The sequence below is a fragment of the Aeromonas sp. s1(2024) genome (assembly GCF_040908005.1).
Lineage (GTDB): Bacteria > Pseudomonadota > Gammaproteobacteria > Enterobacterales > Aeromonadaceae > Aeromonas > Aeromonas caviae.
Window position 1 is genome coordinate 1 of record NZ_JBFOCW010000092.1, and the last position, 53,921, is coordinate 53,921.

Here is a 53,921-nt window from a genome sequence, read left to right on the forward strand (position 1 = left end):
CCGGGGGTCGCGGGTTCGAGTCCCGTCCGCTCCGCCACTAAATTGAAAGGCCTTCCCTATCGGGAAGGCCTTTTTGCTTTCTGGCGTCTGGATAAGGGCTCAGGGAACAAGAGGCTACCACCAGGGCTGCGACTTGCCACTGACAACTCGATCCCGCTCTGTTGTCCTTTGTGCTTGAGCCGGACTTTGTCCGTCTCTGCGTCCGTTATGCCACTAACAAGAAGCCCAGTCGACAGACTGGGCTTTTTTTAGTCTCCACGGTCTCCTCTTCGATCTTCGCAGCAGAAGCATTGCCTTCTTGAGCCGTGAGCTTGCTAGTAATAGACGCAGAGCCAGACGGTTGTCTCGGTCGGATGGGTCCACTCCACCCGGTGCTGAAGGTGCGCCGGGATGTTGATGTAATCCCCCGGCCCCAGATGGACGCGTTCCTGTACCCCGGTATCCGGTGTGATGAAGACCAGGATGGCCTCTCCCTGCACCAGCAATACCCATTCGTGTTCATCCTGATCGAACCACTCTCCGGTAGGGGTCTGCTGCCCCTGGGAGAGAATGCGCTCGATACGAACATTGTTGGTACTGACCAGATCCGCGAACACTTCACTGGGCAGGGGGGAGGGGATCCGGCCAAGCAGGTTGCCTGTGTGCATGGGCTTCTCTCCGGTAGATGGGAACGTGGCTAGCTAAGAGTGTAGAAGCTTGGGATGGGCCGCTCTCATGGAAAATGAGGCCTCCAACGAGCCTTTTTATGAAAAACTTCGGGGAAATGGGGGCTTATCCGCTGCAATCTCGTCAAATTCTTGCTATTTTGCGCGCCAGAAAGCAAACGATTTCCTTCACACTTTCAGGATGAACTATGGCAACGCAACAAACGACGGCCCGCGCCGGCAATGGCGGGTTTCTGGATTCCTATTTCTCCATCAGCCAGCGTGGCAGCACGGTGCGACAGGAGCTGCTGGCCGGGTTGACCACCTTCCTGGCGATGGTCTACAGCATCATCGTCGTGCCGAACATGCTGGGCGCAGCCGGTTTTGAGCAGGGCCCGGTGTTTGTGGCGACCTGTCTGATCGCCGCCTTCGGCTCCCTGCTGATGGGGCTCTGGGCCAAGCTGCCGATGGCCATCGGTTGTGCCATCTCTCTCACCGCCTTTACCGCCTTCAGCCTGGTGCTGGGTCAGGGGCTGAGCATTCCGGTCGCGCTGGGCGCCATCTTCCTGATGGGGGTGCTGTTCACCCTGATCAGCGTCACCGGCGTGCGCCAGTGGATCCTGGACAACCTTCCCTCCGGCATCGCCCACGGTACCGGCATCGGTATCGGCTTGTTCCTGCTGCTGATCGCCACCAACGGGGTCGGCATGGTGATCAAGAATGAAGGGGCTGGCCTGCCGGTGCAGCTCGGCGAGATCACTGCCTTCCCGGTCATCATGACGGTGCTGGGTCTGGCTGCCATCTTCGGCCTGGAGCGCCGCAAGGTGCCGGGCGGTATCCTGATGGTGATCATCGCCATCTCCATCCTCGGCCTCATCTTCGATCCGAAAGTGACCTGGCAGGGCTTCTTCGCCATGCCGAGCCTGAGTGGCGAGAATGGCTCCCTGGTGGGCAGCATGGATCTGCTGGGCGCCCTCAATCCGGTGGTGATTCCGACCGTGTTGGCGCTGGTGATGACCGCCGTGTTTGACGCCACCGGCACCATCCGTGCCGTGGCTGGTCAGGCTGGCCTCATCAACGAGCGTGGTCACATCATCAGCGGTGGCAAGGCCCTGACTGCGGACTCCGTCAGCAGCATGGTGGCGGGCGTGGTAGGTGGTGCTCCGGCAGCCGTCTACATCGAATCCGCCGCAGGGACAGCTGCCGGCGGCAAGACAGGTCTGACCGCCACCCTGGTCGGCGTGCTCTTCCTGCTGATGATCTTCCTCTCCCCGCTGAGCTATCTGGTACCGGCCTACGCCACCGCACCGGCCCTGATGTATGTGGGCCTGCTGATGCTGGGCAACGTCACCAAGCTGGACTTCAACGACTCGGTCGATGCCCTCTCCGGCATGCTGTGCGCCGTCTTCATCGTGCTCACCTGCAACATCGTCACCGGCATCATGTTAGGCTTCGTGGCCCTGGTGGTCGGCCGCCTGTTTGCCGCCGAGTGGAAGAAGCTCAACATCGGCACCGTCATCATCGCCGTGGCCCTGGTGATCTTCTACGCCGGTGGCTGGGCCATCTAATCCTCACGCTATCGAGAAGGGCCCTGCGGGGCCCTTTTTCATGGCTGTGAGGCGGCTAACACTTTCCCGGATCTTCCCCATCCGCTCGTTTCAGATTGAAACGTCAGGCTTCGTTTGTTGTTTCAGATCCGAACCGAAATCCCTGTCATTTTTATCCCCCTATGGCTCGCTAGACTGGCTGCATCAACCATCTGTCCACCCGTATGGTGGCAAGCCAAGGAGTGAGCCATGAAGAAGCTGATCAATGCTGTCGATGCCGTGGTCCGTGAACAACTGATGGGGATGGCCGCTGCCCACCCCGAGCTCAAGGTGCGAATCGAACCCCACTACATCACCCGCGCCGATTCCCCCGTGACGGGCAAGGTGGCGCTGGTCTCCGGTGGCGGCAGCGGCCACGAGCCCATGCACGGTGGCCTGGTGGGTAAAGGAATGCTGGATGGTGCCTGCCCCGGCGAGATCTTCACGTCCCCGACCCCGGATCAGATGTACGAGTGCGGTCAGGCCGTCGACGGCGGCGCCGGCGTGCTGTTTCTGGTGAAGAACTACACCGGCGACGTGCTCAACTTCGAGACCGCGGTCGAGCTGCTGCACGGTGACGGGGTCAAGGTGGGCTTCGCCCTCATCGATGACGACGTGGCGGTGAAGGACAGCCTCTACACCGCTGGCCGCCGCGGGGTTGCCACGACAGTGTTGTGCGAGAAGCTGGTCGGTGCCGCCACCGAGTCGGGCTACGATCTGGCGCGCTGTGAGGCGCTGGCCCGCCGCATCAACAACCAGAGCCGCACCATAGGCGTGGCCATGCACGCCTGCACCGTGCCTGCTGCCGGCAAACCCTCCTTCACCCTGGCGGACAACGAGGTGGAGTTCGGCGTGGGCATTCACGGCGAACCCGGTATCGAGCGCCGTCCCTTCACCGACCTCAACGCCCTGGTGGACGACATGTTCAAGGAGCTGACCGACAACAGCCCTTATGGCCGCACCCTGCGCCACTGGGACAGAACCACCGGCAGCTGGCAGGAAGAGCACACCTTTATCGAGTCGCTCAATGGGGGTGACCGGGTCATCGTCCTGGTCAATAGCCTCGGCGGCACCCCCATCTCCGAGCTCTACGGCGTCTATGGTCGCCTCGCCACCCTGTGCGAAGAGGCGGGCATTCATCTGGTGCGCAACCTCATCGGCCCCTACTGTACCTCCCTCGACATGACCGGCATCTCCATCACCCTGCTCAAGGTGGATGACGAGCTGATGACCCTGTGGGATGCCCCCGTTCACACCCCGGCCCTGCGGCGCGGCTGCTGAGGAATATTCATGTTAAGCAAGCATCAGATCGTCAACTGGCTGCTCGACTGCGAGCACATCTTCACCGAGCAGCGTGACTACCTCACGGCGCTGGATACCGACATCGGCGACGGCGACCACGGCCTCAACATGCAGCGCGGCTTTGCCAAGGTGGCGGAGAAGCTGCCCGCGGTGGCGGACAAGGACATCGGCCTGGTGCTCAAAACTACCGGCATGACGTTGCTCTCCTCGGTCGGCGGCGCCAGCGGACCCCTCTACGGCACCTTCTTCATCCGGGCGGCGGCCAGCAGCGATGCCTGCCAGAGCCTGACCCTCGGCCAGCTCGGCAAGATGCTGAGCGACGGGGTGGAGGGGATCGTCTCCCGCGGCCGTGCCGAGCCGGGTGACAAGACCATGTGCGATGCCTGGTGGCCCGCTCTGGCCGCCCTGCAGCAGGCGGAACAACAGGGCCTGCCGCTCCCCGAGGCGCTGGACAAGGCGGTGGCTGCCGCCGCAGCCGGCACCGAGGCCACCATCCAGATGCAGGCTCGCAAGGGGCGCGCCAGCTATCTTGGTGAGCGCAGCATCGGCCATCAGGATGCGGGGGCCACCTCGACCCTGCTGCTGCTGACCGCCCTGCGTGACAGAGCGAGGTTGTGACATGATCGGCATCGTAGTGGTCTCTCACAGCGCCATGCTTGCGGCCGGTTTGAAAGCCCTGGCCGATCAGCTCGGCAGCCCGGCGAAACTGTTGCTGGCGGCCGGGGTCGATGACCCCGCCCATCCCATCGGCACCGACGCCATCGCCGTGATGAGTGCGATGGAAGAGGCGGATGACGGCAGCGGGGTACTGGTGCTGATGGACTTGGGCAGCGCCCTGCTGAGCGCCGAGACCGCCCTCGAGCTGCTGCCCCCCGAGCTGAGCGCCCGGGTGCGGCTCAGCCCCGCCCCGCTGGTCGAGGGCACTCTGGCCGCCGTGGTGGCCGCTGGCGCAGGCCTGACGCTGGACGAGGTAGCCGCCGAGGCGCTTGGCGCCCTGGGCCCGAAACAAGGAATGCTGCCTGCCAGTGCGGCGCAGGCCACCACGGAGGCAGCCCCCGTTGCCGACGACGGCTGGTTGCGCTGCGAGGTGGTGGTCGATAACCCCCACGGCCTGCATGTGCGCCCCGCCGCCCGGCTGGTCGCGGCACTCAAGCCCTTTGCCGCTGAACTCAGGCTGCAAAAGGGGGAGAAAGAGGCGAATCCCCGCAGCCTGAGCCGGCTCGCCATGCTCGATGTGCGCCAGGGGGACAGGCTCATCCTGCTGGCGCGAGGGGAGGATGCCGGGGCGGCGCTGAGCTGCTTCCAGCAACTGGCGCAGGATCGCTTCGGCGACTGAAACATTCCCCCATCCGGGCCCCGTCACGACGGGGCCCGCTTTTTTTGAGGGGCGTTCTGGTCAGTGGTGGTAGTCGGCGGGATCGATGTCGAGCAGTTTGAGTCGCCGCCAGAGGGTGGTGCGGCTGATCCCGAGCTGGCGCGCCATCTGGCTGACCTGGCCCTTGCTGGCACGGGCGGCCCGCAGGATCGCCTGATGCTCCAGCTCCGCCAGGGTGAGCAGCGGCTGTCCCACCACCTCGTTCGCCAGCAGGCAATGACCCTGGCGGATGGCGGCCGGGAGCGCCCGGGGCGGGATCTGTGCCTCACTGCAATGCAGCAGGGCATACTCGATGGCGCTGCGCAGCTCCCCCAGGTTGCCGGGCCAGGGGTAGGCCAGCAGGCAGTCGAGGGCGTCAGGGGTGAACTGGCGCCCCGGCTCGCCCCCCTGCACCGCCAGGTGCTGGCGGATGAGGCCGGGCAGATCGGCGCTGCGCTCCCGCAGGCTCGGCAGCCAGAGTTCGCACCCTTGCAGCGCATAGAGCAGCTGGCGACCGAATCCCCCCTCCTGCACCCGCTGCTCCAGCGGGGCGCTGCTGGTCGCGATGATCCTCACCCTGAGGGGCAGGATGCGGGCGGAGTCGAAGCGCTGGATGCGCCCCGTCTTGAGCAGTTGCAGCAGGGCGGCCTGCATGGGGGCGGGCAGGCACTCCACCTGCTCCAGCACCAGGGTGCCACCGTGAGCCAGCTCGAACTTGCCGGCCCGCTCCTGCCCCGCCTCGTCGGACCCCATGAGTTCCAGCGCCATCCGCTCCCTCGGCCATGCCTGGCAGTTGAAGATGACCAGGGGGCCGGCGGCTCGCTCGCTGCCAAAGTGGATGGCCTCCGCCAGTTGGGCCTTGCCCACCTCCTCTTCCCCTCGCAGCAGGACGGGGCCCTGTCCCCTGGCCGCCTGGCGGGCGTGGCGAAGCAGTTTGCGCATGGCGCTCGACTCCCCCACCAGGGCGGAGAGCTCGGGCACCGTCTGGCGCAGTTGATGAATGGCGCGCAATCGATCGGTGGGATGGAGCAGGACGATGAAGCTGACCCCGTCCGGTCCCGGGAGGGGCTTGAGGCTCACCAGGGCGTCGATGAAGGCCTCGCCACGGGTCTCCCGCCGCTCCAGCGTCACCTCCACATGGCTCAGGGGGGTCATCTCCGCGATGGCCAGACGCAGGCGCTGGGGCAACAGCAGATGGTGATCGAGGGGCTGACCCAGGCAGACATCCGGGTCGAGTTGCAGCCGACTGGCCGCCAGGGCGTTGAGGTAGCGCAGCCGCCCCTGGGGATCCCAGGCCAGCACGCCGTCTTCCATGCCATCCAGCAGGGCATAGAGCTCGCTCAAATGGTGCTGGGACTCCTGCATCAGGCGCTCCATCTGCAGCAGATTGGCCAGCTCACGGCCGGCGCTGACGGTGAGCGCGAGATCCCCCGGCGCGGCCTCTTCCACCCGGCAGATCAGGGCCACGATCGCCACCTGGCGACCGGTGCTGTTGTAGACGGGGCTGGCACAGCAGTGCCAGGGGTGGAGACGCTGGTTGAAGTGCTGGGGGCCGCTGACGCAGAGCGGCACCCCCTCCAGGGCCGCAAGGTTGACGGCATTGGTGCCGATGCGTCCCTCGCTGAAAAACGCGCCTGGGCCAAAACCGAGTGCCGCCAGCGCCTGCAGGGTATCGGGGTGGCCGGTCCGGGCCAGCAGGCAACCGCTCTCGTCTGTGAGCAGCAGGACGCAGGGGCGCCCCTCCATGAACTCGTAGAGATCCTCCAGCGCCATCTCGCCGGTGGTGAGCAGGTCCCGTTTGCGCTGGCGCAGGCTCTCCAGGGTCTGCCCTCTGGCGCAGTGGGGAGGATGCCAGAGGGACGCGCTGGTCTGGTGGGCACAGCGCAGCCAGGAGGCCTGCAGGTGCTCGGGCCAGGACGAGAGGGGCTGGGGGACGGATGGCATGGTCACGGCGATATCCGGCAAAAGGGAAGAGGCCATTTAATCACCCTTGCCGCCCCGATTCAGTGACCGCTCTCAGAGTGTCGCGTCCTTGCCCCGGGTGGCAGCCTCTGCAGCAAACTGCTGCTGGAGCCATTGGCTCACCGCCCGGCACTGGGGACTGCCTTCGCTCTCCTGATGGATCAGCATGTTCCAGTTCGGCCCGGCCACCCGGTGGGACGAGAGGGGCAGCAGCCACCCCTGTCGGCGTGCGTCGCGAGAGAGCAGCTCGCTCGCCAGCGCCACCCCGAGCCCGGCGCTGGCCGCATCCTGCAACAAGCCGGGATCGGAAAAGTTGAGCCCCTGGGTCTGCAGGTGCAGATCGTCGCCGCCCTTGAGGGTCCAGTGGTGCCAGTCCATCTCCCGCTCCCCGTGCAGGGTGGTGCGCTCCTGCGCGGGCTGTGCCAGCACGGCCGGGCTCGCCACCGGCAGCAGCCGATCCGCCAGCAGCGGCTGATGGCGGCATTCCGCCTGGGGAGCCAGCCCCCAGCGCAGCGAAATGTCGATGGTCTGCTCGGCCATGTTCGGCGTGTCGTCGCTGGTGAACAGCCAGAGATCGATGCCCGGATGCTTGCGGTGAAGGTCGGCCAGCCGGGGCAGCAGCCAGAGGCGGGCGATGGCGGTGCTGGTGTTGAGCACCAGCTGGTTCGGCTTGCGGTACTGCTCGAGGCGCTGTATTCCCACCGCCAGTTGCAGCAGTACCTGCTGGGTCGTCTCCAGCAGATCCTGGCCCGCGTCGGTCAGGGCGACGGAACGTCCCTGGCGGTGAAACAGAGGCTGGCCAAGCAGCTCCTCCAGCGAGCGGATCTGCTGACTGATGGCAGATTGGGTGAGGTGCAGCTCCTGGGCCGCCTGATGAAAGCTGCCGAGCCTGGCCGCCGCCTCGAAGCCGCGCAGCACGTTGAGAGGGGGCCAGTGTTTGAACATCATTGATTAGCTCCGCTTATCACTTTTATCGAAAATCGATCGTTTGTTACCCATCAACGGGGAGAATAGTCTATTCCCATCGTCAATAACCTTAATAGTACCTAATCAGAGAGGCTGAGATGCGCGAGCAGGGAATGAGGGCTGTGGGCTGGTTCATGCCAGCGGAGTGGTGCCGGCACGCGGCGACCTGGATGGTCTGGCCGCACAACAAGGCGCTGTGGGAAAACGGCTGGGGCGTAACCCTGTCCCAGGTCCAGCAGGACTTCGCCCGGGTGGTCAATGCCATCGCCCGCTTCGAACCGGTGAACCTGGTGGTGGATCCCGCCGCACAGGCGGAGGCTCGCGCCCTGTGCGGCGACGGGGTGCGCTTCATTCCCCTGCCGGTGGATGACAGCTGGTGCCGTGACTCCGGCCCCACCTTCATCTGCCATCCCGAGCTTGGCACCGCCGGGATCAGCTGGCGTTTCAACGCCTGGGGCGGCAAGTCGGCCCACGGTCTGGATGAGGGGCTGGCGCGGCGCGTTCTCAACAGCCTGGAGCTGGAGTGCATCGGCAGCTTCCTCGCCAACGAAGGGGGCGCCATCCATGTGGATGAGGAGGGCACCCTGATCACCACGGAGTCGGTGCTGCTCAACAGCAACCGCAACCCCGGCATGACCAAAGTGGAGATCGAACGGATCTTCAGCCGCCTGCTCGGCATCGAGAAGACTATCTGGCTGCCGGGGGACCCGGACCACGTCACCGGCGACATGACGGACGGTCATGTGGACGGGGTCTGCGCCTTCAGCCGCCCCGGCCACCTGCTGGTGGACGCCACCCTGGACGGGCACTCCACCTATGGCCGCGTGGTGCGGGAGAACCGCCGAGCCCTGGCCCTGGCCACCGATGCGAGAGGTCGCTCCTTCGAGTGCCTCGAGCTGTTCGAGGCGAGCGAGGCGGTGGACGCCGAGGCGGAGGTGTTCTGCGCCTCCTACACCAACTTCTACATCGCCAACGGCGCCATCATCATGCCCGCCTACGGCGTAGGCGCGGACGAGGCGGCTGGGGAAGTGCTGAGGCGCGCCTTCCCGAACAGGCAGCTGGTGCCGGTGCGCATCAACCAGTTGGCCCACGGCGGGGGCGGCATTCACTGCATCACCCAGCAGCAGCCGGCCTGGCCGGTGCAGGGGTAAGCGTTTGGAGCGGCCTCGTCAGGCGTCTGCGAGGCCTCATGACGGGATCAGGGAGGAGAGATTCATGAACAAGGTCGTCGCAACCATGCAGTTTGCCTGTCAGGGGGAACGCGTGTCAGGGAGGGTATCCGGATGAGCAAGATCGTCGTCGCCACCACACAATTCGCTTGCAGCTGGGAGCTGGAGCGCAATCTGGACACAGCGGAGAGCCTGGTACGGGACGCCGCCGCCAGGGGGGCCAACCTGGTGCTGTTGCAGGAGCTCTTCGCCACCCCCTATTTCTGCATCGAGCAATACCACGGCCATCTGGCGCTGGCGGAGTCGTTCGAACAGAGCCGGGTGTTGCGCCGCTTCTCGGCCCTGGCGCGGGAACTGGGGGTGGTGCTGCCCATCAGCTGGTTCGAACGTGCCGGCAACGCCTGCTTCAACTCCCTGGCGGTGGCCGATGAGGATGGCCGGCTGCTCGGGGTCTATCGCAAGACCCATATCCCGAACGCCATCGGCTATCAGGAGAAGGAGTACTTCAGCCCGGGGGACACGGGGTTTCGGGTCTGGGACACGGCCGCCGGCCGCATCGGGGTCGGCATCTGCTGGGATCAGTGGTTCCCGGAGGCGGCCCGCGCCATGGCGCTGCAGGGGGCCGAGCTGCTGCTCTATCCCACCGCCATCGGCTCGGAGCCGGGGGCAGAGGGGCTCGATTCCCGGGATCACTGGCAACTGACCCAGCGCGGCCACGCCGCCGCCAACATCATGCCGGTGATCGCCGCCAACCGCATCGGACGCGAGGTGGCGACCCGGGATCCCGCGTTGCAGATGCGCTTCTATGGCTCCTCCTTCATCACGGATCACAAGGGGGCCCTGCTGGCCGAGGCGGACAGGGATACCCCGGGCGTGCTGGTGCGGGAGCTGGATCTCGCCGCCATGGCCGAGGAGCGGCTGACCTGGGGCATCTATCGAGATCGCCGCCCCGAGATGTATGGCGCCTTGCTGAGCCTGGATGGGCAGAGCCATCGGGGAGGGCGTCCATCATGAGCCCACTCACCAAGATAGCCACGGCACTGGCCCTGCTGCTGGGTCTGGGGGCCCAGGCCGCAGAAGGGACGGGGGAGGCGACAGAGGAGAAGGTGCTGCGCCTCTACAACTGGTCCGATTATTTCGCCCCCGATACCCTGAGCGAGTTCACCCGGGAGACCGGGATCCGGGTCATCTACGACGTGATGGACAGCAGCGAGACCCTGGAGGCCAAGCTGATGGCGGGTCGCAGCGGGTATGACCTCATCTTCCCGGGGGACACGGTGGCGGAGCGGCTGATGCGGGCGGGCAGCCTGCAGCCCCTCGACAAGGGCAAGCTGCAACACCTGGGGGACATAGACCCCGGCCTGGCGCGGCTGCAGCAGGCCTACCCCCATGCGAAGGAGGCCGTGGTGCCCTACACCTGGGGCACCATAGGGCTCACTTACAATGCGGACGCTATCAAGCAGCGGATGCCGGATGCCCCGGTCAGCAGCCTGGACATGCTGTTCAAGCCCGAGCTGGCGGCGAAATTTGCAGATTGCGGCATCTCGGTCATCGACTCCCCGGACGAGGTGCTGGCGGTGGTGCTGCACTATCTTGGGCGGGATCCCCGCAGCGGCAAGGCGGACGATCTGGAGGCGGCCCTGGCCCTGCTCAAGGGGATCAAGCCCTATATCCGCAAGTTCCAGTCCCAGCCGGTGACTCAGCTGGTGAACGGGGATCTCTGCCTCTCCCTGGGCTACAGCGGCGACATGACCCAGGCCAGGCGCACCGCCGCCGAGGCGGGCAAGCGGGCCGACTTCGAATACCGATTGCCGAAGGAGGGGAGCACCATCTGGATGGACACCATGGCGATCCCGGCGGATGCCCCCCATCCTGACTATGCCTATGCCTTTATCAACTTCGTGATGCGCCCGGCCAACATGGCGGCCATCACCAACAGCACCGGTTATCCGACTGCCAGTGCCAAGGCCAGACCCATGGTGGATGCCACCATGACGGCCAACCCGGATATCTACCTGGACGAGGCCAGCTACCAGCGGCTCATTCCGGGTCAGGATATAGCACAATCCCAGATGCGTGCCCGCATGCGAGCCTGGACTCGCTTCAAGAGCAGCCTCTGAACCCAGGAGTAGAACGATGTTTTCCCGACGCCACGTATTGAAACAGCTGGTTGCCCTTGGCGCCATTGCCGGGTTTGGCAGTCTGCCCGGTGCCCGCGCGGCCTTCGCCGCCGGCGAACCCGGCGCCGCCGCTCGCTACCACATGCCGGAGGAGTCCTCCCCCCAGGCCCTGGTGTGGGTGGCCTTCGGGGCCACCAGCGAGATCTGGGGTCGCCACTACAAGGAGGTGCAGGCCACCATAGGGCGGCTGGTGCAGGCCATGGTGCCCTACACCCGGGTCAACGTGCTCTGCCATGAGGATGACGAGGCGCTGGCGCGCCAGTTGTGCGGCGAGCGCAACACCCACTTCGTCCACGCCGAGATGGATGACATCTGGCTGCGGGATACCGGCGGCGTCTTCGTGCAGGACGAGCAGGGAGGGCTCGGGCTGGTGGACTTCAACTTCAACGGCTGGGGTGACAAGCAGGAGCACAGCCATGACGCCAGGGTCGCCGCCCTGGTGGGCCGGCAGACCGATGCCTATTACCTGCAGAGCGAGCTCATCGGTGAGGGGGGCGGCATCGAGGTGGATGGCAACGGCACCGCCATCATGACCGAGAGCAGCTGGATCAACAGCAACCGCAACCCCGGCCTCACCAAGGCGCAGGTGGAGGCGGAGCTCAAGGCCAACCTGGGGCTGCGCAAGATCATCTGGCTGCCGGGGATCAAGGGCCGTGACATCACGGATGCCCACGTGGACTTCTACGCCCGCTTCGTGCGCCCCGGGGTGGTGGTGATCAACATGGACAACGATCCCGACTCCTACGACTACAAGGTGACCCGCCAGCACCTCGCCATCCTGCAGCAGGCGACGGACGCCGACGGCAACAAGCTGGAGCTGCATCAGCTGCCGCCGCCCCTGGGCGGGCGGGACAACAAGTTCAGCCGCAGCCCGGACTTTGCCGCCGGTTACATCAACTACCTGCCCATCAACGGCGCCGTCATCGCTCCCCAGTTCGGGGATGCCAGGGCCGACCGTCATTGCCGGGATCTGCTGGCCCGCCTCTATCCGGGGCGCAAGATAGTGCAGATAGACATAGACCCGGTGGCGGCCGGGGGCGGCGGCATCCACTGCATCACCCTCCATCAACCTGCCTGATCTTACGCGCAGGCCGCCTCTGGCGGTGTGACGCAGGACAAGGGGCGCCTCGGCGCCCCTTGTCCTTGCTGGCGTTCCATGGCGCCTCGCTCAGATCCCCGTCATGCCGATCTCGTCGAGCTGGACGTGAGCGGGTTGGCGCAGGGTGTAGAGCACGGCCTCGGCCAGATCCTCCACCTGCAGCCAGCCGGGCTTGCGATCGCCCGGGCAGGCCGGGGGCGGCACCTGCACCAGTCCGGGACAGAGGGTGTGGACCCGGATGCCTTGATGCTGCACTTCTTCCCGCAGTGCCCGGGCGAACCCCAGCACCGCAAACTTGGCGGCGCAGTAGACGCTGGCCCTGGCATAGCCGTGCCTGGCGGCCTGGGAGGCGATGTTGATGACGGTGCCGTGGCGGTTTGCCAGCATGTCCGGCAGGCAGGCCCGGGTCAGCAGGAAGGTGCCCTTGGCACAGGTATCCATCACCCTGTCCCACTCCGATTCCGGCAGATCCTGCACCAGGTGGTCGCTGCCGACCCCGCTGTTGTTGATGAGCAGATCGACGGGGCCGAGCCGCTCCCGGATCCGGGCATGGCCGTCCCGCACCTGATCGCCGTCGCACACATCCAGCGCCAGTGCCATGACTCGCACCCCGTATCGCGCCTCCAGTCTGGCCGCTTCCTGCTCCAGCAGCCCCAGGCGGCGGGAAGCCAGGATCAGCTCCACCCCCTGGCTGGCCAGGGCCTCGGCGATGGCCAGTCCGATGCCGCTGGCGCCGCCGCTGATGAGGGCCCGTGTTGCTCTCAGTTCGTTCATCTTGTGTTCTCCTCCAATGGTGCAGGCATTGTGGCGGGCGCCTTCGGCAGGGAACAGGGGAGGGGAAGGAGTGATTCGAACCCTGGTTCGTGTTTTGGCGTTCCGGTTCGAACTTTGGTTCTAAAGGCCGCGACCGGCCGTTGGTTCGATTAGCCATAAGGCGTAATCGGACGTTCGCGTAAATCAATTCTCCCGCTATAACAGCCATCCATATTTCCCTGCTGACAGATGCCGCTGATTCATGGACACACCGGACAGCGGCATCTCGATCGTCCGATTACGCTTCGCTAATCGAACCAACATGGGACGGTAATAAACAAAAGAGCCGCCCTGGGGCGGCTCTTTGCATCGGGGATGAATGAATCGTCACGGCGCCTTGGACGGCTCCACCAGAGCGGTTGCCGGTTGGTCATCTTCCTTGATCCAGGCATCCAGCAGGGTGTAGCCCACCGCCAACACCACGGGGCCGATGAAGAGACCGATGATCCCCAGCGCCAGCAGGCCGCCGATGACCCCCACCAGAATGAGGATCAGCGGCAGGTCGGCCCCGCGCTTGATCAGGAAGGGGCGCAGGAAGTTGTCCATGGTGCCCGCCAGCAGGGACCAGACCAGCAGGAAGGTGCCCCAGGTGGTGTCTCCGCTCCAGTAGAGGTAGCCGACGCTGGCCAGCAGCACCGGGAAGGGGCCTATCTGGGCGACGATCAGCAGGAACATCAGCACCACCAGCACCATGACATAGGGAATGCCGGCGATGAGCAGGCCCAGGCCCGCCACCGAGGATTGCACCAGGGCGGTCACCACCACCCCCATGGCGACGGCGCGGATGGCCTGGGAGGCGAGCACCACCGCATTGTCACCGCGCTGGCCCGCCAGACGGTGGGCGAAGCGGCGAATGCCTTCTGCGGCCTTCTCCCCCGAGTGGTAGAGCAGGCCGCAGATGGCCACGGTCAGCAGGAAGTGGACGAACAGCAGGCCGAGGTTGCCCGCCTGGGCCGCCAGCCAGCGGGCGGTCTGGCCGAAGTAGGGGGCCAGCTTGGTGAACAGCACCTGGCCGCCGCTCGCGAGGATCTGCTGCCAGAACTCATAGAGCTTGTCGCCCACCAGGGGCACTTGCTGCAACCAGAGCAGCTCGGGGGGCGGGGATTGGCTGAGCTCGGTGCCCAGCTCGATGAGCATGGGGGCCTTCTCCGCCACGTTGGCCAGCGTCATGAAGAGGGGAATGACGAAGATGAGCAGCAAGATGCTGGTCATCAGCAACGCCGCCAGGGTGCGCTTGCCCCACAGCAGGCGCTGGGCCATCTGCATCAGGGGCCAGGTGGCGATGGTGATCATGGTCGACCACACCAGGGCGGGCAGGAAGGGGCGCAAGACCATGAAGCACGAGATGATGAGCAGGCTGAGGAACAGCAAGCCCAGGGTGATCTTGGCCAAATCCACTTTTTTCATATTCATGGCATTCCCTTAACGAGGGGTTGAGCGCCCGGTTCGGGCACCGTGACGGATAGCGGACAACGACCACCAGAGCCCGGCGCTGAGCCAGAACCCCAGGCAGCCAAAGAGCCACCCTTGTCCCGCGAGGATCAGCAGAGAGCTGCTGGTGAGCGCGGGCACCAGGAACAGGAGCCCTGCCACGACCAGTCCCCCTGCCAGGGTCAGCAGCGCGGCGGGCAGGGCGGGGGTGGGGCTCCGTTCGAGTGATAGCAGATTACCCGATACCAGCCCCAGGGTGAACATGGCAAGCCCGGCCAGGGCGGTGGACTGGGTGAGCCAGGCCGAGAGGGCGCTGGCGATGAGCACCCCGGCCCAGGGGAGTGGGCGCGCCGCCAGCTTCGCCAGCGTGGCGCGCAGTGCCAGCAGCAGGGCCCCCAGAGCAAGGCCGGCCACCACATCCGAGAGGAAGTGGACCCCCAGCCAGACCCGGGCCAGCCCGGCCACGCCGGCCAGCAACAGGGCCAGCAGGACCCCCTGCCAGGCCCGCAGCGCCGGCAGCCAGCCAAACAGCAGGCCCCAGTAGAGCAGGGTCGAAGCGGCGTGGCCGCTCGGCATGCCGAAGCCCTGGGCACTCTGGCGGGCCAGCTCGGGTTGCAGGTGGAAGGGCCTGGGCCAGCCAATGCCCGCCTTGAGCAGGTTCACCACCAGGGTGAGCAGCACCATGGCAAACAGCAGGTGGCGCAGTCTGGACCAGCCGAGCAGGGGCAGCAGCAAGGGCAGCAGCGCCAGCTGGAAGGGGGCCGAGCCCAGCAGATTGCCCGCCCTTGGCCAGAGCGCATCCGGCCCTAGCCATTGTTGCAGGCGCTGGATCAGCGGCAGCTCGGCGCGGTGCAGCTCACTGGCCGCGTCGCTGAAATCCGTCACCCACAGCACCTGGCTCTCGGGCACCTCGGCCAGCTTCGGGGCTATCCAGTCGAGCTGCGCCGGGAAGCGACGCTGGTCAAGGGGCAGGTCGGCGGCCGCGATCAGCCTGGCGTTCAGGATCTCGCCACCGAGATCCGGGGCCTGGAGCAGGGAGACAAACCCCGTCCCTCGCTGGACCCGCAGGGGTTCCAGGGTCTGGCAGGCGAACACCCTGGCCCGTTGCCAGCGCCCCAGCTCGCCGGTGACGCGACCCTGCAGGCCGGTCTCCTCGAACAGCTCGCGCAGGGCCGCCTGCTCCGGGGTCTCCCCCCTGTCGATGTAGCCGCCGCTCAGGCTGTAGCGCGAGGAGAGCCTGTCCTGCACCAGCAGGATCCCTTGCTGGTGGCGGATCACGCAGGCGGCCGCAGAGGGAGGGGATTCGGCGCGGGAGGCGGGCAGGGCACCGCCCAGCAACAGCAGCAGGCAGAAGACGACTCGAAACATGATGACACCCAGGGGCAAGGAGTGGGGACAAGGGTCACAGAAATCAGACGGCCGGGCAATGGCTTGCAGGGGGCACCGACCCTGTCGGGGACGCAAGGATTGCCGTCTGCGCGGGCAGTCCCTAGTATTGGCGGCTATTGTTCTTCTCATTCACTACATTGTGGGGCTCTTCATGCGACAGTTCGGTTTCTTTCTGGGGATTGCCATCGGCGTCATCCTGATACTGTTTGGCAGCATCGTCATCTTCCAGGCCCTGCCTGCGGCGCTGGACGTGCTGGAGATGCCGAGCCGGATCCCCTTCGTGCGCGAGGTGTACACCTGGCTGATGAGCAGCGCCAACGGGCTCACCGCCCAGCTGGAGCAGAACTTCCTGGAGGCATTCCAGACGGTGCTCAAGCTGATCCTGCTCATCACTTTCATGTGGGTCTGCGTCAAGCTGGTCAACATGGGGGTGCTGATCATCCGGGCCGGCGTCGACCTTATCCGCACCGCCATCGAGCACAGCGAAGAGAAGGGTGCCAAGCCCACCGAGCAGGACCGCCATTTCTGATCTTCCCCTGCTACGGGTCAGATAAACAACAGGCCATCATGTGATGGCCTGTTTTTATGGTGGCATGACGCTTAAAAAAGTCAGTTAAGCAGTTTTTCCAGCTCCGCTTCGGCATCCGCCCTGGCCTGATCGCTCAGGGTGCCGGAAGTCGCTTCCAGCTTCTCGCCCTGTTGCTGCACCGCCTTGGCCGCTTGCTGCTGTGCACTGGTCGCGGCACTGATGGTCGCTGCGCTGCTGGCGGCTTGTTGCTTCGCCGTGGTTGTGGCACTGCTGGCGGCCTGCTTGGCGCTGTCGCTCACCGCCTTGGCGGCTTGCTGCTGCGCCGTGGTGGCGGCACTGATGGTCGCTGCGCTGCTGACGGCCTGCTTGGCGCTGTCACTCACCGCCTTGGCGGCTTGTTGCTGCGCCGTGGTTGCGGCGCTGCTGACGGCCTGCTTGGCGCTGTCGTTTACCGCCTTGGTGGCTTGTTGCTGCGCCGTGGTTTCGGCACTGCTGACGGCCTGTTTGACGGTGTCGCTCACCGCCTTGGCGGCTTGCTGCTGCGCCGTGGTGGCGGCACTGATGGCGGCGGCACTGCTGGCAGCCTGCTTGGCGCTGTCACTTACCGCCTTGGCGGCTTGTTGCTGCGCTGTGGTTGCAGCACTGATGGTCGCTGCGCTGCTGGCGGCCTGTTTGGCGGTGTCGCTCACCGCCTTTTCGGCTTGCTGCTGCGCCGTGGTTGCGGCACTGATGGCGGCGGCACTGCTGGCGGCCTGCTTGGCGCTGTCGCTCACCGCCTTGGCGGTTTGCTGCTGCGCCGTGGTGGCGGCACTGATGGTCGCTGCGCTGCTGGCGGCCTGTTTGGCCGAGTCGCTCGCCGCCTTGGTCGCTTGTTGCTGCGCCGTGGTGGCGGCACTGCCGATCACCTGTCTGGTGGAGTCGGACAGGGCCTTGCTGGCGCTCTGTTGCAGGCCCCCCATCATGGTGCCCAGCAGAGAACTGCCAGCGCCCGTGAGCCCCTGACCGGCACCGGTCAGGGCCGTGGCGGCCGGGGTGGCCTGGGACTGCCAGCCCTGCATGGCGCTGGGCCAGGTCGGGGTTGCGGCCGTCAGGTTTTCCCCGAAGACCTGGGTCGCCCCGTCACCTTTTTGCACCATGACGGCGAGCTGGTTGGTGTCGGCGTTCCAGACCATGCCGGCCTGCTTGGCTACGTCCGGCACCGGGGCGTAGCGGGAGACCACGTAAAAGAGCGGCCCCTCCTGTTGCAGCTCGTCGGCGGTCTTGAGCAGCTGCATGGTGCTCTCGTAGTTGGGCCCCAGCATGGCGGTCATTCTGTCCTTGATCAGCGGCTGCTCGAACAGGTTGGCCTCGTTCGGATCGAAACCGACCAGCGGCTTGAGCAGGGCCCACATCAGCTGGCTGGTGGGGCTCATCATCAGCAGGGGGGCGACACAGGCGGACAACATCAGGCTCAGGCAGGCAGCCTTGAGCAACGGCATGATACGCATTGACAACATATCCAGTTAATTATCTGATTATTAAGGGTTATTCATTACCGCATCCCGGCGATGCCGGTGGGGGCCCACGGCAGAACCCTGACAGGCCTTTGCGGGCGCAGGCAGGCTATCATATTGCTTCCGGAATGCCAGATGAGCCGACATTTATTGGTCAAGTCGAGGGCTCTGCTGGTCGCTCTACACTTTCACACCCCCGTGACAGGAATTCCCATGATCCGTTGTGCAGGTTGTCTGCTGGCCCTTGGCTGGCTCTTCCCCGCGTTGGCCGCCCCGGCGTCCAACACCCTCAGCCACTCGGTGGGCACCGAGCTGGTGCTGCCCCTTGGTTCGCTGCCCGAGCGGGTGTGCTGGTATCAGGATCAGAAATACTCCCAGGGGGCCCGTATCCAGCAGGGGGAGCTCTGGCTGGAGTGCGCGCCGCAACAGGCGATGGAGACCAATGGTCCCCTGATCTGGCGAGAGGTGACGACGCCGTCACAGAGTGGTGAACCGGAGGGCAACCAGCGGACGATCCGGGTGGGCCAGTGAGCCTTTTCTTGATCCAGCTACAGACACGGGCGTGATCTCTATCGCATAATGCGGCTCTTTCTTCTCTTGACTGGGATCTAAGCAATGGCTCGTCGCTCTTCCAATGCACAACGTCGTCGCAGTAGCTGGTGGTACAAACGCTTGTTGGCAAGGGAGCGGGAAGAGCGCGAAGCGCGTTCCGTCCGGGATTGATACCGCATTGAACAACGGAGCCTCGGGCTCCGTTTTTATTGGTGACTAAACGTGTATTACCGCAGGCAGGTTTATTACCACAGGTGGACAATGGTGCCGCTCTGCCAGTGCACAACGTCGTTGCCGTCGTGAGCTGGCGGTACCAACCCTTGTTGGCAAGGGAGCGGGAAGAGCGCGAAGCGCGTTCCGTCCGGGATTGATACCGCATTGAACAACGGAGCCTCGGGCTCCGTTTTTATTGGTGACTAAAAGAGCATTATCGCAGGCAGGTTTATTACCACAGGTGGACAATGGTGCCGCTCTGTCAGTGCACAACGTCGTTGCCGCCGTGAGCTGGCGGTACAAACCCTTGTTGGCAAGGGGACGGGAAGAGCGCGAAGCGCGTTCCGTCCGGGATTGATACCGCATTGAAAAACGGAGCCTCGGGCTCCGTTTTTATTGGTGACTAAACGTGCATTACCGCAGGCAGGTTTATTACCACAGGTGGACAATGATGCCGTTCTGCCAGTGCACAACGTCGTTGCCGTCGTAAGCTGGCGGTACAAACCCTTGTTGGCAAAGGAGGGAAGCGCGCGAGGGCGCAGTGTCCGGGATGGATACGACATGGAAGAACGGAGCCTCGGGCTCCGTTTTTATTGCTGACTAGAAGTGCATTACCACAGACAGGTTGATTACCACAGGTGGATAATGGTGCCGCGCTGCCAGTGCTCAACGTCGTTGCCGCCGTGAGCTGGCGGTACAACCCCTTCATTCAGCAAAGACCGTCATGCGAGAACGGGGGCCATCAGGCCCCCGTTTTGCTTTTGCAGAGGTTGGCTGCCTGCGACTCAGCGTTGCAGGGCGGCGAGGGCCAGCTCGACCCGCTTGGCGTACTCGGGGTCGGCCTGCTCGAAGTGCCTGAGCTGGGCCGCGACGATGGCGTCATCCTCCACATTGATGAGGGAGCGGGCCAGGTTGGCGGCGAGGCGGGCACGCTGCCCCTCGTCCATCAGGCGGAAGAGATCCCCCGGCTGGCTGTAGTAGTCGCTGTCGTAGTCACGAAAATCGTAGTGCAGGGCAGCCCCTTCCAGACTCAGGGCCGGTTCGTGCTGCTCGCTCGGCTGCTGGGTGCCGAAGCGGTTTGGCTGGTAGTTGGGGCTGGCGCCACCGTTGCTGTCGGCCCGCATGGCGCCGTCGCGGTGGGCACCGTGGTGGAACGGGCAGCGCGGGGCGTTGACCGGCAGCAGGCCGTGGTTGACGCCGAGACGGTAGCGCTGGGTGTCACCGTAGGAGAAGAGCCGCCCCTGCAACATGCGATCCGGCGAGAAGCCGATGCCGGGCACCACGTTGGCCGGGGTGAAGGCGGCCTGCTCCACGTGGGCGAAGTAGTTGTCCGGGTTCTGGTTGAGTTCCAGCACGCCGACCGGGATGAGCGGGTAGTCCTTGTGGGGCCACACCTTGGTGAGGTCGAACGGGTGGATCGAGTAGGTCTGGGCCTCGGCCTCTGGCATCACCTGCACATAGACCTTCCAGCGCGGGAAGTCCCCCCGCTCGATGGCGTTGAACAGATCTGCCTGGCTGGTCTCTCTGTCCTGACCGACGGCGGTGGCCGCCTCTTCATCGGTGTAGAAGCGGTGGCCCTGCTCGGTCTTGAAGTGGAACTTGACCCAGAAGCGCTCGTTCGCGTCGTTGATGAAGCTGAAGGTGTGGCTGCCGTAGCCGTTCATCTCCCGCAGGCTCCTGGGAATGCCGCGATCGCTGAAGAGGATGGTGACCTGGTGCAGGGATTCCGGGTGGCGGGACCAGAAGTCCCAGGCGGCGGTGGCGCTGCGCAGGTTGGTGCGGGGATCCCGCTTCTGGGTGTGGATGAAGTCAGGGAATTTCAGGGGATCGCGGATGAAGAACACCGGGGTGTTGTTGCCCACCAGATCCCAGTTGCCCTGCTCGGTGTAGAACTTGAGGGCGAAGCCGCGCACGTCGCGCTCTGCGTCGGCGGCGCCCTTCTCGCCGGCCACGGTGGAGAAGCGCAGGAACACCGGGGTCTGCTTGCCGACGGCGTTGAACAGGTCGGCCTTGCTGAAGGCGCTGATGTCGTGAGTCACGGTGAAGGTGCCGTAGGCGCCCGAGCCCTTGGCGTGCACCACCCGCTCGGGAATGCGCTCGCGGTCGAAGTGGGCGAGTTTCTCCATCAACCAGATGTCTTGCATCAGGACGGGGCCGCGGGGGCCGGCGGTGAGGCTGTTGTTGTTGTCGACGACGGGGGCGCCGTTGGCGCTGCGCAGGGTCTTGTCGGTCATGGCGGGTCTCCTTGTGATGAGTCGCCAGACTAGGTGAAGTGGGGGAGCGGCTCCAATGGAGTGTGCCTAACCCTTTGATTGGTTTCGCTGATGGGGGTGGAAACAGACGCCAGCCTTGCGGCAAGATGGGATTCAGCCAATCAGGAGGTCTCATGTCCATCACCATTCGCCGCGCCGGGCCGGAAGATGCCGCCGCCCTGCGGGATCTTCACGCCATGCCCCATGCCCAGGCGGGCACCCTGCAACTTCCCTTCCCCTCCCTGCAGCAGTGGGAGCAGAAGCTGACCCCGCGGGATGGCATCTACAGCCTGCTGGCGGAGTGGGAGGGGGAGGTGGCGGGCGCGCTGGTCCTGATGGTGGAGCCGGCCCCCCGCCGCCGCCACGTGGCGAGCATCGGCATGGCGGTACACGATGACTGGGCCGGGCGCGGGGTGGGCACCGCCCTGATGCAGGCTGCGCTGGATCTGGCGGACAACTGGCTCGGCTTGACGCGGGTGGAGCTGACGGTCTGGGCCGACAACCAGGCGGCCCTGGCCCTCTATCGCAAGGCGGGCTTCGTGGAGGAGGGCGTTGCCCGGGATTACGGCCTGCGTCATGGGGTGCTGGTGGATGCCCTCTACATGGCCAGGGTGCGCCGATGATCGACTATCGCGAGCGCCTGACGCCGGTGCTGCGGGCACTGGAGCAGGATCCGGATCTCTCCATCGAGGCGCTGGCGAGTCGCGCCTGCCTCTCCCTCTACCACTTCCACCGGGTGTTCACCGCCGTGGTGGGGGAGGCCCCTGGCGAGATGTGCCGCCGCCTGCGGATGCAGCGGGCGGCCTGGCAGCTCTGCTACACCGATGCCAGCGTCACCGCCATCGCCCTGGGGGCGGGGCTTGGCAGCTCCCAGGCCTTCGCCAAGGCGTTTCGTCGCCACTATGGTTGCACCCCGGGGGCGTTTCGCCGCGACAAGGGCAAGAACGGACACCTGGATCGCAAGGAAGGACACGCATGGCAAGGGGCACTCCCTTATGCTGAAGGCCACTCATCAGCAAGGAGCAACACCATGAACACCGTCGAGATGGACGCCCGCACCCTGGCCTATATCCGCGTGACCGGCCCCTATGGCGAAGGGTATGACGCCGTCTGCCATCGCCTTCACCAGTGGGCCGCGCCCCGTGGCCTGGAAGGGGGAGAGTGGATCTTCATCTACCACGACAACCCCGAGGTGACGCCGCCGGCCCAGTGCCGCACCGACATCGGCATCAGCGTACCGGTGGGGACCCAGGGCTCGGGAGAGGTGGAGATCCAGCACATCCCCGCCGGACGCTACGCCCAGTCCCGCTACCTCATCACGGATCGCAGCCAGTACGGGGAGCGCTGGCAGGAGCACATCGGCGATATCGTCGCGGCCGGGCTCGCCTTTGGGGACGGCCCCTGCTTCGAGCTCTATCACAGCGTGAGCAATGACCCCCTGCGCGATGACGTGAGCTTCTGCTCCAGCGTGCGCTAGGCAGGCGGCAATAAAACGAGGCACCCAAGGGCGCCTCGTTTTATTTGGGGTCCATGACCACCGCAGATATCAGGACTGGCTGGGCACCTTGTTGCGGCGGGACTTCCACCACCAGCGCAGGCGGATCTGGGAGATGAGCATCCCCGCCAGCATCAGGGCGCAGCCGACCACGGCCCGTTCGTCCAGATGTTCCCCCAGCAGCAGGACACCGCCGATGGCGGCGAACACCGTCTCCAGGCTGAGGATGATGGCGGCGTGGGCCGGATGGGCACCGCGCTGCCCCACCACCTGCAGGGTATAGCCGATGCCGACCGAGACCAGACCGGCGTAGAGCAGCGCCTGCCAGCCCGCGACGGCACCACTCGCCGTCGGGGTCTCGATGATGAAGGCCGTGGCCAGGCTGAGCAGGCCGCACACCACGAACTGCACCCCGGCAAGACGAATGGGGGCGACCCGGTTCGAGTAGTGATCCAGCACCAGCAGATGCACGGCCCAGAACAGGGCCCCGATCACTTGCAGCAGATCGCCGTAGCCGATGGTGAACTCCTCGGTGACGCTGAGGTAATAGAGCCCGGCCATGGCGATGAGGGCGCCTACCCAGGTGTTGGCCCCGGTCTTGTGGCGCAGGGCCAGGCCGATGACGGGGACCAGTATGATGTAGAGGCCGGTGATGAAGCCCGCCTTGGCGGCCGTGGTGTAGAGCAGCCCCACCTGTTGCAGGGAGGCGGCGGAGAAGAGCACGGTGCCGGCGATGAGGCCCCCGGTCAGCAGCAGGCGGTGATCACCGGCAGGCTGGGGCGGCTGGCGTGACTTGAGCCACCACAAGAGCGGCAGCAGGGAGAGGGCGCCCAGCAGGAAGCGCAGGCCGTTGAAGGTGAAGGGCCCCATGTGATCCATCCCCAGACGCTGGGCGACGAAGCCCAGCCCCCAGATGGCGGCGGCCATCAATAACATCATGTTTGAACGCATACGGAATCATCCCTGAGAAAGAGTCTCGGCGGCACTCGGGCCCCGCCATTACGATACCTGCGAGAAGGGGCGTTTGTCGTCAGCCATTTGTTGCCGGGCGAGGGCAGGATCAGCGGCTGGCCAGCTTGGCGAGCAGGGGCAGCAGGGCGAGCAGCAGCAGGTTGCCCCTAAGGATCCAGATCACCCAGAACTGCTGCTGGGTGGAGACAAGGGGAGCCCGTCCCTGGCGCAAGGATCGGCGCCAGTGGTGGAACAGCCGGCTGGGGTAGCCAAAGCTGATGGCCATGGCGAAGAACATCAGCAGCTTGGTGCGGTAACCCGGATTGGCAAACAGGATGGCCGGTGGCTGGGGATGGGCGACCACCAGCAGCACTCCCGTGATGAAGATGAGCAGCAGGGCCAGGGCGGCCAGGCTGTCAGCCAGCAGCAGCTTGCGCACCTGCTCGATGGACATGCCGCGCCGGAACAGGAAATACTCCGAGGTGATGGCACCGGTCAGGGTGATCACGGCGCAGTAATGGAGGGCAGTCAGCAGTTCCGGTTTCAACATCCAGGCCAGTTCCTTCTCGTTGGCCACCTGATGCGCTTCCGTTTGGACGCCATCAGGTGGGGCTGATATTCTGACACTACACGATGTCAGGGGATAGCATGGAGTCAGGGTTGGATAAGCGAGCAGTCTCCAAAAAGACCTGGTCCCTGGTGGCACGGATGCGCCTGGGCCTGCTTCTGCTCTTCATTCCCGTCCTGATGCTGGGCGCCATCTACTACTTGCACATGGAGCGCAGCCTGCAGCGAGAGCTGCAACAGCGCCTGCTCGCCACCAATCACCAGTTGCGCCACGTCTTCATCGAACCCTACCTGAACGAGATGGAGCGTCAGTTCTCCCTCATCTACGACCAGGTCAAGGTGGAGGACATCAGTGGCCCCCGTCTGCGCAACACCGACTCCTATCTCAGGGAGTGGCGTCTCTACAAGGGGGTGATGGCGGATCTCATCTACATCTATGTGGGCACCGCCGAGCGCCAGATGCTGATCTACCCCGAATGGCAGGCGGATGCGGACTTCGATCCTAGGGTGCGCCCCTGGTATCAGCTGGCCAGCCAGCATGTGGGCAAGATGGTCTGGACCGAACCCTACTACGACTACACCAACGGCACGCTGGTGATCGCCCTGGCGCGGGCCATCACCGACAAGGAGGGCAAGGTGCGGGGGGTCTTCGCGGTGGATGCCATCCTGGCCCCCTTCTCCGCCCAGCTGAACCGGCAGTGGAACAGCGGCTACCAGATGATCGTCAACCAGTCGGGCAAGGTGTTGGCCCACCCCGATCCCTCGCAACTGCTCAAGCCCATGACCCACCCGACCTGGCTCTCCCGCTTCAGCGGGGAGGACGGCATCTTCCTGGATCAGGCGTCTCGCCAGTTCGTGGCCTACAGCCGCCTGCCTGACCACAACTGGGTGCTGATCAGCGTGTTGCCCGCCTCCAGCATCCAGGCGGTGGTGGCGAGCGCCTCCCTCAACGTGCTCGGGATCATCGTGCTGGCCAGCGTGCTCTACATGGTGCTGGCACTGATCTGGTCCCGTTATTTCAGGCGGATGCTGGACGAGATCTCCACCGTGATCCGGGCCAGCCGGACCCAGCCTGACGAGGTGCACCAGGGGGGGATGCGCGAGCTCAGGCACGTCTATGCCGAGCTGGCGGAGGTGAGCAAGGATTATCACGAGGTGCGCCAGCAGGCGAACCTCGACAAGCTGACCGGCCTTTACAACCGGCGCTTCTTCGACGAGCGGTTGAATCGGCTGCTGCTCGATCAGGACAGCTTCTGCCTGGCCATGATCGATCTGGACGGTTTCAAGCGGATCAATGACACCTATGGTCACCAGACCGGGGACGTGGTGCTCAAGCGGGTGGCCAGCTTTGGCGCCAAGCTGCTGGGGGATCATGGCTGGGTATGCCGCTATGGCGGGGAAGAGCTGGTGGTGCTGTTCGCCAATCCGGATATCCACTTCTGCCAGATGCTGCTGGAGCAGTACAGGATGGGGGTGGCCTCTCTGCACTGGCGTGAACCCGGTCTTGGGATCACCTTCAGCGGCGGCCTGGTGGCGAGTGCCCCCGGGCTTGGGGCCAGGAGCCTGCTGACCATGGTCGATGCCGAGGTCTATCGCGCCAAGGGTGACGGCAAGAATCGCATCTACATGGTGGATCCCCTGGCTCCCCGGGACGACTCGCCCTCAGGGGATGGCATGTTGAGCAAAGAAGAGGCCTGAGGGCCTCTTCTTCATTGCGCGGATCAAGGGTGCAACTGCCAGGTCCAGAGGGGCCAGCCCAGCTCCTCGGCGCACTGGCGCAGGGCGGGGGCCGGATTGACCGCATGGGGATGGCTCACCGCCTGCAGCATGGGCAGATCGTTGTGGGAATCGCTGTAGCCGAAGCTCCCCTGCCAGAGGTGTTCCTTTCCGGCAAAGAGCTGGTTGATGCGGACCACCTTGCCTTCGCGAAAACTCAGGGTGCCGCGGGTCTGGCCGGTCAACATGCCGGCTTCCTCGTCGAGCAGGATGGCCACGCAGTGATCCATCCCCAGCATCTGCGCCATGGGGGCCACCAGATGCTCGCCGGAGGCGGAGATGAGCACCAGCTCGTCGCCACGCTGGCGGTGCCACTCGATGCGGGCCAGCCCCTCGGGGTAGAGGCGCTCCCGCAGCACCTGTTCGGCAAAGCGGGTGCAGAGGGAGTCGAGCCACTGGCGCGTCCTGCCTGCCAGCGGTTGCAGGGTGAAGGCCATGTACTGGTGCATGTCCATCTTGCCCTGGTGGTAGAGGGACATCATGGCCTGCTCCTCGGCCACCATGCCCGCCGGGGCCAGCTCCTGGGCCACCATGTACTCCAGCCAGAGGCTGGCGGAATCCCCCGCTATCAGGGTCTCGTCCAGATCAAACAGTGCCAGGGCCATGGCTGCTCCTCGGGTTGGCTGCCAGCATCGGGGTACTGGCTGAAAAATGAATGGGATTCATGGCGTTATGCTACCTCACAGAGTTGATCCCGGGCCACCACCAGGGTCACGGCGCTGCCTACCGGCAGCAGATCACCGGCACGGCGGTTGAGGCAATCCACCGTCAACAGCCCCGCCTCGCACTCCACCTGATAGCGGATGACGTTGCCGAGCAGCTGCTGCTGGCGAACGATGCCGGGCAGGCTGGGCTCGTGGCTGCCCGCCCCGGCGGGCAGCAGGATGATGGACTCCGGCCGCAGCGCCAGCTTGCCGCGAAAGCGCGGGCCGAACAGGGATTTGGCCTGCTCGCCACCCAGCAGGTTGTAGTTGCCGATAAAGCCCGCCACGAACTCGCTGGCGGGACGGGTGTAGATCTGCTCTGGCGTGCCGCTCTGGACGATGGAGCCCTTGTTCATCAGGAAGATCCGATCCGACAGGGTCAGCGCCTCCTCCTGATCGTGGGTCACGAAGATGGTGGTGAGCTCGAGGCGCTGCTGGATCTCGCGGATCTGCTGGCGCAGGCTGCGGCGGATGCGGGCATCCAGCGCCGAGAGCGGCTCATCCAGCAGCAGGATCCGCGGCTGCACCACCAGCGCCCGGGCCAGCGCCACTCGCTGGCGCTGGCCGCCGGAGAGCTCGGCTGGATAGCGGCGCTCGAAGCCGGTCAGCTCCACCAGCTCTAGCGCCTCCTGTACGCTGGCGGCGAGATCCCGCCCCGGCTGGGGTTTCATCTTGAGGCCGAAAACGACGTTGTCCCACACCGTCATGTTGGGAAACAGCGCATAGCTCTGGAACACCATGCCGATGCCCCGCTTCTGGGGGGCCTGCCAGGTAATGTCCTCACCGGCCACCCGCACCTGACCACCATCCACCGGGGTGAGCCCGGCCAGGGCCCGCAGCAGGGTGGATTTGCCGCAGCCGGAGGGGCCGAGCAGGGTCACCAGCTCCCCCTTGCGGATGCCGAATTCAATCCCCTCGAACACCTTGGTGTCACCGTAGGATTTGTGCAGTTGATTCACTTCTAGATGGAACATGTTGATTCACCGATGAAATCTGTTGGCTGCCCAGGTGAGCAGCAGGGTCAGCAGGAAGTAGCTCATCACCAGGGCGCTGGTGAAGTGGCCCGAGGTGGCACGCATGTTGTAGAGGTAGACCTGCAGGGTCTCGTAACGGGTGCCCACCAGCATGTTGGCAAACACGAACTCGCCGAGCAGGAAGGAGAGGGAGAGAAACAGTGCCGCCAGCAGCCCCTTGCGCAGGCAGGGGATCACCACCAGCAGGAAGGCGCGGGCACTGCTCGCCCCCAGCAGATGAGCGGCATCCATCAGATCCTTGAGCGGCACCCCTTGCAGGCTGTTGGCCAGCGCCCGGTACATGAAGGGGAGCACCACGGTGAACCAGGTCCCGATCAGGATCCACGGCGTGCCGATAATCGGCAGCACGCCGTCAGCGTAGATCTGCAGCAGCCCCACCGAAGAGACCACGGGCGGCACCGCGAAGGGGAGCAGGATCAAGAGGTTCATCCAGGGATCCAGCCTGGGGAAGTAGTAGGCCACCACCAGCACGGTGGGCACCAGCACCAGGGTCCCCAGCAGCAGGGTGGCGAAACAGACCAGGAGGCTGCGGCCAAAGGCCGCCAGAAAGCGCGGATCGCCCCAGAGCTTGAGATACCAGTCGAGGGTAAAGCCATCCGGCAGCAGGGTCGCCCCCCAGCGGGTGGAGATGGAGTAGAGAAAGGTGGCCAGCAGCGGCAGCAGCAGGGTGGCGACCAGCGCCCCCAGCACCCATCTGGGCCAGCGCGGCGTCAAATCATGCATGGGATTGCCCCCTGTTCACATAGCTCTTTTTCAGCAGCCACTGGTTGGCGGCTGTCACCACCCCCAGCAGCACCATCAGGATCACCGCCAGCGCCGCCGCGAGATTCGGCTCGAGGAAGATGTCGCCGGAGACCAGACTGGCCACCCTGATGGTCACCAGGTTGAAGTTGCCGGTGGTGAGGGCGTAGGCGGAGGCATAGGCTCCCACCGCGTTGGCAAACAGGATGATCAGGGTGCCGAGCAAGGCGGGCGTCAGCACCGGCAGCGCCACGTGCCACACATACTGGCCCTTGCTGGCGCCAAGCAGGGCGGCGGCCTGGGGCCACTCATCCTGCAGGGCGTCGAACGCCGGGTAGAGCAGCAGCAGGGCAAGCGGGATCTGGAAGTAGGTGTAAATCAGGATAAGGCCGCTGCCCGAATAGAGGTTGAAGCCATCGATGAGGCCCCAGGATTTGAGCAGCAGGGTCACCGCGCCATTGATGCCGAGCACGATGATGAATGCGAACGCCAGCGGCACGCCGCTGAAGTTGCCCGTCATGGTGACGAAGGCCAGCAGCAGCCGCTTGACCCGCTCGCCGCTGTGGCGCAGCGCCGCGGCCCCGAGGGTGCCGATGGCGAGCCCCGCCAGGCTGGCGATGCCGGCGATGCGCAACGAGTTGCCGAAGGATTGCAGATAGAAGGGGGAGCTCAAAATCTCCCGGTAGTGGTCGAGACCCCAGCCATCGGGGGTCTGGACGCTGCCCACCAGCACCCACACCATGGGGGCGAGCTGGAACAGGATCATCAATAGGACAAAGGGCAGCAGCACCAGGGCCGGCAGCCAGTGGCGGCGCACCCGGCGTGGCTTCACCTGTTGATCCGCGAGGATCTCGGTGGTGGCAGGCATCATCAGTGCACCTCGCGCATAAAGGCCGCCTTGAGCTGCGGGGGGGCTGCCGGCTTGTCGTGGGGAACTCCCAGCAGATCCGCCATCAGGGCGCAGAGCTGGGTCTGGGCGATCGCCACCCCATCCGGCCAGCGCTCGACGAAGGCATCGCCAAAGAGCCAGAGCGGCACGGTGCGCTCCTCGGCCAGGGTGCCGCCATGGCTGAGATCGTTGTTCATGCCGTGATCCGAGGTGATCACCACCTGATACCCCTCCGCCAGCCACTGGGGCAGCAGGTCGGCCAGCAGGCTGTCCATGCGGCGCGCCTGATTGCGGTACTGGCGGGAATCGAGGCCAAACTGGTGGCCAGCGTCATCCACCCCCATGGGGTGGATCAGCAGAAAATCGGGGTCGTACTGGCTGCGCAGCCACTCGCCGTCCATCAGCAGGTGGCTGTCGGGGTAGCCGTCATCCCAGTAGAAGCAGCCGTGCTGGATGGGCAGTTGCTCGTCATGGGTGAAGCGATCGCGGGCCGCCAGCCAGGGGCTCTGGTTGTAGAGCTCGCTCACCCAGTGGTAGGCCGCCGCTGCGGTGCGTTTACCCGCGGCCCGGGCCAGATGGAAGATGGAGTCGTGTTGGCTCAGGCGCGTCACCCCGTTGTGGGTGATGCCGCTCGCCACCGGCGGCAGGCCGGTCAGGATGCACTCGTAGAGAGGGCGGGAGAGGGAGGGCAGGGCGGCACTCAGGGTCGTATGCAGGCCGCGCTCTGCCTCCACCATGCCACAGAGGTAGCCCATGCAATGGGCTACCTCTGCTGCCAGGCCATCCACAAGTACCACTATCACCTTGTGTTGCACTGGCCACTCCTTACTGCATGTTGATCATGACGGTTTCCTGCCACTGGCGCGGCAGGGCCTTGGAGCTCTGCTCCCAGGCGGCGTGATCCTGCACCGGCTTGGCATTGGCATACTGCTCGGCCGGCAGCAGCTTGGCCTTGACGTCATCCGGCAGGGTCACGTTGCTGCGGATGGGGCGGGCATAGCCACGGGCCAGGTTGATTTGACCTGCATCGGAGAGGATGTATTCCCGCGCCAGCTTGGCGGCGTTGGGGTTCTTGGCCCACTTGTTGATGATGGTGGTGTAGCCGGCGATGACTGAGCCGTCGCTCGGGATCACCACATCAAACTTCTTGGGGTCGATCTGGTCGCGGTAGTTGAGGGCGTTGAAGTCCCACAGCACCCCCACTTCCACTTCGCCTTTCTCGATGTTGGCGATGGTCGGGTCGTTCAGCGACAGACGGCCCTGCTTGGCCAGCTTGCCGAACAACTCCAGGGCGGGTTTCAGATTCTTCTCGCTGCCGCCGGTGGCATAGGCCGCCGCCAGCACGCCGTTGTTGGCCTGGGAGGCGACGCCTACGTCACCCAGGGTCACCTTGTAGTCGCCACCCAGCAGGGATTGCCAGCTGGTGGGGGCGGCCTTGACCAGATCCTTGTTGATCAGGAAGGCGATGGTGCCGGTATAGGCCAGCATCCAGTGGCCGTCCGCATCCTTGGCCCAGTTGGGAATGTCGGCCCAGGTGGAGGGCTTGTAGGGCTGGGTGACCCCCTGCTTGACCGCCACCGGGCCGAAGGCGCCGCCCACGTCGCCGATGTCGGCGGTGGCATTGGCCTTCTCGGCGGCGAACTTGGCGATCTCCTGGGCGGAGCTCATGTCGGTATCCTGATGCTTGATGCCATAGATGCTGCCGAGCTGCTGCCAGGTATCCTTCCAGTTGGCCCAGCTGTCCGGCATGCCGACGCTCTGGAGCTGGCCCTCACCGCGGGCGGCTTTTTCGAGATCCGCGATGTTATCGGCGGCAAACAGCGGTTGACTGATGGCCACCAGGGCCAGTGCACTTGCGATCACGCTTTTCATCATCCCATCCCTCTGGACTAGGTCAGTTAAGGTTCGAGAGGGATGCTAGAGGGGAAATATGACGGTGGCGGGGCGCTTTGATGGCAGTTTCGTGACAATCGCCCTGTCATGGCGCTGTCATCAGGGGCGGTTACAACTCGGGGTCGACAACCTCTGGTCTACTCCAGTGGTGTGCAAACCCGAATGACCGACAGGGATGTGACAGTGACAGAGCGATTGAGTGAACAGGGGATGGCCGATGGCCGCACACCCTCCAAGTGCGAACAGATTTGCCGGACCCTGCGCCGCTATATCGGCAGCGGACACCTGGCGGCGGGGCAGCAGCTGCCCGCCGAACGGGCGCTGAGCGAGCGCTTCGCCACCACCCGCATCACCATCAAGGAGGCGCTCTCCAGCCTCGAGGCGGACGGCCTCATCTACCGGGCCGAGCGGCGCGGCTGGTTCGTGGCGCCGCCTCGCCTCACCTACGATCCCGCCATCCACACCCACTTTCACCAGTGGATTGGCGAGCAGCAGCGCACCGCCGAGACCCGGGTGCTGGCTCATGGCAACCAGCTTGCCAGCAGCGAGTTGTGCCGCTGGATGGGTCTGGAACCCTTTACGCCGCTCTACGAAATCCGCCGCCAGCGGCTGATCGACGGTCGCCCCGTGCTCCACGTCAGCCATCACCTGCTGGCGAGCCGCTTCCCCGGCATCGCCAGCGCTCCCCTGGCCAGCTCCCTCACCGAGCTCTACCGACAGCGCTATGGCATAGGCCAGGGCTGGGCGAGCCTCGAGATCACCCCGTCGGCGGCACGGGGAGAGATAGCCCGCGCCCTCAACCTGGCCCAGGGGAGCGCCGTGCTGCGGTTGGTGCGGGTCAATCATGACGAGGAGGGGAAGCTGGTGGATTGCGACATCGAGCACTGGCGACCGGACGCCATCCGCATCTGCCTGGATACCCGGGCACTGCAACCGCTCGCCACCGGCGCGCGGCAGGTGCAACTGGCAGAGTAGCGGCGTTCTAGCACTGACATGGCGGATCCCGCAGGATCCACCGGGATCAGTTGTCGATGTTGGGGATCAGATCGTCGAAGCTCTGGTAGCCGCAGTCCGCCAGTTGCAGGGACATGGTGTAGGTCTTGCTGCCCTCCCGCTGGCCGATGGCGGGGCGGTTGAGCTTGAGCTCCTGATGCCAGTACTCCTTCATGCGATCGATCAGCGCCATGGCCTCGCTTTCCCCCAGATGGAGCTGGCACAGCGCCATGTAGTTGTTGGGCCTGTGCATGTTCTCCACCAGATAGTCCCCCAGCACCGACATGGCCTGGCGCGCCTGCTGGCGGGCGAAGCGGCTGTGCTGCTCGAAGCTGATGCGCTCGCTGATGAGGAAGTGGTAGCTGTTGTCGATGCCAAGCTGCAGGATGCCGAGCTTCTCCAGCTTGCGCAGATAGAGGTAGCAGGAGGCATCGGTCAGGCCGTACTCCCGCTTGAGATCGATAAGGGTCTTGTCGCGCCAGAAGATGTTGGCGAGGAAGGCATAGAGCCCCGGCTCCTTGTGAAACGCCTCGTCCTGCTCCTGGGTAAAGACGGCCCGGCGGCTCTGGGCATCCTGGGTCCGGTCCAGCAGCTCTTCGAAGGAGAGTCCCACCAGATGGCAGATCTCCAGCAGAGTGTCGAACGGCAGGGAGGGCTTGTTCATCATGCGCTTCACGGTGGCGATGGAAACCCCCATGGCTTCTGCCAGGGTCTGATAGCGGATCCCCTTGTCGGTCAGGGTTTTCTTCAGGGTGTCGAGGATGTGATTGGCCAGTGTCTGGCTGTAGGTCATGCAACTATTCCTTTATCTGCATTTTTAGTCGTGTCAGAAATTGAGTGGTTTGTCTGTATCGGGCTCAAATTTTGACACCTAGAAAAACCAGAGGAGGGTAACCCGGTGATAATGGCGGAAATGGCCTGACCAGTTGTGGTGCAAGGTGGCAGAAAATGACACTCGGTGGTGCATATCCTTCAACCTTTCAACATTTTGCTGGTGATGCATATTACATCGCACATAATTCAACACGAATCGGATTCAATACCTTCCTGGTTGAGAAAACGATTGTTTGCTTCCAATTTAAGGGTTTTTTTAACCGCAAGGTTTTATTCTTTCCTGGCATTGAGCGGAACTCGCAAGAGGTCCGCTTTTTTTCTTTTCTCCGAATCTGAGCCCGTCGTCAAGAATGGGGCGCAGTTTTGGTACTTCCTGCGCCACCGACCCCGGAAGGCAGTCCTTTATTCCCCCTGACCGGCAAACAGCTTGGGGATCTCCCGCACCAGCCAGCTCTTGGCCTTGCCCATGGTGTCTCGCCGCCAGGCCAGCACGACCTGGATCTGGTGGCGATATTCGGGACTGATCACCTTGAGTCTGCCCGCCTTGATGTCCTCTTCAATCCAGCGTTGCGGCATGGTGCCGATGCCGAGCCCCGCCAGCAGGGCGTCCCGCTTCTCCCCCATGGTGCTGACGGTCAGGCGCGGCTGCTTGTCGAGCAGGCGGTAGGTGAGCACCGGCTTGCGCAGCGCCGTGTCGGCCACCGCGATGGCGCGATAGCGGCGCAGGGTCTCGTCCGCCAGGGGCTCGGGTTCCTGATGCAGGGGGTGATCGGGGTGGGCGACGTAGAGCATCACCTCCTCCCTGAGCACCTGGTGCTTGATGCCGGTCATGGCGATATCGGCATTGAGGGAGGAGATGAGCAGGTCGGCGCGACCATCCTCCAGGCACTCCCAACTGCCCGCCAGCACCTCGGCGCGAAACCTCAGCCGGGTATCGGTCTGTTCTGCCAGCCGATCCACCAGGGGGTAGAGAGCCTGTACCGGCATCAAGGCATCGACGGCGATGGTGATGTCGGTCTCCCAGCCACGGGAGAGGGCCCGGGTCTCCCCCACCAGGTGCTCGGCCGCCTCCAGCAGCACCCGGCCCCGCTCCAGCAGCATGCGGCCCGCCGGGGTGAACTTGGTCCTGTGGCCGCTGCGGTCGAACAGCATGGCGTCCAGCTCGTCTTCCAGCTTTTGTACCGTGTAGCTCAGCGCCGAAGGCACCTTGCCCAACTCGTCGGCCGCCGCCGCGAAGCTGCCACGACGGTCGATGGCGTCCAGCACCCGGATCGCCTCCAGGGTCAACGCCCGCTCCTTGTTCGATTCCTTGGCCATATCAAACCTTCAATTTTTTTGAATGTGTTTACCAGATTATCTCGCTAACAACTTAGGGGAAGTCACTTTAATATTCAATCAACGCTTAGGCAGGAACGCCTGGCAGCCAAATAAAAGGTAGTTCCGGGCTGAGACATCCCCAAACACGATGTCTGATGTCAGCAAAAGAACAACATAGTATTTGAATGATCTCTTGCATGGATGCATTGATTCGGGCCCAAGGGGCCTTGGCAATGACATAAAACCCAAGAGAGTGAATGAACATGAAAAACGTAATCAAGATGCTGGCCGTTGCAGGCCTGATGACCGCAGGTGCCGCCCAGGCTTCCGTTCCCGCTGACTTCAATGCCGCCCCGGGCGTGCTGTTCGTCAACTGGAGCGCCACCGCCGCGATGGACGGCAAGGCCAACCCCATGCTGGAGGTGCGCGACGAGTCCGGTGATCTGCTGGCTTCCGTCCACGCCAACCTGATGGGCACCCAGCAGGTCGCCATCCCGAGCCGTACCCAGGGCAAGCTGACGGTGAGCCTGGGCAACGAAAGCAGCAGCTACCGCATCCCCTTCGGTCTGGGTGACGGTCGCCAGCGTTAATGAACCAACTTGGTCAGTGAGGAGCACACCATGATGAAATTGAGAGCCGCAGAAGCACGGGGCAAGGCCAACTTTGGCTGGCTGGATGCCCGTCACAGCTTCTCCTTCGGTCACTACTATGACCCGGAATGGATGGGACACTCTGCCCTGCGGGTCATCAATCAGGATCGGGTGGCGCCGGGTGGCGGTTTCGCGACCCACCCTCACGCCAACATGGAGATCCTCACCTGCGTGCTGCAAGGCACCATAGAGCACAAGGACAGCCTCGGCCACGCCGAGCAGATCCCGGCGGGGGATTTCCAGCTGATGAGCGCAGGGTCCGGCATCCGGCACAGCGAGTACAACCCCTCGCAGACCGAGCCGCTCTCCCTGTTGCAAATCTGGATCGAGCCGAATGAACACGGCACGACCCCGGGTTATCAGCAGAAGAAGATTGAAAACAAGCCCGGGATGACGCTGGTGGCGTCACCGGACGGCGAGGCGGGATCCTTCAGGATCCGCCAGCAGGCCCGCGTATGGCGGCTGCAGCTTGCCGAAGGGGAGACCCTCGAGTGGGCATTGCAAGGGCGTCATGGTTACCTGCACATGATTTCAGGGGAGCTGACCGGCAACGGTCTGGCTGCCCGACCCGGCGACGGGCTGCTCAGCCGCGACGAGTCGAGCTGGGTGCTCATCGCCTCCAGGGGGAGTGAAGCCCTGCTGTTTGACCTGCCTTGATAGAAAAATCTTGGCGAAATGAATGAGTTAACAATTAGCTTTTACACTGTAAATACCATGATGGTAAGCAAAGGAATATGACGATGGACAAGATGAAAGATGTGGCACTGCTGGTGGGTCGTGTACTGCTGGCGCTGATGTTCGTGATGGCTGGCTGGGGCAAGATCGGCGGTTACGCCGGTACCCAGGGTTACATGGAAGCCATGGGCGTGCCCGGGTTCATGCTGCCCCTGGTGATCCTGCTGGAGCTGGGTGGCGGTCTTGCCATCATGCTGGGCCTGTTTACCCGCAGCCTCTCCGTGCTGCTGGCCGGTTTCACCCTGATGGCCGCCTTCATCTTCCACTATCAGCCTGCCGAGCAGATGCAGATGCTGATGTTCATGAAGAACGTCTCCGTGGCCGGTGGTTTCCTGGCCCTGGCGGCGGCCGGTGCAGGGGCTTTCAGCCTGGATGCCCGCCTCGGCAAGCACTGGTAATACCCTGACGTTTCAAGTTTTCCAACGCCTTTTGGCCGGTGCCCCGCACCGGCTTTTTTGTGCCCGCTTCCCGGGGATGTCATCGGTGTGACGGCGCGCAGTCCGGACGCCACAAGTGCCTTTTGCATCTTATCCCCCGATCCCTGACAATCCCGATTCGCGTGCCGTGACGGGAATGCCAGAGAGTGTCCCCCCGCGCACCCCCTCTTCATGAAATTGGCGGGAGTCGTCCATGTTTACCCTCTACCACTCCAATCAGCTGGATCTGCTCAAGGAGCTGCTGGTGAGCCGCATCCGGCAGGCTCCGCTCTCCCACCCCTTCGATCGGGAGCAGATCCTGGTGCAGAGTCCCGGCATGGCCCAGTGGCTCAAGCTGGAGCTGGCCAAGGCGTTCGGCATCGCCGCCAACATCGACTTTCCCCTGCCCGCGAGTTTCATCTGGGAGATGTTCACCCGGGTGCTGGCGGACGTGCCGCGCCAGAGCCCCTACAACAAGGGGGCCATGAGCTGGCACCTGATGACCATTCTGCCCACTCTGCTCGGCAGACCCGCCTTTGCGCCCCTCGCGGCCTATCTGGGGGGCAGTGACGGGGCGGTGCCGGAGCAGGTGCGGCTCTGGCAGCTCTGCCAGAAGGTGGCGGATCTGTTCGACCAGTATCTGGTCTACCGGCCGGACTGGATCGCCCGCTGGGAAGAGGGGGAAGGATTGAGCCAGGAGCTGGCCGGAGTGAGCGGTCAGGATTGGCAGCCCGAGCTCTGGCGCGAGCTGGTGGCCCGCACCCTGGCCCTCAGCCCCAGCGGCTACCACCGCGCCAACCTCTACGAGGCCTTCATCCACGAGCTGGAGCGCACCCGGGATCTGCCGGGCAGGCTGCCGCAACGGGTCTTCGTGTTCGGCATCTCGGCCCTGCCGCCCCGCTATGTGGAGGCCCTGCTGGCCCTCGGCAGCCGCCCCGAGGTGGAGGTACACCTGTTTGTGACCAACCCCTGCCGCTACTACTGGGGGGATTTGCTCGATCGCAAGACCCTGGCGCGCCTCGAAAACAAGCTCAAGCCCGGCACGGATCTCGAGACCCTGCAGGGCCCTGCCAATCCGCTGCTCGCCTCCATGGGCAAGCTGGGGCGCGACTACCTGCACCAGCTGATGGAGCTGGAGGTGCCGCAGATCGAGGCCTTCGTCGACATCGAGGATCGCGACGATGAGGGCAAGGTCACCTTGCTGCGGGCCATCCAGAAAGACGTGCTGGAGCTGGCGGAACGGGGGGCTGGCGAGTTCAGTCTCGATGCCAGCCATCACAAGAGCCCTGTCAGCCTGGATGACGGCACCCTGCAGATCCACGCCTGCCACGGCCCCATGCGGGAGCTCGAGGTGCTGCACGACCGGCTGCTGGCCCTGTTCGAGCAGGATCCCACCCTCACCCCCAAAGACGTGGTGGTGATGATGCCGGACGTCAACAGCTACGGCCCCTACATCCAGGCCGTCTTTGGCAAGGAGGGCGGCAAGGGGCGGGGCGGGGCCCGCGGCCAGATCCCCTTTGCGATCTCCGATCGGGCGGCGAGCCAGGAGAGCCCGCTGCTGCAAAGTTTCCTCGCCCTGCTCAGGCTGCCGAACGCCCGCTTCGGGGCGGGGGAGCTGCTCGCCATCCTGGAGGTGCCCGCCGTGCTGCGCCGCTTCGAGCTGGACGACGACGAGTTCAACGTGCTGCGACGCTGGGTGCAGGAGACCGGCATCCGCTGGGGGCTGGATGACGACTATCCCGAGCGCTTCGCGCTGCCGCGTCTGTCCGGCAACAGTTGGCTGTTCGGCCTGAGGCGCATGCTGCTGGGCTTTGCCATGGGGGACGGGGAGCCGGTGGCGGGGATCCTGCCCTATGCGGACATCGAGGGGCAGCAGGGGCTGATCCTCGGCAAGCTCGCCTGGTTCGTCGACTCCCTGGCGGAGTTTCTGCCCCGGCTGCAACAGGCACAGCCGCTGGCCGAATGGCACGCCTGCCTGCTGGCGCTGCTGGAGTGCTTCTATCTCGCCGACGAGGATGAAGAGCGCCAGCTCCAGCTCATTCGCAGCCAGCTCACCGACTGGCAGGCCCAGCTCGGCGAGGCCCGCTTCGAGCAGGCCATCAGTGCCGACCTCTTGCAGGACTACCTCGGCAGCGTGCTGGGGGAGTCCCGCTCCAGCCAGCGCTTCCTCGCCGGTCAGGTCAACTTCTGCACCCTGATGCCGATGCGCTCCATTCCCTTCCGCCAGGTCTGCCTGCTCGGCATGAACGACGGCGTCTACCCGCGCACCCTGCCCCCCATGGGCTTCGATCTGATGGCGGTGGCCTCGCGGCGCGGGGACCGATCCCGCCGGGATGACGACCGCTACCTCTTCCTCGAGGCGCTCCTCAGTGCCCAGCAGGGGCTCTACATCAGCTATCAGGGGTTCAGCGCCCAGGACAACAGCGAGAAGGTGCCCTCCGTGTTGCTGGCGGAGCTCATCGACTACGTGCGCCAGGGCTTCGTGCTGGCGGGGGATGAAGATCTCGACGATGACACCTCGGGCCAGCGGCTGCTCGAACACCTTATCGTGGCGCACCCCCTCACCCCCTACAGCCCGGCCTACTTTTACCCCGAACCCGGCTCCGGTCTCTTCACCTATGCCGCCGACTGGCTGCCGGCACTGAGCCCGGAGCGGGGGGCCGCCAACTTCCAGAGCGGCGATCTGCCCCTGCCCGCGGAGTGGGGCAGGGAGCAGGGGCTGGAGCTGGCGGAGCTGCTGCGCTTCTATCGCCAGCCCGCCAGGTACTTCCTCAACCGCCGCCTCAAGGTGTGGTTCGAGCTGGAGGAGGCGACCATCGAAGACAGCGAGCCCTTCGAGCTGGACGGCCTGCAGCACTATCAGCTCAAGGCGCTGCTGCTGGATGCCCATCTGACCGAAGGGGAGAGCGAGGCCCGTCGCCACCGGCTGCAACTCTCCGGCCTGTTACCGCAAGGGTGGTTCGGCAGCCTGCTGCTGGAGGAGATCGACGGCGAGATGGGCAAGCTGGCGGCGCGGCTGCGCCCCTGGACGGGGGACAAACAGGCGGTGGAGATCGACATCGCCCTGGCCCAGGGGCAGCTTCAGGGCTGGATAGACACCCAGAAGGGACGAGCGCTGGTGGTCAAACCCGGCAGCTTCAACGGCAAGGATCTGCTGCTGGCCTGGATCCAGCACCTTTGCCTCTCATTGAGCAGCGCCCCCGGCGACACCCTGCTGTTCGATGCCAAACAGAGTCTGCGGCTGCCAAGGCTTGCGGCGGACGAGGCGCGGCCCAGGTTGGCGGCCCTGGTGGCCCTCTGGACCCAGGGGATGAAGCGGCCGCTGCCGTTCTTCCCGAGCACCGCCTGGGAGTGGCTCAAGGGGATCGAGAAGGATCCGGCAAAGCCGGAGGAGGCCGACAAGGCGGCACTTGCCCGCTTCAACGGCGGCTACATGGTGACGGGAGAGGGGCAGGACGTCTATGTCGCCCGCTGCTTCCCGGAACTCGATGACGAGGTGCTGGCCCAGTTGCAGGGGCTGGCCCGTGAACACCTGACCCCGCTCCATCAGGCGCTGGAGGAGTTGCAATAATGGCTAACCCGCTCAATCCCCTGCGTTTTCCCCTCTATGGCGAGCGGCTGATCGAGGCCTCCGCCGGGACCGGCAAGACCTATACCATCGCGGGCCTCTATCTGCGCCTCTTGCTGGGCCACGGCCCGGTTATCGAACAAGCAGGCGAGGAGGGGGGAGACGCCGGTCAGCCCTGTGCCCACGAGCGGCCCCTGTCGGTGACCGAGATCCTGGTGGTGACCTTTACCGAGGCGGCCACCGCCGAACTGAGGGGGCGGATCCGCGCCCGCATCCACGAGGCGCGCCTCGCCTTTATGCGCGGCCACAGCACGGATACCCTGCTGGCCCAACTGCTGGCGGAGGTGGAGGATCACGACCTGGCGGCCTGTCGCCTGCTGGCCGCCGAGCGGCAGATGGACGAGGCGGCGGTCTTCACCATCCACGGCTTCTGCCAGCGGATGCTCAGGCAGAATGCCTTCGAGTCGGGCGCCCTCTTTGAAACCGAATTTTTGACCGACGACAGCCGGCTCCGGCTGCAGGCGGTGAGTGACTACTGGCGCGCCGAGTTCTATCCGGTGGATCAGCCCCTGGCCCGGGCGGTGCGAAGGCTCTGGCCGAGCCCCGCTGCCCTGCTGCGGGAGATGGGGAGCTGGCTCGACAACGACGAGCTGGAGATCCGCCCGGTGGCGGGGGACGAGACCCTGGCGGCGCGGCACAGCGTCGCCATGGCCCGCATCGGGGCAGTGAAAGCCGGGTGGCTGGCGCAGACGGACGAGATCCGCCGCCAGACCGAGGGGCAGATCAGCCGTTACACCGGCAAGAACTACGAGGGCTGGCTTGCCAAGATTGGCGACTGGGCGCAGGACGAGACCAGCGGCTACGTCCTCCCCAAGGAGCTGGAGCGCTTCGGCCAGCAGGCGCTGGAGGAGAACCTCAAGAAGGGGGGAGCGGTGCCCACCCTGCCGCTCTTTGGCGAGATAGACGCCCTGCTGGCGAGCCGACCCGGCATCCGGGATCTCGTCTTGCAGCGGGCGGCCAGGGTGGTGCGCAGCCGAATGCAGGAGAGCAAGCGCCAGGCCCATCAGCTCTCCTTCGACGATCTGCTGCGGGATCTCGACGGGGCGCTCGGCTCGGGCCTGGGGGAGCGGCTGTGCGAGCGCATCCGCGCCACCTACCGGGTCGCCATGATCGATGAATTCCAGGATACCGACCCCCAGCAGTACCGCATCTTCCATCGCCTTTACGGCGGTCACCAGGACACGGCGCTCCTGATGATCGGCGACCCTAAGCAGGCCATCTACGGCTTTCGTGGCGCGGACATCTTTACCTACATCCAGGCGCGGCGAAATGTGAGCGCCCACTACACACTGGGGCGCAACTGGCGCTCAAGCCGCGCCCTGGTGGCGGCGGTCAACGGCCTGTTCGAGCGGGCGAAGGATCCCTTCATCTACGAGGCGGACATCCCCTTCCTGCCGGTGGAGGCGCAGGGCAAGAGCCGGGCACTGCTGATCGAGGGGCAGAGCGTCCCCGTGCTGCACTGCTGGCAGCTCACCGGTCAGCCCACCTTCAACAAGGGGGAGTACCAGAGCAGGATGGCCCGCGCCACGGCGGCGGAGATCCATCGCCTGCTCACGCTGGCCCGGGAGGGCAAGGCGATGCTCGGCAGCGAGCCGGTCAGGGCCGGGGATATCGCCGTGCTGGTGCGCACCGGCGCCGAGGGCAAGCTGGTGCAACAGGAGCTGGCGCGCCTTGCCATCGCCTCCGTCTATCTGTCGAACCGCGAGAGCGTGCTGGCCCAGGTGGAGGCGCGGGAGATCCTGCTGATCCTGCACGCCTGCCAGAACCCGAGCGATGAGCGAAGCCTTAGGGCAGCGCTCGCCACCGGCCTGTTCGATCTCGATGCCAGGGCCCTGGACGCGCTGGCCTCGGACGAGCGGGCCTGGGAAAGCGCGGTGCAGGAGTTCATGGGATACCGCGCGGTCTGGCATCGCCACGGGGTGCTGGCCATGCTGCGGGCCCTGATGCACGGGCGCAACCTCGCCGCCTCCCTGCTGGCGAGCCCCTACGGGGAGCGGCGGCTGACCAACTTCCTCCATCTCGGCGAGCTGCTGCAACAGGCGAGCGGCGAGCTGGACGGGGAGTACGCCCTGCTGCGCTGGCTCGGGGAGGCGGTGAGCCAGCCCAACGGCCAGGACGGGGAGCAGATACTTCGCCTGGAGTCCGAGCGCAAGCTGGTGCAGATCGTCACCATCCACAAATCCAAGGGGCTGGAGTACCCGCTGGTCTTCCTGCCGTTCATTTGCAGCCACCGCGCCGCCGACACCCCCCTGTTCCACGAAGCGGGGGAGGCGGGCAATCGCACCGTGCTCGATCTCACCGGTGCCGAGGCGTCCCTGGCCGAGGCCGACAAGGAGCGCCTCGCCGAAGACTTGCGCCTGCTCTACGTGGCCCTGACCCGGGGGGTCTATGCCACCTGGCTCGGGCTGGCGCCGGTGCGCTCCGGGGCGGGCAAGTCGGAGAAGACCGACCTGCACCGCACCGCCATCGGCTACCTGCTGCAAAAGGGGGAGGAGGGGGACGCCGGGACACTGGCGACCGCCCTCACCGACCTGGCCCAGGCCCTGCCGGGGGTGGCCGTCGGTGAGCCCTCGCTAACCCGCCCGGCCCCGCTGCCCGCCGAAGCGGAGACGCCGGGGGAGCCCACCGTGCGCGCGTTCCAGGGGCAGCTTGAGCGGGACTGGTGGATCAGCTCCTACTCCGGGCTCGCGGCCCAGGGCAACGGCCACGGCAAGGGGGTGCTGGCCAACCCCGGCTTCGACGACGAGGTGGCCACCGAGGCCGCCGTCACCGTGCAGGAAGAGGAGGCGCCCGCCCCTTCCATCTTCACCTTCCCCAAGGGGGCGCGTCCCGGCACCCTGCTCCACAGCCTGTTCGAGACCATCGACTTCGAGCACGCGGGGGGCGAGTCGCTGGCACAGCACATCGCCGCCCTGCTGACCCAGGAGGGGTTCGACGAAGGCTGGGCCCCCGTGCTGCAACAGCAGGTGGAGGCGGTGCTGGATACCTCCCTTGAGACCGGCCTTGGGGATCCGGTGCGGCTGCGGGATCTGGCCCCCGAGCGCAAACAGGTGGAGCTGGAGTTCTTCCTGCCCATGGGGCGGGTGACGGCACCGGCGCTGACCGCACTCTGCCAGCTGCACGACCCCCTGTCGCGGGGGGGCAAGCCGCTCGGTTTTGCCACCGTGCAGGGGATGCTCAAGGGCTTTATCGACCTGGTGTTCGAGTGGCAGGGGCGCTGGTATCTGCTCGACTACAAATCGAACCACCTTGGCATGAGCCCCGCCGATTACGGCCGCCCGGCCCTGGAGCGGGCCATGCGCGAGCATCGCTACGATCTGCAATACCAGCTCTATTCGCTGGCCCTGCACCGGCTGCTCGCCTTGCGGCTGCCGGGCTACGATTTCGACCGGCATTTTGGCGGGGTCTTCTATCTCTTCCTGCGCGGCATGCCCCAGGGGGGCATTTTCCATGCCAGGCCCAGCCGGGAACTGGTGCTGGGGCTGGACGAGTTGTTTAGTAAAGGTGTGACATCTGACGATCATCGTTTAGAGAAATCGAACAAGGCAGAGGCATGAGGGGCGAGATGAAGGGCGAAACCATGATAGAGCGGCTGAAAGCCTTGGCGCTGGCGGGGCGCATCCGCCAGCTTGACCTGCAATTTGCCAGGCTGGTGGCCGACCTTGGCGGCAGCCCTGAGCTGGTGCTGGGGGCCGCGCTCGCCTGCCATGAGCTGGGGCGCGGCCATGTCTGCCTGCCGCTGGCGATGCTCGCTCAGGGCGGTGACGGGCAGGGATCCTCGCGTCCCTTCGGGCTGGATCCGGATCAGAGCCGGGATCTGCTGGCGGATCTCGCGGATCCTGCAAGCTGGCCCGCCCTCTTTGCGGCCAGCCCCCTGGTGGGGAGCGAACAGGAGGAGGGGGAGACCCCCCGCTGGCCCCTGCGACTCTGGGGGGATCGCCTCTACCTCACCCGCTACCACGACTTTGAGCTGGGGGTGGCCCGCCACCTTAGCGCCTTGAGTGAACGGGCCGAATGGCCGGAGATTGCCCCGGCCCTGTCACGCCTCTTTGCCCGCGACTACGGCCTGGTGTTCGGGGCCCTGCTCAAGGCCCGCCTCGCACCGGATTTCTCCGTCCGCCACTTTGTGGAGAAGTACCTGGATCTGGTCTTCCCCCATGAGGTGGAGTGGCCCGCCGTGGAGACCCTGCTAAAAAGCGCCCAGGCGGCCAGCGAGCTGGAGCGGCTGGATACCCTGGTGCCCGAGGCGCTCTGCTGCAACGGCCAGAAGCTGGCGGCGGCCATGGCGGCGGCGCGCCCCTTCGCGGTCATCTCCGGCGGCCCCGGCACCGGCAAGACCACTACGGTGGCCAAGCTCCTCGCCATCCTGGTGGAGACCGGCCTGCAAGGGGGCAAGGCCCCGGCGATCCGGCTGGTGGCCCCCACCGGCAAGGCGGCGGCGCGTCTGACCGAGAGTATCGGCGCTGCCCTGCAGGCCCTGGATCTGCCCCCCGAGTGGGTACAGGCCATCCCCACGGAGGCGGGTACCCTGCACCGGCTGCTCGGGGTGATCCCCGGGCGCAGCCAGTTCCGCCATCACAGAGGCAACCCGCTGCACCTGGACTTGCTGGTGGTGGACGAGGCCTCCATGGTGGACCTGCCCATGATGGCGCGCCTGCTGGACGCGCTGCCCCGCCACGCCCGCCTCATCCTGCTCGGCGACAAGGATCAGCTCGCCTCGGTGGAGGCGGGGGCCGTGCTCGGGGATATCTGCAGCTTTATCGAACAGGGCATCAGCCCCGCGCAGGCGGATTGGCTCTCCCGCCAGACCGGCTATCGCCTGCAAGGCACGCCAGCGGGGGCCAGTGTGCGCGACAGCCTCTGTTTGCTCTCCAAGAGCTGGCGCTTTGACCAGCATTCGGGCATCGGCCAGTTGGCGCGGGCCTGCAACAGCGGCGACGGGGCGGCGGTGGAGGCGGTCTGGGGCGCAGGATTTGGCGACATCCGCCTGCACCCCTGGGCGGGGGAGGCCTACAACGCCTTGATTGCCGAGGGCGTGGCCGGTTATGGCAGCTACCTCAAGGCGGCCCGGGCCGGCGAGGATCCGGCGGCGGTGTTCAAGGCGTTCAACGGCTTCCAGATCCTCTGCGCCCTGCGGGACGGCCCCTTCGGGGTGACGGGGCTCAACGAGCGGCTCGAACTGGCCCTCGCCAAGGCAGGGCTGATCGCCCGCGACGGCGACTGGTATGCGGGCCGCCCGGTGATGGTGGTGCGCAACGACCACGGGGTCGGCCTCTACAACGGCGACATGGGGCTCTGTCTGCCCGATGACACCGGCCGCCTCAAGGTGTGGTTCGAGCAGCCGGACGGCACCCTGCGGGCGCTTTTGCCAAGCCGCTTGCCCCCCCACGAGACCGTCTACGCCATGACCATTCACAAATCCCAGGGCTCGGAGTTTGCCCATACCGTGCTGGTGCTGCCCGACAGCCCCAGCCCGCTGCTGACCCGCGAGCTGGTCTATACCGGCATCACCCGCGCCAAGGCGCGCCTCGATCTCTACGGCGATCGCGCCCTGCTGGCACAGGCGGTTCGGAAAAAGACCGAGCGTTATTCCGGATTGGCGGAGAGGTTGTTAGATTGAACATGAAATATATATTTTCGAAAGAGTGGAAGTTGATAGAGAAAGCAATGGCGGATGAATGCTGTCTCGAACTCCCTCGTTTGCTAAAAAATACGCTGGTGGTAGGAGAGGATCATCGTTTTTGGAATCATTCTGGAGTTGATTATTTTTCTTTATTAAGAGCCATCGTTAAAACTGGTTTTTTTAAAAATAGAGAGGGTGGCTCTACAATTGCGATGCAATTAGTTAGAGTTATTACATCTAACTATCAAGTTACATTAAAAAGAAAAGTGATTGAGATTTTGCTAGCAAAGAAAATTACACGCATCTACGGTAGAGAGAAAATATTGAGCAAGTATCTTCAGTTGGCTTATTTTGGCTGGAACATGCATGGCATTATTGATGCGTCTACCAAGTTAAAAATAGACATTGGAAACATGAGCCTTGTTGATGCGGCTGATTTGATTGCCAGATTAAAGTATCCTCAGTCTAGATTCCAGAATCCAATACAAGATGCAAAGATAAAGCGAAGATCTTTTTATATTGTGAATAATTCCCTTAACAATAATGGTGTTTAAATGGAACCATTCAAAAACCCACCAACATTAAAAAATATCGTTGGCACATACCCTGATGCAGCACATATAGCTGAGGCTGTTATGTCTGGAGGTCAGTTTGCTAAACAAGCTATCGCTACTCAGTGGCTTTCTGAAGGCGTTCCTTATGCGTTTAAAGATGCGCCCCTTATATATGAGTCTGTGAGATTATGGTTAAGTATTCAGCTGGATGTTGAGCCAAAGAGTATTAATATTACTGGAAGTGCTAGGTTAGGACAGTCGCTATCACCCAAGCAACTTGGTAAAAAGTTTGGTTTACACTCTGATTTGGACTTTTTTATAGTCAGTGAGAGTCTTTTCTCAAGAATAAAAGATGAGTTTAAACAATGGTATGCAGATTACTATAGCGAGGTCGTGAAACCAAGGAATGACAATGAAGCTGGTTTTTGGAGGGACAATGCAATTAGGGGGGAGCGCAATCTTGCTCGAGGGTTTATTGATGCAAAGATAATACCAAACCTAGAACCATATAGATGGACACGAGAGATTTCCCAAACCCTGTGGTTACTATCTAAACGTCTAGAGGTGACAACAGGTGCTCCTCAGGTAAAAAATATGAGTATAAGGTGTTATAAAACATGGAATGATTTTATAACTCAAACATTTTTAAATGTGGACTACAGTAGTCATCAAGGACAATAGTTGAAATATCGTATGTTGGGTTTCTCAGGCTCATCACCAACCTACCGATTGTGTAGGTTGTGGTTGAGCGTAGCGAAGCCCAACGTTTACCGCGTAATCTCTTTTTCCTTCCCCTTATCCCCGACCCTTCTCCTCCTTTTTTAATAAACGGGAGAAGGGAGCTATGCCGTTACCTTCGTCCGATTACGCTTCGCTAATCGAACCTACGTGGCTGACTACTTTTACGTCAATTGAATCGCCATGGCTGGCGATTATATCCCCGGTGCCGCTTTATCCCCTCTCCCGTTGGGAGAGGGCAGGGTGAGGGGATCATTCAGGTAATTAGATAGTCAGCTCCAGCCGATTGCCTTCGGGATCGAGGAAGGTGCTCTCGTAATAGCCATCGCCGGTCCAGCGGGGGCCGTCCAGGTGTTTCACCTCGGCGCCCTTGAGCAGCTTGAGGCGGGCTGTCATCTGGTCCACCGCATCCACGCTGCCGAGGGAGAAGGCGAGGTGGGCCAACCCCTGCAACGGGTGCGGCAGATGGAGATCCGCCGGGAACAGGATGGGGCTGTGCATCAGCTCCAGGCTGGCGCCCCCTTCGAAACGCACGAAGTAAGAGCTGAATTGTTTGCTCGGATTGTGGTAGCGCTCATTGGCCTGCCCGCCAAACCGGGAGCAGTAGAATGCCTTGAGTGCCTCCAGATCTTGCGCCCAGATGGCGACGTGATGGATATGCATGGCTGGTCTCCTGTGACTTGATGCCCTTGATGCTATGCTGGGGCCTGTCCCTTCGACATGGCTGAGCCCGTCCTGATGATGTCTGAAACTGCCAACACCGAGATTATCGATGTCTCCCCCGACTGCCGCGAGCAGATCTGCTGTGACAGCTTGCTGCCGGCTCTTGCGCAGGAGCAGGTGTGGCTGGCGGGCTATTCCCGTCTCAAGACCCGCTACCACATCGCGCGCCGCTTTGCCGATATGCACTGTTTTCTGCTGACCCTGGGCGGCGAGGGGGAGGTGCTGATCGGCGATCGCCTCGAGCGGCTGCCGGTCGGGGAGTGGGCCCTGATCCCGGCCGGGGAGCCGCTCTGCTACCAGCTTAGTGAGCAGTTGAGTGAGCAGCTTAATGAGACGTTGAACCCGCAGGTGAATAAGGGTGGTGAGTGGGAGCTGGTGTGGCTGCTGTTGCACAAGGATTCCCCCTGGGATGCCTTCGCCAGCCACCCCCGGCTCGGCTGTACCTCCCAGCAGGCCACCGTGCTGCGCACGATCGAGAACCTCTATGCGGAGCAGGAGCGCCATCAGGACCCGCTGCTCAGCGCGCTGCTGGTGGAGCAGCTCGGTTTCTACCTGCGCCGCCTGTTGCAAAAGGGAGAGGGACAGAGCCGCGGCGAGCGGCTGGCGCTGCGCCTCGAATTACTGCTCAAAGAGGCGCTGACCGAGCCTTGGGACATAGCCCGCATGGCCGGCGCCCTGCACTTCTCCGAGCGTCAGCTCCATCGACTCTGTCAGCAGCATTTCGCGCTGGCGCCCATGGCGCTGCTGCAACGGTTGCGGTTGCAGCGGGCGGCGCTCTTGCTGGCGAGCCGGGCCGACCCGGTGAAGCAGTTGGCCGAGCAGTGCGGCTTCAAGAACGAATACCACTTCTCCACCGCCTTCAAGCGCCAGCATGGGCTGGCGCCCAGTCACTATCGCCGGTTGCATCACCCCGCCTTCAAGGGGCGCTGAGGGCGCCCAAAAAAACGGGGCCCGAGGTGTCCCCCGGGCCCCGCAAGCAGATGGCGTGCTTAGATGCTGGATTTGACGCTGACGAACTCGGGGTAGGCATCGATGCCGCACTCGTGGACATCCACACCCATCATCTCTTCCTCTTCGCTGACCCGCAGGCCCATGGTGGCCTTGAGCAGGCTCCAGACCACGAGGGAGACGACAAAGACCCATCCGAAGATGGTGGCAGCACCCAGCAACTGGGCACCGAAGGTGGCGCTCGTGTTGGAGAAGGGCACCACCATCAGGCCGAACAGGCCGCAGACGCCGTGTACCGAGATGGCACCGACCGGATCATCGATCTTCAGGCGATCGAAGGCGACGATGGCGTAGACCACCAGGGCACCGGCCAGGGCGCCGATCAGGCTGGCGAACAGCGGGCTGGGGGAGGCCGGGTCGGCGGTGATGGCGACCAGACCGCCGAGGGCGCCGTTGAGGATCATGGTGAGATCCGCCTTGCCCCAGGTGAGCTTGCTGACCAGCAGGGCGCCGACCACACCGGCGGCCGCGGCGGCGTTGGTGTTGACGAACACGGTGCCGATGGCGGTGGCGTCAGCGGCGCTGGAGAGCGCCAGTTGGGAGCCACCGTTGAAGCCGAACCAGCCCATCCAGAGGATCAGGGTGCCCAGGGTCGCGAGCGGCAGGTTGGAGCCGGGGATGGGGTAGATCTCCCCTTGCTTGCCATATTTGCCGCGACGGGGGCCGAGCAGCAGCACGGCGGCCAGGGCAGCGGCAGCGCCCGCCATGTGGACGATGCCGGAGCCTGCGAAGTCGGAGAAGCCCGCCTCTTTCAGGAAGCCACCGCCCCAGCTCCAGTAGCCTTCCACGGGGTAGATGAAGCCGGTCATCACCACGCAGAACAGCAGGAAGGACCAGAGCTTCATCCGCTCTGCCACCGCACCTGAGATGATGGAGGTGGCGGTGGCGACGAACACCACCTGGAAGAAGAAGTCGGAGTGCAGGGAGTGGCCCGCGTCGTCCGCCTGGCTGCCCATCAGGCTGCCAAAGCTCGGCAGCCAGCCGCCGGCGCTGTTGTCCACGTACATGATGTTGTAGCCGACCAGCAGGAACATGATGCAGGCGATGGCATAGAGCAGGATGTTCTTGGTCAGGATCTCGGTGGTGTTCTTGGCGCGGACCAGGCCGGCTTCGAGCATGGCGAACCCGGCGGCCATCCACATGACCAGCACGCCGGAGATCAGCAGGTAGAAGGTGTCGAGTGCATAGCGCAGCTCGCTGACGGATGTGATCAACTCTTCCATGTCGTATTCCTCAGTTCCAGTCGTATCAAAGGGCGTCTGCGTCGGTCTCGCCGGTGCGGATGCGCACGGCGGCCTGCAGGTCATAAACGAAGATCTTGCCGTCACCTATCTTGCCGGTGTGGGCGGCCTTGCTGATGGCTTCGATGATCTGCTCGACGTTGTCGGCCAGGGTGGCGATCTCCAGCTTTACCTTGGGCAGGAAATCCACCTGGTATTCGGCACCCCGGTACAGCTCGGTGTGCCCCTTCTGGCGGCCAAACCCCTTGACCTCGGAAACCGTCAGCCCCTCGACGCCGAGGTTGGCGATGGCTTCGCGCACGTCGTCGAGTTTGAACGGCTTGATGATGGCGGTGATTAATTTCATGCAATATCCCCAATCCTTGTGGTTCACCCAGATAAAGGCAAATATTGCGCCAGAAAAGTATTTTTCTTTTTATTCATACACTTACTTATTAATCGCAGCCCTGGTCAGCGAGGCTTGCCCAATATGGGCAGGGCTGCGCCAAAGGTGTGCACCGCCGTGGTGCAATCTGGCCGGCAGAAGAACGGAAGGGAGCGTGACGGCGCGCAAGACTCGAAAGTGTGCGGGCTGCTACTGTTGTTCAACAAGAGAGCAACCTGGCCGATAACCAGTCATGACGGGGTGTCGAGGCCAGTCGCCCCCTTGAAGGCTCGACCGGCAGGCCCGGTTTTCCCGCCAGGTCAACAAGCGGATCCGTGGCGCCGAGTAGCAGAACAAGGAAGGTTTTCATGCTGCATGACAATGAGATGACAAGGCAACCGGCCCTCGACGAGGCCGTGATGAGCGGCATGCTGGAGGTCGTGAGCGACGGTCTCTGGGACTGGAATGCCAACACCGGCTATGTCCATCGCTATCCCGGCTGGTATCAGATGCTGGGGTATGAGCCACACTCCCTCGACAACACCGTCTTCACCTGGGAGAACCTGATCCACCCGGACGATCTGGCGCAGGTCATGGAGAGCTTCGATGCCTGCCTGAGCGGGCGGGCGGCGGACTACCGGGCCGAATACCGCTGCCGTTGCCGTAACGGTGACTACCTCTGGGTGGCGGATTGCGGCCGCATCGTCACACGCAACCCGGACGGCAGTGTCGCCAGGATGGTGGGGGCACACCGCAACATCCACGCCCAGCGGGAACTCTACGCCAGGCTGGAGCTGCAAAACCGCACCCTGGAGCAGCAGGTGGCGCAGCGTACCGCCGAACTGGAGCGGCTCAACCAGGCATTGCAGTTCCAGGTGGAGGAGAACCGCCGCCTGGCGGAGACGGACTCCCTGACCGGCGCGGCCAGCCGCTATCGGCTGGAGCAGGCGGTGCGGCTGGAGCATGAGCGCGCCAAGCGCTTCAAGGAGCCCTTTGCCGTGATCGCCATGGACGTGGACGACTTCAAGCAGATCAACGATCGCCATGGCCACGGGGTGGGGGACCAGACCCTGATCGATATCGTGCAGCTGACCCGGGGCTGCATCCGCGAGATCGATCTGCTGGCCCGCTGGGGGGGTGACGAGTTCATGCTGGTGCTTCCCAATACCCGGTTGCCCGACGCCCGGGTGGTGGCCGAAAAACTGAGGCAGCGCCTGAGCCATGCCAGGGTCAAGGGGATCGAGCCCGTGACCTTGAGTTTCGGGTTGGTGGAGTCCGACCCCGACGAGCAGGTGTCCCACCTGATGGCGCGGGTCGACAGGGCGCTCTACCGGGCCAAGCTGGCGGGCAAGGACCAGCTCAGCGGCTGACAAGGGCACTGGTCGGAGCCGCTACGGGGCTGTTCCCCCCCGAATACGGCTTGACCAAGGGATTTTCTTGACTCCAATTCATCCCGCTGGTTTCATGCGCGCTCTTTTCATTCTTGCGAGATGTATCTTCATGAAAAAGTCCTTGCTGATTGCCCTGACCGCCCTGCCTCTGGTTGCCCACGCCGGCCTGATGGATTCCCTGACCGACACCGTGACCAGCAGCGTCACCAGCACCGCCAAAGAGATGGCTGGCAACGCCATGGACACTGCTTCCAACGAAGCGATCAAGAAGGCCCTGGACATCAAGGAAGGCGGCTCCAACAAGCAGGCCATCAAGGACAAGCTGGGCGCCCCGGCCAGCACCAAGACCGACGCCGGTCTGGAAGTGTGGACCTATGACCTGGACGCACTGAACAAGGCCTCCCCGCTGCTGGCCGAGACTACCAAGTCCCTGCTGAAAGACTCCGAAGTGGCCCAGAAGAACGTGGTCATCAAGTTCGAAGGCGAGACCGTGAAGACCCTGAACCTGGCCAACAAGGCCTGAGTCCTGGCAAAGTGAATGAAAAAGGGGCCCGCGGGCCCCTTTTTGCTGCCTGGTGTTCAGGCTCACACCTTGAAGCGGTGCACCAGTGCCAGCAACTGGCGGTTGGACCCCAGCAGGGTGGCGGCGCTCTGCTCCGTGTTGCCGCCGTTCTCCACCAGGAGGTTCAGCATGTCGCGAATGCTTACCATGTTGCGGTTGATCTCCTCGGTCACCCGGCTCTGCTCCTCGGCAGCGGTGGCGATCTGGCTGCTGAGATCGTGGATCTGCACTACGGCGTCGGCCATGGTGTCGAGGCCGCCGGTGACCTGCCCCGTGGTGTCGGCCGCCGCCTGGCAACTGCGCTTGGTCTGCTCCATGGCGACCACTGCCTCGGCGACCCCCTGGGTGAGCCGTGACAACATGCTGCCCACTTCGGCGGTGCTGTTCTGGGTGCGTGCCGCGAGGGCACGCACCTCGTCGGCCACTACCGCGAAGCCCCGGCCCTGTTCACCGGCCCGGGCCGCCTCGATGGCGGCGTTGAGCGCCAGCAGGTTGGTCTGGGCGGCGATGCCGCCGATCACCCCGAGCACGCTGCCGATCTGCTGGGCATCTTCCTGCATCTCCAGCACCTTGGCGGCGGCGAGATCCACCTCGTCGATGAGGGCCACCACGCTGGCGGAGGCCGATCCCACCACCTTGCGGGAGCTGGCCGCCTGACCGTTGGCGGCCTCGGTGAAGCTGGCGGAGTCGTTGGCGTGGCGGGCAACGCTGTCGGCGGTGGAGCTGAGTTCGTTGAGGGCGGTGACGACCTGATCGGTTTCGCTGGCGTGTTCTCCCAGGATCCGCCTGGCCTGCCCGGTCTGCTGATCGAGCTGGGCCAGCTCGCGGGTGATGAGGTCGGTAGCGGCGGTCACCTGCACCATCATTTGTTGCAGGAAGGCGATGAAGCGGTTGACCGACAGGGCGATGTTGTCCAGCTCGTCATGCCCTTTGACCTCGATGCGGGCGGTCAGATCGGCGTCGCCGGCGCTGAGGGCGTCGATGTTGAGTTTGAGAGTCTGCAGGCGGCTGCCAAGCTGGCTGATGGCCAGCACCATGAGCACGAACAGCAGCCCCGCCAGGGGGAGCTGGATGCTCGCCAGGGTGGCGAGCACATCCCGGCTGTCCTGGGTCAGGGTGCGGGTCGGCAGGGCGGTGGCCAGCAGCCAGGGGGTCCCTTCGATGGCCTCCATCAGCAGGGTCTGTTCCTCACCCTGATCCTGGAAGGTGGTGCGCAGCTGCCCCTTGCTCGCATCCTGGCCCAGCAGGCCGCTGATGGCGAGGGCGAAGGGATAGTCGGCGTGGGCGGAGAGGTTGCCGAGCACCACATCCCCGGTCAGACGGGCGTTGCGGCTCAGGATCTTGCCGTCAGCCTCGATGATCATCACCTGACCGCCGATCTCCTGCTCTTTCTTGGCCACCAGGTCGTTGAAGAAGCCCAGGGTGACGTCTATGGTCGACACCCCGTAGAGGGCGCCATCCTGGTAGATCCCCATGGCGCAGTTGGTTCTCGGCTGCTGGCTCGCGCCATCCTTGTAGGCGGCGGCCCAGGCACAGACGCCACGGGGCGCCTGCTGGCCAGCCTTGTGCCAGGGCTGATCGAAATAGTTGGGCGCCTCTGCCGAGTTCCAGTAGGTGTTGGGAATGAGGGCGTTGGACGCATCCCTGTGGAAGAAGGTGCTGAACTTGGCGCGCCCCGCCTCCCGCTTGTCCGGCAGGGGCCAGATGCCGCCACCGAAGACCATGCCGTTGCCGTACTGGTCGATGAGGGCCGGGAGCTGGGCATCTATCTGCTCGCTCGGCAGTTGTGCCACCAGTTGGGTAATGCTGCGCGACTGGGTCTGCACCCCGTTGAGCTGGTCACGGATATCGGTCGCTATCTCGCCGACTCGCAGCGCCACGTTCTCCTCCCCCGCTTTTTGCAGGGCGGGGGTGATCCAGATCTGGATGCCGATCACCGTCAGGGCGCACACCAGCGCCATGAAGCCCAGAAAAACGGCGGTATAGCGCCCCTTGATTGTGCCCAGATTCCATCCCATAACGACTCCTGTCCACTGTGCCCGGGATCGTGCCCGCGTCTGTTGTGTGAGGGACCATTATGATTTATTTCGAAAGTGAAACGTTTGTTATCGCTCACATAACATGATGCGGCCAGGCAGGAAAAGGTGAAAAAACTGGGGG

47 protein-coding genes are annotated in these 53,921 nt (G+C 64.3%); 25 read left to right on the forward strand and 22 right to left on the reverse strand.

Annotation, left to right across the window (positions count from 1 at the left end; translation table 11 throughout):
* Window positions 1-314: 314 nt before the first annotated feature.
* Complete coding sequence (locus AB5Y70_RS21140) at window positions 315-647, reverse strand: cupin domain-containing protein (RefSeq protein WP_043155034.1); 333 nt, start codon at window positions 645-647, stop codon at window positions 315-317.
* A gap of 206 nt (window positions 648-853) precedes the next feature.
* Between AB5Y70_RS21140 and AB5Y70_RS21145 the strand changes: the two genes are divergently transcribed.
* The 4 genes from AB5Y70_RS21145 to dhaM all read left to right on the forward strand — a co-directional run bounded on the left by AB5Y70_RS21145 (window position 854) and on the right by dhaM (window position 4,868).
* Entirely contained in the window at window positions 854-2,212 is a 1,359-nt protein-coding gene (locus tag AB5Y70_RS21145; protein WP_010675944.1) for an NCS2 family permease, read from the forward strand.
* Window positions 2,213-2,440: 228 nt separating this feature from the next.
* Window positions 2,441-3,511, forward strand: a complete 1,071-nt coding sequence (gene dhaK, locus AB5Y70_RS21150; protein WP_043155030.1) for a dihydroxyacetone kinase subunit DhaK — start codon at window positions 2,441-2,443, stop codon at window positions 3,509-3,511.
* Window positions 3,512-3,520: 9 nt separating this feature from the next.
* Complete coding sequence (gene dhaL / locus AB5Y70_RS21155) at window positions 3,521-4,150, forward strand: dihydroxyacetone kinase subunit DhaL (protein ID WP_043155027.1); 630 nt, start codon at window positions 3,521-3,523, stop codon at window positions 4,148-4,150.
* A 1-nt stretch (window position 4,151) separates the two neighbouring features.
* Window positions 4,152-4,868 (forward strand): dihydroxyacetone kinase phosphoryl donor subunit DhaM, encoded by a 717-nt coding sequence (gene dhaM, locus AB5Y70_RS21160; RefSeq protein ID WP_043155025.1) that lies wholly within the window; start codon window positions 4,152-4,154, stop codon window positions 4,866-4,868.
* Between the two features lie 60 nt (window positions 4,869-4,928).
* Here the strand turns inward: dhaM and dhaR are convergent, their stop codons facing one another.
* Both dhaR and AB5Y70_RS21170 read right to left on the reverse strand, forming a co-directional pair.
* On the reverse strand, window positions 4,929-6,830 hold the full coding sequence (gene dhaR / locus AB5Y70_RS21165) for a dihydroxyacetone kinase operon transcriptional regulator DhaR (protein ID WP_043155037.1): 1,902 nt from the start codon (window positions 6,828-6,830) through the stop codon (window positions 4,929-4,931).
* 72 nt (window positions 6,831-6,902) lie between these two features.
* Window positions 6,903-7,796: a LysR family transcriptional regulator gene (locus tag AB5Y70_RS21170; protein ID WP_043155023.1), complete on the reverse strand. Its 894-nt coding sequence runs from the start codon at window positions 7,794-7,796 to the stop codon at window positions 6,903-6,905.
* Window positions 7,797-7,912: 116 nt separating this feature from the next.
* On the opposite strand from AB5Y70_RS21170, the gene AB5Y70_RS21175 reads away from it, so the two are divergent.
* The 4 genes from AB5Y70_RS21175 (at window position 7,913) to AB5Y70_RS21190 (ending at window position 12,241) form a co-directional block, all read left to right on the forward strand.
* Entirely contained in the window at window positions 7,913-8,965 is a 1,053-nt protein-coding gene (locus tag AB5Y70_RS21175) for an agmatine/peptidylarginine deiminase (RefSeq protein WP_043155020.1), read from the forward strand.
* A 132-nt stretch (window positions 8,966-9,097) separates the two neighbouring features.
* Window positions 9,098-9,997, forward strand: a complete 900-nt coding sequence (gene aguB, locus AB5Y70_RS21180; protein ID WP_043155018.1) for an N-carbamoylputrescine amidase — start codon at window positions 9,098-9,100, stop codon at window positions 9,995-9,997.
* Window positions 9,994-11,103: an extracellular solute-binding protein gene (locus tag AB5Y70_RS21185; RefSeq protein ID WP_043155016.1), complete on the forward strand. Its 1,110-nt coding sequence runs from the start codon at window positions 9,994-9,996 to the stop codon at window positions 11,101-11,103. Before aguB ends, AB5Y70_RS21185 begins: the two co-directional genes overlap by 4 nt.
* Window positions 11,104-11,119: 16 nt before the next feature.
* Window positions 11,120-12,241: an agmatine/peptidylarginine deiminase gene (locus tag AB5Y70_RS21190; protein ID WP_043155014.1), complete on the forward strand. Its 1,122-nt coding sequence runs from the start codon at window positions 11,120-11,122 to the stop codon at window positions 12,239-12,241.
* 90 nt (window positions 12,242-12,331) lie between these two features.
* Here the strand turns inward: AB5Y70_RS21190 and AB5Y70_RS21195 are convergent, their stop codons facing one another.
* From AB5Y70_RS21195 to AB5Y70_RS21205, 3 genes are all read right to left on the reverse strand, one after another.
* On the reverse strand, window positions 12,332-13,036 hold the full coding sequence (locus AB5Y70_RS21195) for an SDR family oxidoreductase (protein WP_042016491.1): 705 nt from the start codon (window positions 13,034-13,036) through the stop codon (window positions 12,332-12,334).
* Between the two features lie 366 nt (window positions 13,037-13,402).
* A complete protein-coding gene (gene ydiK / locus AB5Y70_RS21200) occupies window positions 13,403-14,488 on the reverse strand; it encodes an AI-2E family transporter YdiK (RefSeq protein WP_043155010.1) in 1,086 nt (361 codons plus the stop codon).
* A gap of 9 nt (window positions 14,489-14,497) precedes the next feature.
* Window positions 14,498-15,874, reverse strand: coding sequence for a phosphatase PAP2 family protein (locus AB5Y70_RS21205; protein WP_043155006.1), 1,377 nt, complete (start codon window positions 15,872-15,874; stop codon window positions 14,498-14,500).
* 172 nt (window positions 15,875-16,046) lie between these two features.
* On the opposite strand from AB5Y70_RS21205, the gene AB5Y70_RS21210 reads away from it, so the two are divergent.
* Complete coding sequence (locus AB5Y70_RS21210; RefSeq protein ID WP_010675931.1) at window positions 16,047-16,424, forward strand: hypothetical protein; 378 nt, start codon at window positions 16,047-16,049, stop codon at window positions 16,422-16,424.
* An 80-nt stretch (window positions 16,425-16,504) separates the two neighbouring features.
* On the opposite strand, the gene AB5Y70_RS21215 is transcribed toward AB5Y70_RS21210, so the two are convergent.
* Window positions 16,505-17,911: a hypothetical protein gene (locus tag AB5Y70_RS21215; protein WP_049636435.1), complete on the reverse strand. Its 1,407-nt coding sequence runs from the start codon at window positions 17,909-17,911 to the stop codon at window positions 16,505-16,507.
* A gap of 219 nt (window positions 17,912-18,130) precedes the next feature.
* Between AB5Y70_RS21215 and AB5Y70_RS21220 the strand changes: the two genes are divergently transcribed.
* The gene (locus AB5Y70_RS21220) at window positions 18,131-18,448 is read left to right on the forward strand and encodes a DUF1496 domain-containing protein (RefSeq protein ID WP_039040821.1); all 318 of its coding nucleotides are present in this window, start codon (window positions 18,131-18,133) and stop codon (window positions 18,446-18,448) included.
* 1,019 nt (window positions 18,449-19,467) lie between these two features.
* On the opposite strand, the gene AB5Y70_RS21225 is transcribed toward AB5Y70_RS21220, so the two are convergent.
* On the reverse strand, window positions 19,468-20,916 hold the full coding sequence (locus AB5Y70_RS21225) for a catalase (RefSeq protein ID WP_039040138.1): 1,449 nt from the start codon (window positions 20,914-20,916) through the stop codon (window positions 19,468-19,470).
* 152 nt (window positions 20,917-21,068) lie between these two features.
* On the opposite strand from AB5Y70_RS21225, the gene AB5Y70_RS21230 reads away from it, so the two are divergent.
* Together AB5Y70_RS21230 and AB5Y70_RS21235 are read left to right on the forward strand one after the other, a co-directional pair.
* Window positions 21,069-21,557 carry a GNAT family N-acetyltransferase gene (locus tag AB5Y70_RS21230; protein WP_010675925.1) on the forward strand — a complete coding sequence of 163 codons (489 nt, stop codon included), beginning with the start codon at window positions 21,069-21,071 and terminating at the stop codon, window positions 21,555-21,557.
* Window positions 21,554-22,411 (forward strand): GyrI-like domain-containing protein, encoded by an 858-nt coding sequence (locus tag AB5Y70_RS21235; protein WP_049636434.1) that lies wholly within the window; start codon window positions 21,554-21,556, stop codon window positions 22,409-22,411. The genes AB5Y70_RS21230 and AB5Y70_RS21235 overlap by 4 nt, the downstream gene beginning before the upstream one ends.
* Window positions 22,412-22,480: 69 nt before the next feature.
* Here the strand turns inward: AB5Y70_RS21235 and AB5Y70_RS21240 are convergent, their stop codons facing one another.
* Both AB5Y70_RS21240 and AB5Y70_RS21245 read right to left on the reverse strand, forming a co-directional pair.
* Window positions 22,481-23,380 (reverse strand): DMT family transporter, encoded by a 900-nt coding sequence (locus AB5Y70_RS21240; RefSeq protein WP_049636433.1) that lies wholly within the window; start codon window positions 23,378-23,380, stop codon window positions 22,481-22,483.
* 109 nt (window positions 23,381-23,489) lie between these two features.
* Window positions 23,490-23,930 (reverse strand): DUF2214 family protein, encoded by a 441-nt coding sequence (locus tag AB5Y70_RS21245; protein WP_029314852.1) that lies wholly within the window; start codon window positions 23,928-23,930, stop codon window positions 23,490-23,492.
* Window positions 23,931-24,040: 110 nt separating this feature from the next.
* Between AB5Y70_RS21245 and AB5Y70_RS21250 the strand changes: the two genes are divergently transcribed.
* A complete protein-coding gene (locus AB5Y70_RS21250) occupies window positions 24,041-25,645 on the forward strand; it encodes a sensor domain-containing diguanylate cyclase (protein WP_049636432.1) in 1,605 nt (534 codons plus the stop codon).
* Between the two features lie 23 nt (window positions 25,646-25,668).
* Here the strand turns inward: AB5Y70_RS21250 and AB5Y70_RS21255 are convergent, their stop codons facing one another.
* From AB5Y70_RS21255 to AB5Y70_RS21280, 6 genes are all read right to left on the reverse strand, one after another.
* On the reverse strand, window positions 25,669-26,328 hold the full coding sequence (locus tag AB5Y70_RS21255) for an HAD family phosphatase (RefSeq protein WP_049636431.1): 660 nt from the start codon (window positions 26,326-26,328) through the stop codon (window positions 25,669-25,671).
* Window positions 26,329-26,393: 65 nt separating this feature from the next.
* Window positions 26,394-27,401 (reverse strand): ABC transporter ATP-binding protein, encoded by a 1,008-nt coding sequence (locus AB5Y70_RS21260; protein ID WP_043154986.1) that lies wholly within the window; start codon window positions 27,399-27,401, stop codon window positions 26,394-26,396.
* 6 nt (window positions 27,402-27,407) lie between these two features.
* Complete coding sequence (locus tag AB5Y70_RS21265; protein WP_039040132.1) at window positions 27,408-28,184, reverse strand: ABC transporter permease; 777 nt, start codon at window positions 28,182-28,184, stop codon at window positions 27,408-27,410.
* Window positions 28,177-29,073 carry an ABC transporter permease subunit gene (locus tag AB5Y70_RS21270; RefSeq protein ID WP_049636430.1) on the reverse strand — a complete coding sequence of 299 codons (897 nt, stop codon included), beginning with the start codon at window positions 29,071-29,073 and terminating at the stop codon, window positions 28,177-28,179. The genes AB5Y70_RS21265 and AB5Y70_RS21270 overlap by 8 nt, the downstream gene beginning before the upstream one ends.
* Entirely contained in the window at window positions 29,073-29,906 is an 834-nt protein-coding gene (locus AB5Y70_RS21275; RefSeq protein WP_368176138.1) for an alkaline phosphatase family protein, read from the reverse strand. The genes AB5Y70_RS21270 and AB5Y70_RS21275 overlap by 1 nt, the downstream gene beginning before the upstream one ends.
* Before the next feature lie 10 nt (window positions 29,907-29,916).
* Window positions 29,917-30,963 (reverse strand): ABC transporter substrate-binding protein, encoded by a 1,047-nt coding sequence (locus tag AB5Y70_RS21280; protein WP_049636428.1) that lies wholly within the window; start codon window positions 30,961-30,963, stop codon window positions 29,917-29,919.
* A 183-nt stretch (window positions 30,964-31,146) separates the two neighbouring features.
* Here AB5Y70_RS21280 and AB5Y70_RS21285 point away from each other — a divergent pair, with 183 nt between their 5' ends.
* A complete protein-coding gene (locus tag AB5Y70_RS21285) occupies window positions 31,147-31,959 on the forward strand; it encodes a UTRA domain-containing protein (RefSeq protein WP_039040129.1) in 813 nt (270 codons plus the stop codon).
* A gap of 46 nt (window positions 31,960-32,005) precedes the next feature.
* Here the strand turns inward: AB5Y70_RS21285 and AB5Y70_RS21290 are convergent, their stop codons facing one another.
* On the reverse strand, window positions 32,006-32,770 hold the full coding sequence (locus tag AB5Y70_RS21290) for a helix-turn-helix transcriptional regulator (protein WP_010675913.1): 765 nt from the start codon (window positions 32,768-32,770) through the stop codon (window positions 32,006-32,008).
* A gap of 443 nt (window positions 32,771-33,213) precedes the next feature.
* Entirely contained in the window at window positions 33,214-34,128 is a 915-nt protein-coding gene (locus AB5Y70_RS21295; protein ID WP_010675912.1) for a LysR family transcriptional regulator, read from the reverse strand.
* 257 nt (window positions 34,129-34,385) lie between these two features.
* On the opposite strand from AB5Y70_RS21295, the gene AB5Y70_RS21300 reads away from it, so the two are divergent.
* The 8 genes from AB5Y70_RS21300 (at window position 34,386) to AB5Y70_RS21335 (ending at window position 46,415) form a co-directional block, all read left to right on the forward strand.
* The gene (locus AB5Y70_RS21300; RefSeq protein WP_041211883.1) at window positions 34,386-34,718 is read left to right on the forward strand and encodes a hypothetical protein; all 333 of its coding nucleotides are present in this window, start codon (window positions 34,386-34,388) and stop codon (window positions 34,716-34,718) included.
* A gap of 30 nt (window positions 34,719-34,748) precedes the next feature.
* Window positions 34,749-35,435: a pirin family protein gene (locus AB5Y70_RS21305; RefSeq protein WP_049636436.1), complete on the forward strand. Its 687-nt coding sequence runs from the start codon at window positions 34,749-34,751 to the stop codon at window positions 35,433-35,435.
* Between the two features lie 83 nt (window positions 35,436-35,518).
* On the forward strand, window positions 35,519-35,911 hold the full coding sequence (locus tag AB5Y70_RS21310; protein WP_010675909.1) for a DoxX family protein: 393 nt from the start codon (window positions 35,519-35,521) through the stop codon (window positions 35,909-35,911).
* Window positions 35,912-36,143: 232 nt separating this feature from the next.
* Window positions 36,144-39,500, forward strand: a complete 3,357-nt coding sequence (recC, locus tag AB5Y70_RS21315) for an exodeoxyribonuclease V subunit gamma (protein WP_368176139.1) — start codon at window positions 36,144-36,146, stop codon at window positions 39,498-39,500.
* Window positions 39,500-43,114, forward strand: a complete 3,615-nt coding sequence (gene recB / locus AB5Y70_RS21320; RefSeq protein ID WP_043154972.1) for an exodeoxyribonuclease V subunit beta — start codon at window positions 39,500-39,502, stop codon at window positions 43,112-43,114. Before recC ends, recB begins: the two co-directional genes overlap by 1 nt.
* Before the next feature lie 8 nt (window positions 43,115-43,122).
* Entirely contained in the window at window positions 43,123-45,177 is a 2,055-nt protein-coding gene (recD, locus tag AB5Y70_RS21325; RefSeq protein WP_043154970.1) for an exodeoxyribonuclease V subunit alpha, read from the forward strand.
* Between the two features lie 32 nt (window positions 45,178-45,209).
* A complete protein-coding gene (locus AB5Y70_RS21330; RefSeq protein ID WP_158657413.1) occupies window positions 45,210-45,734 on the forward strand; it encodes a biosynthetic peptidoglycan transglycosylase in 525 nt (174 codons plus the stop codon).
* Window positions 45,735-46,415, forward strand: a complete 681-nt coding sequence (locus AB5Y70_RS21335; protein ID WP_081000991.1) for a hypothetical protein — start codon at window positions 45,735-45,737, stop codon at window positions 46,413-46,415.
* Between the two features lie 321 nt (window positions 46,416-46,736).
* On the opposite strand, the gene AB5Y70_RS21340 is transcribed toward AB5Y70_RS21335, so the two are convergent.
* A complete protein-coding gene (locus AB5Y70_RS21340; RefSeq protein WP_043154968.1) occupies window positions 46,737-47,135 on the reverse strand; it encodes a VOC family protein in 399 nt (132 codons plus the stop codon).
* Window positions 47,136-47,210: 75 nt separating this feature from the next.
* On the opposite strand from AB5Y70_RS21340, the gene AB5Y70_RS21345 reads away from it, so the two are divergent.
* A complete protein-coding gene (locus tag AB5Y70_RS21345; protein WP_049636324.1) occupies window positions 47,211-48,125 on the forward strand; it encodes a helix-turn-helix transcriptional regulator in 915 nt (304 codons plus the stop codon).
* A gap of 59 nt (window positions 48,126-48,184) precedes the next feature.
* Here AB5Y70_RS21345 and AB5Y70_RS21350 read toward each other — a convergent pair whose 3' ends face one another.
* A complete protein-coding gene (locus AB5Y70_RS21350; RefSeq protein WP_042864817.1) occupies window positions 48,185-49,426 on the reverse strand; it encodes an ammonium transporter in 1,242 nt (413 codons plus the stop codon).
* 25 nt (window positions 49,427-49,451) lie between these two features.
* Window positions 49,452-49,790 (reverse strand): P-II family nitrogen regulator, encoded by a 339-nt coding sequence (gene glnK, locus AB5Y70_RS21355; RefSeq protein WP_010675904.1) that lies wholly within the window; start codon window positions 49,788-49,790, stop codon window positions 49,452-49,454.
* Window positions 49,791-50,176: 386 nt separating this feature from the next.
* On the opposite strand from glnK, the gene AB5Y70_RS21360 reads away from it, so the two are divergent.
* Window positions 50,177-51,178: a sensor domain-containing diguanylate cyclase gene (locus AB5Y70_RS21360; RefSeq protein ID WP_043154967.1), complete on the forward strand. Its 1,002-nt coding sequence runs from the start codon at window positions 50,177-50,179 to the stop codon at window positions 51,176-51,178.
* A gap of 130 nt (window positions 51,179-51,308) precedes the next feature.
* The gene (locus AB5Y70_RS21365) at window positions 51,309-51,722 is read left to right on the forward strand and encodes a hypothetical protein (protein WP_010675902.1); all 414 of its coding nucleotides are present in this window, start codon (window positions 51,309-51,311) and stop codon (window positions 51,720-51,722) included.
* 62 nt (window positions 51,723-51,784) lie between these two features.
* On the opposite strand, the gene AB5Y70_RS21370 is transcribed toward AB5Y70_RS21365, so the two are convergent.
* Entirely contained in the window at window positions 51,785-53,779 is a 1,995-nt protein-coding gene (locus tag AB5Y70_RS21370; RefSeq protein WP_043154966.1) for a methyl-accepting chemotaxis protein, read from the reverse strand.
* Between the last annotated feature and the right edge of the window lie 142 nt (window positions 53,780-53,921).

Bases quoted from the DNA above. Each gene is read 5' to 3' on its own strand.
- AB5Y70_RS21140 (WP_043155034.1), bottom strand. From the start codon at position 647: ATGCACACAGGCAACCTGCTTGGCCGGATCCCCTCCCCCCTGCCCAGT.
- AB5Y70_RS21145 (WP_010675944.1), top strand. From the start codon at position 854: ATGGCAACGCAACAAACGACGGCCCGCGCCGGCAATGGCGGGTTTCTG.
- dhaK (WP_043155030.1), top strand. From the start codon at position 2,441: ATGAAGAAGCTGATCAATGCTGTCGATGCCGTGGTCCGTGAACAACTG.
- dhaL (WP_043155027.1), top strand. From the start codon at position 3,521: ATGTTAAGCAAGCATCAGATCGTCAACTGGCTGCTCGACTGCGAGCAC.
- dhaM (WP_043155025.1), top strand. From the start codon at position 4,152: ATGATCGGCATCGTAGTGGTCTCTCACAGCGCCATGCTTGCGGCCGGT.
- dhaR (WP_043155037.1), bottom strand. From the start codon at position 6,830: ATGCCATCCGTCCCCCAGCCCCTCTCGTCCTGGCCCGAGCACCTGCAG.
- AB5Y70_RS21170 (WP_043155023.1), bottom strand. From the start codon at position 7,796: ATGATGTTCAAACACTGGCCCCCTCTCAACGTGCTGCGCGGCTTCGAG.
- AB5Y70_RS21175 (WP_043155020.1), top strand. From the start codon at position 7,913: ATGCGCGAGCAGGGAATGAGGGCTGTGGGCTGGTTCATGCCAGCGGAG.
- aguB (WP_043155018.1), top strand. From the start codon at position 9,098: ATGAGCAAGATCGTCGTCGCCACCACACAATTCGCTTGCAGCTGGGAG.
- AB5Y70_RS21185 (WP_043155016.1), top strand. From the start codon at position 9,994: ATGAGCCCACTCACCAAGATAGCCACGGCACTGGCCCTGCTGCTGGGT.
- AB5Y70_RS21190 (WP_043155014.1), top strand. From the start codon at position 11,120: ATGTTTTCCCGACGCCACGTATTGAAACAGCTGGTTGCCCTTGGCGCC.
- AB5Y70_RS21195 (WP_042016491.1), bottom strand. From the start codon at position 13,036: ATGAACGAACTGAGAGCAACACGGGCCCTCATCAGCGGCGGCGCCAGC.
- ydiK (WP_043155010.1), bottom strand. From the start codon at position 14,488: ATGAATATGAAAAAAGTGGATTTGGCCAAGATCACCCTGGGCTTGCTG.
- AB5Y70_RS21205 (WP_043155006.1), bottom strand. From the start codon at position 15,874: ATGTTTCGAGTCGTCTTCTGCCTGCTGCTGTTGCTGGGCGGTGCCCTG.
- AB5Y70_RS21210 (WP_010675931.1), top strand. From the start codon at position 16,047: ATGCGACAGTTCGGTTTCTTTCTGGGGATTGCCATCGGCGTCATCCTG.
- AB5Y70_RS21215 (WP_049636435.1), bottom strand. From the start codon at position 17,911: ATGCGTATCATGCCGTTGCTCAAGGCTGCCTGCCTGAGCCTGATGTTG.
- AB5Y70_RS21220 (WP_039040821.1), top strand. From the start codon at position 18,131: ATGATCCGTTGTGCAGGTTGTCTGCTGGCCCTTGGCTGGCTCTTCCCC.
- AB5Y70_RS21225 (WP_039040138.1), bottom strand. From the start codon at position 20,916: ATGACCGACAAGACCCTGCGCAGCGCCAACGGCGCCCCCGTCGTCGAC.
- AB5Y70_RS21230 (WP_010675925.1), top strand. From the start codon at position 21,069: ATGTCCATCACCATTCGCCGCGCCGGGCCGGAAGATGCCGCCGCCCTG.
- AB5Y70_RS21235 (WP_049636434.1), top strand. From the start codon at position 21,554: ATGATCGACTATCGCGAGCGCCTGACGCCGGTGCTGCGGGCACTGGAG.
- AB5Y70_RS21240 (WP_049636433.1), bottom strand. From the start codon at position 23,380: ATGCGTTCAAACATGATGTTATTGATGGCCGCCGCCATCTGGGGGCTG.
- AB5Y70_RS21245 (WP_029314852.1), bottom strand. From the start codon at position 23,930: ATGTTGAAACCGGAACTGCTGACTGCCCTCCATTACTGCGCCGTGATC.
- AB5Y70_RS21255 (WP_049636431.1), bottom strand. From the start codon at position 26,328: ATGGCCCTGGCACTGTTTGATCTGGACGAGACCCTGATAGCGGGGGAT.
- AB5Y70_RS21260 (WP_043154986.1), bottom strand. From the start codon at position 27,401: ATGTTCCATCTAGAAGTGAATCAACTGCACAAATCCTACGGTGACACC.
- AB5Y70_RS21265 (WP_039040132.1), bottom strand. From the start codon at position 28,184: ATGCATGATTTGACGCCGCGCTGGCCCAGATGGGTGCTGGGGGCGCTG.
- AB5Y70_RS21270 (WP_049636430.1), bottom strand. From the start codon at position 29,073: ATGATGCCTGCCACCACCGAGATCCTCGCGGATCAACAGGTGAAGCCA.
- AB5Y70_RS21280 (WP_049636428.1), bottom strand. From the start codon at position 30,963: ATGAAAAGCGTGATCGCAAGTGCACTGGCCCTGGTGGCCATCAGTCAA.
- AB5Y70_RS21285 (WP_039040129.1), top strand. From the start codon at position 31,147: ATGACCGACAGGGATGTGACAGTGACAGAGCGATTGAGTGAACAGGGG.
- AB5Y70_RS21290 (WP_010675913.1), bottom strand. From the start codon at position 32,770: ATGACCTACAGCCAGACACTGGCCAATCACATCCTCGACACCCTGAAG.
- AB5Y70_RS21295 (WP_010675912.1), bottom strand. From the start codon at position 34,128: ATGGCCAAGGAATCGAACAAGGAGCGGGCGTTGACCCTGGAGGCGATC.
- AB5Y70_RS21300 (WP_041211883.1), top strand. From the start codon at position 34,386: ATGAACATGAAAAACGTAATCAAGATGCTGGCCGTTGCAGGCCTGATG.
- AB5Y70_RS21305 (WP_049636436.1), top strand. From the start codon at position 34,749: ATGATGAAATTGAGAGCCGCAGAAGCACGGGGCAAGGCCAACTTTGGC.
- AB5Y70_RS21310 (WP_010675909.1), top strand. From the start codon at position 35,519: ATGGACAAGATGAAAGATGTGGCACTGCTGGTGGGTCGTGTACTGCTG.
- recC (WP_368176139.1), top strand. From the start codon at position 36,144: ATGTTTACCCTCTACCACTCCAATCAGCTGGATCTGCTCAAGGAGCTG.
- recB (WP_043154972.1), top strand. From the start codon at position 39,500: ATGGCTAACCCGCTCAATCCCCTGCGTTTTCCCCTCTATGGCGAGCGG.
- recD (WP_043154970.1), top strand. From the start codon at position 43,123: ATGAAGGGCGAAACCATGATAGAGCGGCTGAAAGCCTTGGCGCTGGCG.
- AB5Y70_RS21335 (WP_081000991.1), top strand. From the start codon at position 45,735: ATGGAACCATTCAAAAACCCACCAACATTAAAAAATATCGTTGGCACA.
- AB5Y70_RS21340 (WP_043154968.1), bottom strand. From the start codon at position 47,135: ATGCATATCCATCACGTCGCCATCTGGGCGCAAGATCTGGAGGCACTC.
- AB5Y70_RS21345 (WP_049636324.1), top strand. From the start codon at position 47,211: ATGATGTCTGAAACTGCCAACACCGAGATTATCGATGTCTCCCCCGAC.
- AB5Y70_RS21350 (WP_042864817.1), bottom strand. From the start codon at position 49,426: ATGGAAGAGTTGATCACATCCGTCAGCGAGCTGCGCTATGCACTCGAC.
- glnK (WP_010675904.1), bottom strand. From the start codon at position 49,790: ATGAAATTAATCACCGCCATCATCAAGCCGTTCAAACTCGACGACGTG.
- AB5Y70_RS21360 (WP_043154967.1), top strand. From the start codon at position 50,177: ATGCTGCATGACAATGAGATGACAAGGCAACCGGCCCTCGACGAGGCC.
- AB5Y70_RS21365 (WP_010675902.1), top strand. From the start codon at position 51,309: ATGAAAAAGTCCTTGCTGATTGCCCTGACCGCCCTGCCTCTGGTTGCC.
- AB5Y70_RS21370 (WP_043154966.1), bottom strand. From the start codon at position 53,779: ATGGGATGGAATCTGGGCACAATCAAGGGGCGCTATACCGCCGTTTTT.